Origin of the sequence: Massilia sp. Root335, from assembly GCF_001425685.1 — a bacterium.
GTDB lineage: Bacteria > Pseudomonadota > Gammaproteobacteria > Burkholderiales > Burkholderiaceae_D > Telluria > Telluria luteola.
Genome location: NZ_LMCY01000018.1, coordinates 46,200 through 102,835 on the forward strand (window position 1 = coordinate 46,200; position 56,636 = coordinate 102,835).

General features: G+C 66.8%; 51 protein-coding genes (1 of these 51 only partly in view). 21 read left to right on the forward strand and 30 right to left on the reverse strand.

The window, feature by feature from the left end; translation table 11 throughout:
* The first annotated feature begins 216 nt into the window (after positions 1-216).
* Complete coding sequence (accD, locus tag ASC93_RS11220; protein ID WP_056441274.1) at positions 217-1,095, forward strand: acetyl-CoA carboxylase, carboxyltransferase subunit beta; 879 nt, start codon at positions 217-219, stop codon at positions 1,093-1,095.
* Positions 1,096-1,154: 59 nt separating this feature from the next.
* Here accD and ASC93_RS11225 read toward each other — a convergent pair whose 3' ends face one another.
* From ASC93_RS11225 to ASC93_RS11245, 5 genes are read right to left on the reverse strand one after another with little or no spacing between them, the layout of a single operon-like run.
* Complete coding sequence (locus ASC93_RS11225) at positions 1,155-1,484, reverse strand: DUF2007 domain-containing protein (protein WP_229412684.1); 330 nt, start codon at positions 1,482-1,484, stop codon at positions 1,155-1,157.
* A 39-nt stretch (positions 1,485-1,523) separates the two neighbouring features.
* Complete coding sequence (locus tag ASC93_RS11230; protein WP_056441539.1) at positions 1,524-2,825, reverse strand: DUF445 domain-containing protein; 1,302 nt, start codon at positions 2,823-2,825, stop codon at positions 1,524-1,526.
* Between the two features lie 28 nt (positions 2,826-2,853).
* Positions 2,854-4,014, reverse strand: coding sequence for a CaiB/BaiF CoA-transferase family protein (locus tag ASC93_RS11235; RefSeq protein WP_056441277.1), 1,161 nt, complete (start codon positions 4,012-4,014; stop codon positions 2,854-2,856).
* Positions 4,014-5,150, reverse strand: coding sequence for an acyl-CoA dehydrogenase family protein (locus tag ASC93_RS11240; RefSeq protein WP_229412685.1), 1,137 nt, complete (start codon positions 5,148-5,150; stop codon positions 4,014-4,016). Before ASC93_RS11240 ends, ASC93_RS11235 begins: the two co-directional genes overlap by 1 nt.
* Before the next feature lie 10 nt (positions 5,151-5,160).
* The gene (locus ASC93_RS11245; protein ID WP_056441284.1) at positions 5,161-6,342 is read right to left on the reverse strand and encodes a lipid-transfer protein; all 1,182 of its coding nucleotides are present in this window, start codon (positions 6,340-6,342) and stop codon (positions 5,161-5,163) included.
* A gap of 117 nt (positions 6,343-6,459) precedes the next feature.
* On the opposite strand from ASC93_RS11245, the gene ASC93_RS11250 reads away from it, so the two are divergent.
* Positions 6,460-7,095, forward strand: coding sequence for a TetR/AcrR family transcriptional regulator (locus ASC93_RS11250; protein ID WP_056441295.1), 636 nt, complete (start codon positions 6,460-6,462; stop codon positions 7,093-7,095).
* Positions 7,096-7,308: 213 nt separating this feature from the next.
* Positions 7,309-9,003, forward strand: a complete 1,695-nt coding sequence (ybaL, locus tag ASC93_RS11255; RefSeq protein WP_056441297.1) for a YbaL family putative K(+) efflux transporter — start codon at positions 7,309-7,311, stop codon at positions 9,001-9,003.
* Here ybaL and ASC93_RS11260 read toward each other — a convergent pair.
* Together ASC93_RS11260 and ASC93_RS11265 are read right to left on the reverse strand one after the other, a co-directional pair.
* The gene (locus tag ASC93_RS11260; protein ID WP_162251855.1) at positions 8,980-9,543 is read right to left on the reverse strand and encodes a DUF2182 domain-containing protein; all 564 of its coding nucleotides are present in this window, start codon (positions 9,541-9,543) and stop codon (positions 8,980-8,982) included. The genes ybaL and ASC93_RS11260 overlap by 24 nt on opposite strands.
* 32 nt (positions 9,544-9,575) lie before the next feature.
* Positions 9,576-10,370: a DUF899 domain-containing protein gene (locus tag ASC93_RS11265; RefSeq protein WP_056441302.1), complete on the reverse strand. Its 795-nt coding sequence runs from the start codon at positions 10,368-10,370 to the stop codon at positions 9,576-9,578.
* Positions 10,371-10,456: 86 nt separating this feature from the next.
* Here ASC93_RS11265 and ASC93_RS11270 point away from each other — a divergent pair, with 86 nt between their 5' ends.
* Together ASC93_RS11270 and ASC93_RS11275 are read left to right on the forward strand one after the other, a co-directional pair.
* Positions 10,457-11,677, forward strand: coding sequence for a hypothetical protein (locus ASC93_RS11270; RefSeq protein ID WP_056441305.1), 1,221 nt, complete (start codon positions 10,457-10,459; stop codon positions 11,675-11,677).
* A 9-nt stretch (positions 11,678-11,686) separates the two neighbouring features.
* Positions 11,687-12,316, forward strand: a complete 630-nt coding sequence (locus ASC93_RS11275; RefSeq protein WP_056441308.1) for a PQQ-binding-like beta-propeller repeat protein — start codon at positions 11,687-11,689, stop codon at positions 12,314-12,316.
* 91 nt (positions 12,317-12,407) lie between these two features.
* Here ASC93_RS11275 and ASC93_RS11280 read toward each other — a convergent pair whose 3' ends face one another.
* Positions 12,408-14,369 carry an AAA family ATPase gene (locus ASC93_RS11280; RefSeq protein ID WP_056441311.1) on the reverse strand — a complete coding sequence of 654 codons (1,962 nt, stop codon included), beginning with the start codon at positions 14,367-14,369 and terminating at the stop codon, positions 12,408-12,410.
* 507 nt (positions 14,370-14,876) lie between these two features.
* On the opposite strand from ASC93_RS11280, the gene ASC93_RS11285 reads away from it, so the two are divergent.
* Positions 14,877-15,149 carry a hypothetical protein gene (locus ASC93_RS11285; protein WP_229412686.1) on the forward strand — a complete coding sequence of 91 codons (273 nt, stop codon included), beginning with the start codon at positions 14,877-14,879 and terminating at the stop codon, positions 15,147-15,149.
* A gap of 150 nt (positions 15,150-15,299) precedes the next feature.
* Here the strand turns inward: ASC93_RS11285 and ASC93_RS11290 are convergent, their stop codons facing one another.
* Positions 15,300-15,851: a DUF1697 domain-containing protein gene (locus ASC93_RS11290; RefSeq protein WP_056441313.1), complete on the reverse strand. Its 552-nt coding sequence runs from the start codon at positions 15,849-15,851 to the stop codon at positions 15,300-15,302.
* A gap of 140 nt (positions 15,852-15,991) precedes the next feature.
* Here ASC93_RS11290 and ASC93_RS11295 point away from each other — a divergent pair, with 140 nt between their 5' ends.
* The gene (locus tag ASC93_RS11295) at positions 15,992-16,324 is read left to right on the forward strand and encodes a hypothetical protein (protein ID WP_056441316.1); all 333 of its coding nucleotides are present in this window, start codon (positions 15,992-15,994) and stop codon (positions 16,322-16,324) included.
* Positions 16,321-17,163, forward strand: a complete 843-nt coding sequence (locus tag ASC93_RS11300; RefSeq protein ID WP_056441319.1) for an HDOD domain-containing protein — start codon at positions 16,321-16,323, stop codon at positions 17,161-17,163. The genes ASC93_RS11295 and ASC93_RS11300 overlap by 4 nt, the downstream gene beginning before the upstream one ends.
* A 110-nt stretch (positions 17,164-17,273) precedes the next feature.
* On the opposite strand, the gene ASC93_RS29695 is transcribed toward ASC93_RS11300, so the two are convergent.
* Positions 17,274-17,693 carry a hypothetical protein gene (locus tag ASC93_RS29695; protein WP_082547949.1) on the reverse strand — a complete coding sequence of 140 codons (420 nt, stop codon included), beginning with the start codon at positions 17,691-17,693 and terminating at the stop codon, positions 17,274-17,276.
* 757 nt (positions 17,694-18,450) lie between these two features.
* Here ASC93_RS29695 and miaB point away from each other — a divergent pair.
* From miaB to ybeY, 3 genes are read left to right on the forward strand one after another with little or no spacing between them, the layout of a single operon-like run.
* Entirely contained in the window at positions 18,451-19,815 is a 1,365-nt protein-coding gene (gene miaB, locus ASC93_RS11310) for a tRNA (N6-isopentenyl adenosine(37)-C2)-methylthiotransferase MiaB (protein WP_056441326.1), read from the forward strand.
* On the forward strand, positions 19,812-20,930 hold the full coding sequence (locus tag ASC93_RS11315; protein WP_056441329.1) for a PhoH family protein: 1,119 nt from the start codon (positions 19,812-19,814) through the stop codon (positions 20,928-20,930). The genes miaB and ASC93_RS11315 overlap by 4 nt, the downstream gene beginning before the upstream one ends.
* On the forward strand, positions 20,911-21,384 hold the full coding sequence (gene ybeY / locus ASC93_RS11320) for an rRNA maturation RNase YbeY (protein WP_056441332.1): 474 nt from the start codon (positions 20,911-20,913) through the stop codon (positions 21,382-21,384). Before ASC93_RS11315 ends, ybeY begins: the two co-directional genes overlap by 20 nt.
* A 152-nt stretch (positions 21,385-21,536) precedes the next feature.
* On the opposite strand, the gene ASC93_RS11325 is transcribed toward ybeY, so the two are convergent.
* Positions 21,537-23,798 (reverse strand): xanthine dehydrogenase family protein molybdopterin-binding subunit, encoded by a 2,262-nt coding sequence (locus tag ASC93_RS11325; protein ID WP_056441335.1) that lies wholly within the window; start codon positions 23,796-23,798, stop codon positions 21,537-21,539.
* A 14-nt stretch (positions 23,799-23,812) separates the two neighbouring features.
* Positions 23,813-24,268 carry a (2Fe-2S)-binding protein gene (locus ASC93_RS11330; protein ID WP_056441337.1) on the reverse strand — a complete coding sequence of 152 codons (456 nt, stop codon included), beginning with the start codon at positions 24,266-24,268 and terminating at the stop codon, positions 23,813-23,815.
* Positions 24,269-24,466: 198 nt separating this feature from the next.
* On the opposite strand from ASC93_RS11330, the gene ASC93_RS11335 reads away from it, so the two are divergent.
* From ASC93_RS11335 to ASC93_RS11365, 7 genes are all read left to right on the forward strand, one after another.
* Positions 24,467-25,345: an HlyC/CorC family transporter gene (locus tag ASC93_RS11335; RefSeq protein ID WP_056441340.1), complete on the forward strand. Its 879-nt coding sequence runs from the start codon at positions 24,467-24,469 to the stop codon at positions 25,343-25,345.
* Positions 25,346-25,358: 13 nt separating this feature from the next.
* Positions 25,359-26,936 carry an apolipoprotein N-acyltransferase gene (gene lnt / locus ASC93_RS11340; protein WP_229412688.1) on the forward strand — a complete coding sequence of 526 codons (1,578 nt, stop codon included), beginning with the start codon at positions 25,359-25,361 and terminating at the stop codon, positions 26,934-26,936.
* 122 nt (positions 26,937-27,058) lie between these two features.
* Complete coding sequence (glyQ, locus tag ASC93_RS11345) at positions 27,059-27,964, forward strand: glycine--tRNA ligase subunit alpha (protein ID WP_056441341.1); 906 nt, start codon at positions 27,059-27,061, stop codon at positions 27,962-27,964.
* 20 nt (positions 27,965-27,984) lie between these two features.
* Positions 27,985-30,081: a glycine--tRNA ligase subunit beta gene (gene glyS, locus ASC93_RS11350; RefSeq protein ID WP_056441344.1), complete on the forward strand. Its 2,097-nt coding sequence runs from the start codon at positions 27,985-27,987 to the stop codon at positions 30,079-30,081.
* Positions 30,082-30,094: 13 nt separating this feature from the next.
* Entirely contained in the window at positions 30,095-30,658 is a 564-nt protein-coding gene (gene gmhB, locus ASC93_RS11355) for a D-glycero-beta-D-manno-heptose 1,7-bisphosphate 7-phosphatase (protein ID WP_056441347.1), read from the forward strand.
* Between the two features lie 38 nt (positions 30,659-30,696).
* Complete coding sequence (locus ASC93_RS11360; protein ID WP_157201871.1) at positions 30,697-31,437, forward strand: 1-acyl-sn-glycerol-3-phosphate acyltransferase; 741 nt, start codon at positions 30,697-30,699, stop codon at positions 31,435-31,437.
* 44 nt (positions 31,438-31,481) lie between these two features.
* Positions 31,482-32,411 carry a M48 family metallopeptidase gene (locus tag ASC93_RS11365; protein ID WP_056441352.1) on the forward strand — a complete coding sequence of 310 codons (930 nt, stop codon included), beginning with the start codon at positions 31,482-31,484 and terminating at the stop codon, positions 32,409-32,411.
* 159 nt (positions 32,412-32,570) lie between these two features.
* Here the strand turns inward: ASC93_RS11365 and ASC93_RS11370 are convergent, their stop codons facing one another.
* From ASC93_RS11370 to ASC93_RS11395, 6 genes are all read right to left on the reverse strand, one after another.
* Complete coding sequence (locus ASC93_RS11370) at positions 32,571-33,125, reverse strand: YcxB family protein (protein WP_229412689.1); 555 nt, start codon at positions 33,123-33,125, stop codon at positions 32,571-32,573.
* Between the two features lie 45 nt (positions 33,126-33,170).
* A complete protein-coding gene (waaA, locus tag ASC93_RS11375) occupies positions 33,171-34,433 on the reverse strand; it encodes a lipid IV(A) 3-deoxy-D-manno-octulosonic acid transferase (protein ID WP_056441355.1) in 1,263 nt (420 codons plus the stop codon).
* On the reverse strand, positions 34,433-35,413 hold the full coding sequence (waaC, locus tag ASC93_RS11380; protein WP_056441359.1) for a lipopolysaccharide heptosyltransferase I: 981 nt from the start codon (positions 35,411-35,413) through the stop codon (positions 34,433-34,435). The genes waaA and waaC overlap by 1 nt, the downstream gene beginning before the upstream one ends.
* 10 nt (positions 35,414-35,423) lie before the next feature.
* On the reverse strand, positions 35,424-36,806 hold the full coding sequence (locus tag ASC93_RS11385; protein ID WP_056441364.1) for a phosphomannomutase/phosphoglucomutase: 1,383 nt from the start codon (positions 36,804-36,806) through the stop codon (positions 35,424-35,426).
* A gap of 287 nt (positions 36,807-37,093) precedes the next feature.
* Positions 37,094-37,420: an H-NS family nucleoid-associated regulatory protein gene (locus ASC93_RS11390; protein WP_056441367.1), complete on the reverse strand. Its 327-nt coding sequence runs from the start codon at positions 37,418-37,420 to the stop codon at positions 37,094-37,096.
* A gap of 84 nt (positions 37,421-37,504) precedes the next feature.
* A complete protein-coding gene (locus ASC93_RS11395; RefSeq protein ID WP_056441370.1) occupies positions 37,505-38,599 on the reverse strand; it encodes a glycosyltransferase in 1,095 nt (364 codons plus the stop codon).
* Between the two features lie 305 nt (positions 38,600-38,904).
* On the opposite strand from ASC93_RS11395, the gene ASC93_RS11400 reads away from it, so the two are divergent.
* A complete protein-coding gene (locus tag ASC93_RS11400; protein ID WP_056441373.1) occupies positions 38,905-39,738 on the forward strand; it encodes a symmetrical bis(5'-nucleosyl)-tetraphosphatase in 834 nt (277 codons plus the stop codon).
* Positions 39,739-39,794: 56 nt separating this feature from the next.
* Here the strand turns inward: ASC93_RS11400 and ASC93_RS11405 are convergent, their stop codons facing one another.
* From ASC93_RS11405 to ASC93_RS11430, 6 genes are all read right to left on the reverse strand, one after another.
* Positions 39,795-40,577: a 1-acyl-sn-glycerol-3-phosphate acyltransferase gene (locus tag ASC93_RS11405; protein WP_056441376.1), complete on the reverse strand. Its 783-nt coding sequence runs from the start codon at positions 40,575-40,577 to the stop codon at positions 39,795-39,797.
* Between the two features lie 70 nt (positions 40,578-40,647).
* Complete coding sequence (locus tag ASC93_RS11410) at positions 40,648-41,931, reverse strand: dihydroorotase (RefSeq protein WP_056441379.1); 1,284 nt, start codon at positions 41,929-41,931, stop codon at positions 40,648-40,650.
* Positions 41,932-41,941: 10 nt separating this feature from the next.
* Positions 41,942-42,907 carry an aspartate carbamoyltransferase catalytic subunit gene (locus ASC93_RS11415; protein WP_056441382.1) on the reverse strand — a complete coding sequence of 322 codons (966 nt, stop codon included), beginning with the start codon at positions 42,905-42,907 and terminating at the stop codon, positions 41,942-41,944.
* Positions 42,900-43,439: a bifunctional pyr operon transcriptional regulator/uracil phosphoribosyltransferase PyrR gene (gene pyrR / locus ASC93_RS11420; protein ID WP_056441385.1), complete on the reverse strand. Its 540-nt coding sequence runs from the start codon at positions 43,437-43,439 to the stop codon at positions 42,900-42,902. Before pyrR ends, ASC93_RS11415 begins: the two co-directional genes overlap by 8 nt.
* Positions 43,423-43,818, reverse strand: a complete 396-nt coding sequence (gene ruvX, locus ASC93_RS11425) for a Holliday junction resolvase RuvX (protein ID WP_056441387.1) — start codon at positions 43,816-43,818, stop codon at positions 43,423-43,425. The genes pyrR and ruvX overlap by 17 nt, the downstream gene beginning before the upstream one ends.
* Before the next feature lie 129 nt (positions 43,819-43,947).
* Positions 43,948-44,562, reverse strand: coding sequence for a YqgE/AlgH family protein (locus ASC93_RS11430; RefSeq protein ID WP_229412692.1), 615 nt, complete (start codon positions 44,560-44,562; stop codon positions 43,948-43,950).
* A 222-nt stretch (positions 44,563-44,784) separates the two neighbouring features.
* Here ASC93_RS11430 and ASC93_RS11435 point away from each other — a divergent pair, with 222 nt between their 5' ends.
* Entirely contained in the window at positions 44,785-46,233 is a 1,449-nt protein-coding gene (locus tag ASC93_RS11435; RefSeq protein ID WP_056441393.1) for a deoxyribodipyrimidine photo-lyase, read from the forward strand.
* A gap of 125 nt (positions 46,234-46,358) precedes the next feature.
* Here ASC93_RS11435 and ASC93_RS11440 read toward each other — a convergent pair whose 3' ends face one another.
* The 6 genes from ASC93_RS11440 to ASC93_RS11465 all read right to left on the reverse strand — a co-directional run bounded on the left by ASC93_RS11440 (position 46,359) and on the right by ASC93_RS11465 (position 55,910).
* Positions 46,359-51,839 (reverse strand): Hpt domain-containing protein, encoded by a 5,481-nt coding sequence (locus ASC93_RS11440; RefSeq protein WP_056441396.1) that lies wholly within the window; start codon positions 51,837-51,839, stop codon positions 46,359-46,361.
* Positions 51,840-51,859: 20 nt separating this feature from the next.
* Positions 51,860-54,232: a methyl-accepting chemotaxis protein gene (locus tag ASC93_RS11445; protein WP_056441398.1), complete on the reverse strand. Its 2,373-nt coding sequence runs from the start codon at positions 54,230-54,232 to the stop codon at positions 51,860-51,862.
* A 32-nt stretch (positions 54,233-54,264) separates the two neighbouring features.
* Entirely contained in the window at positions 54,265-54,792 is a 528-nt protein-coding gene (locus ASC93_RS11450; protein ID WP_056441402.1) for a chemotaxis protein CheW, read from the reverse strand.
* 1 nt (position 54,793) lies between these two features.
* Positions 54,794-55,162, reverse strand: a complete 369-nt coding sequence (locus tag ASC93_RS11455) for a response regulator transcription factor (protein WP_056441563.1) — start codon at positions 55,160-55,162, stop codon at positions 54,794-54,796.
* Positions 55,163-55,184: 22 nt separating this feature from the next.
* Complete coding sequence (locus tag ASC93_RS11460) at positions 55,185-55,583, reverse strand: PleD family two-component system response regulator (RefSeq protein WP_056441405.1); 399 nt, start codon at positions 55,581-55,583, stop codon at positions 55,185-55,187.
* A gap of 174 nt (positions 55,584-55,757) precedes the next feature.
* Positions 55,758-55,910 carry a rubredoxin gene (locus ASC93_RS11465; protein ID WP_029755924.1) on the reverse strand — a complete coding sequence of 51 codons (153 nt, stop codon included), beginning with the start codon at positions 55,908-55,910 and terminating at the stop codon, positions 55,758-55,760.
* Between the two features lie 118 nt (positions 55,911-56,028).
* Between ASC93_RS11465 and ASC93_RS11470 the strand changes: the two genes are divergently transcribed.
* Positions 56,029-56,636, forward strand: the 5' portion of a protein-coding gene (locus tag ASC93_RS11470) for a bifunctional hydroxymethylpyrimidine kinase/phosphomethylpyrimidine kinase (RefSeq protein ID WP_056441408.1). The gene runs 214 nt beyond the window's last position; only the first 608 of its 822 coding nucleotides appear in the window; the start codon lies at positions 56,029-56,031; the stop codon falls past the right edge of the window.

The window sequence follows — 56,636 nt, forward strand, 5'->3', positions numbered from 1 at the left end:
AATGGTCCGCGCAACGGCCCGGCTCGCATCGAGCCGGGCCGTTTGCGTTTTACACCCTGCCCGGCCATGGCCTCCGTGCCTGCCAGAACGGGCGGTGGTGGTCGTTTTTGGTGTTAGAATACCCGCGAGAATAAGTCGCGAGGCGCTCGAAACAGTTGATCATAATGCAATACTCGCGTTATGAGTTGGCATTACAACGTTCAATGAGGATTCTGAATGAGTTGGTTGGAAAGACTTCTTCCTCCGCGCATCCAACGCTCGGATAAGGACGCCCGCCGGTCGATACCGGAAGGCTTATGGATCAAATGCCCGTCTTGCGAAGCGGTGCTGTATCGAAACGATCTGGAAGCCAACCTTCACGTCTGCCCGAAATGCAGCTACCACATGCGCATCCGGGCACGCGAGCGACTTGACGCGCTGCTCGACGCCGAAGGCCGCTATGAAATCGGCCAGGAAGTGTTGCCGGTGGACAGCCTCAAGTTCAAGGACAGCAAAAAATATCCGGACCGCCTGAAGGATGCGATGGAAGCCACCGGCGAGACCGATGCGCTGGTCGTGCTGGGCGGTGCCATCATGAGCATGCCCGTCGTCGTGTCGTGTTTCGAATTCGAGTTCATGGGCGGCTCGATGGGTTCGGTCGTCGGCGAACGCTTCGTGCGCGGCGCGCAAGCGGCGCTGGAGCAGAAAGTGCCGTTCATCTGCATCACCGCCACCGGCGGCGCGCGCATGCAGGAAGGCCTGCTGTCGCTGCTGCAGATGACCAAGACCACCGCCATGCTGACCAAGCTGGCGGAAAAGAAACTGCCTTTCATCTCGGTACTGACCAACCCGACGACCGGCGGCGTATCGGCATCGTTCTGCTTCATGGGCGATGTCGTGATTGCCGAGCCGAAAGCGCTGATCGCGTTCGCCGGCGCCCGGGTCATCAAGAATACGGTTGGCGAAACGCTGCCGGAAGGCTATCAGCGTGCCGAGTTCCTGAAGGAACGCGGCGTGGTGGACATGATTGTCGACCGTCGCAACATGCGGCAAGAAATTGCCCAAGTGCTGGCGCTGCTGATGGATCTGCCGATCGACGCGCTGGCGCCGGCCTGATCCTCATAGTCGGAACGCCGAACGGCCACCGCCTCGCAAGAGCCGGTGGCTTTTTCTTTTCACGGCGCCGCGCCGACGTCCGCATCTTCCCCCAGCGCGAACTCGCCGCGCGCGAACGCCTCCAGCACGGCCTGTGCCTGCTGCAGATGGTCTTGCGGGACGAGGATGCGCACGCCGCCGAGGGCCGGCGCCAGCAGCAGGTCGGTCTGCACGAGGTGGGCGTCGGCCAGCACGGCCGGGATGCCGGAGGCGACGAGGCAGCCCTGCACGAGGTTCGCTTCCAGCGGGATCAGGTAGCGCGCGACCTCGACCAGGTCGCGGCCCGGCAGGCGCGCCAGTTCGGGCACGCCCGCCAGCGTGGCGTTCATGGTATCGCTCGGTGCCTGCATGACGATCCTCCGATGTGAGAGTGCGGCCGTGCCGTCATCTTACCCCAGCCGGTCCGCGTGGGCGAGCCAGCCCGGCAGCGCGGACAGCAGGTACAGCACGACGCCGATCGAGCCGCCCACGATGGTGCCGTTGATGCGGATGTATTGCAGGTCCTTGCCGATGTTGATCTCGACCTGATGCGACATCTCGCCGCTGTCCCAGTGCTTCACCGTGTCGGCGATGTGGCGCGTCAGGAAGCCCGCGAATTCGGGCGCCGCGCCGCGCGCGGCCAGTTCCAGGTTCTCGTTCAGCGCGGTGCGCAGCACGTCGTCCTCGGCCAGCGTCCGCCCGATCCAGGCGCCGGTGGCGACGATGCGGCTGCGCAGCACGGAGTCGGCCTGGTGCAGGTCGGCCTTGATCCAGCCTTTCAGGTCGCCCCACAGCGAACCGATGTAGCCGTTCACGGAGGCGTCGCCGATCAGGTGGCGCTTGATGTCCTCACCCTTCTCGATGAAGGCCGGATCGCTTTTCAGGCGCTCGATGAAGTCGTGCGTGAACACGTCGAAGCGCCGGCGCAGCGGATGATCCGGGTCTTCGCTCACGCGCCTGAGGATGCCGGCCGCGAGCCGCACGGCGATGTCCGCCCCCTTGCGGCCGATGAGTTCCGACGGCAGCATCTTTTCCATGAACGCGTATTCGTCGCGCAGCCAGTCGACGATGCCCTGCGCGACGAAGGCCTGCGTCTCCTCGTTCGCCAGCAGGTGCGCGAGCTGGTCGATCCCCTCGTCGAGGATCGCCTGGTGGCGGCCGTCGCGCGTCAGGCTTTCCAGGATCGTGCCCGCCGTCTGCGACAGGTCGACGCTCTTGACCATGCCGTGCACCGCGCGCCGCACGAAGTTCTGCACGGCCGCGTCCTCCACGACATCGAGCGCGAAGCCGGCGATGCGCACGAGGGTGTCGCCCAGGCGCGCCGTATTCTCCGGCTTCGTGAGCCAGTCCGCGACTCTCTGCGCCGGGTCGTGGCGCTGGATCAGGCGCACGATGGAATCCGTGTCGAGGAATTTTTCGCGCACGAACGCGGCGAGGTTGTCCGCGATGCGTTCCTTGTTGGCGGGGATGATCTCCGTGTGGCGCGACACGAACGGGATCGGAATGCGCCTGAACAGCGCCACGACGGCGAACCAGTCGGCCAGCGCGCCGACCATCGCGGCTTCGGAAAATGCCTTCAGCAGGCCGATCCACACATTGCCCGGCCAGTGGGCGGTCAAGCCCAGCGACAGGACGAACAGCAAGGCGGCACCGACGAAAAAGCCCAGCGCCAGTCGCTTGGACTGGCGCAGCTCGCGCTCCTTGTGCGGCATGGTCTCCATGCCGCCATCGTAGCCCAGCCTAGACGATATTGTCGCGCCGCAGCGCGGCGATGGCGTCCGGCGCCCAGCCCCAGTCGGCCAGGATGGCCGCCCCGTCCGGCGCGGCGACCGGCCCGGCCTGCCCCGCCGTGCGCGAGAAACGCGGCGCCGGCGCCGGCTGGGTCACGCCGTCGACGTCGACGAAGGTCTGGCGCGCCGCGTTGTGCGGGTGGCGCGGCGCCTCGTCCATGTCGAGCACGGGCGCGAAGCAGGCGTCCGTCCCCTCCAGCAGCGCGCACCAGTCGTCGCGCGTGCGCGTGGCGAACAGCGCCGCGAATCTGTCTTTCAGCGCCGGCCAGTCGTCCTGGCGCCACTGGCGCGCGAACGCGGGATCGTCGGCGCCCGCCAGCGCCAGCAGCCGCGCGTAGAACTGCGGCTCGATGGCGCCCACGGCGATGAACCTGCCGTCCGCGCACGCATACGTGGCGTAGAACGGCGCGCCGCCGTCCAGCAGGTTCGCGCCGCGCGCGGCCGACCACGAACCGTGCGCGCGCAGCCCGTACATCATGGCGCCCAGCAGCGCGGCGCCGTCCGTCATGGCCGCGTCGACGACCTGGCCGCGGCCGGACGTGCGCGCTTCCAGCATGGCGCAGACGACGCCGAACGCCAGCATCATGCCGCCGCCGCCGAAGTCGCCGACGAGGTTCAGCGGCGGCGACGGCGGACGGTCCGCATCGCCCATCGCCTGCAGCATGCCGGACAGCGCCACGTAGTTCAGGTCGTGCCCGGCCGCCTGCGCGAGCGGGCCGTGCTGGCCCCAGCCGGTGACGCGGCCGTACACGAGCTTCGGATTACGGTCGTGGCACACCTCCGGTCCCAGGCCCAATCTCTCCATCACGCCGGGGCGGAAGCCTTCGACGAGCGCATCGGCCTTTGCCACGAGGTCGAGCAGCAGCTGGCGCGCGCGCGGATGCTTCAGGTCCAGCGCCAGCGAACGGCGGCCGCGCGCCATCACGTCGTGTTTCGTGCCCAGCATCGGGTACGGATTCGGCGCGGCCGAGGCGGGGTTCACATCGGGCTTGCGATCGATGCGGATCACGTCCGCGCCCATATCGGCCAGCATCATCGCGGCGAACGGACACGGGCCGATGCCGACCATCTCGACGACGCGCAGTCCGGAAAGGGGGCCCTGGTTCGTCATCACAGCGAGCGGGCGATGATTTCTTTCATGATCTCGTTCGCCCCGCCGTAGATGCGCTGCACGCGCGCGTCCAGGTACATCTGCGTGATGGGGTACTCGAGCATGTAGCCGTAGCCGCCGAACAGCTGCAGGCAGCGGTCGACGATCTTGCATTGCAGGTCCGTGATCCAGTACTTGGCCATCGACGCTTGCACAGTGTCCATGCGGCCGGCGACGAGGTCCTCGATGCAGCGGTCGATGAAGACGCGCGCCACCGTCGCCTCGGTCTTGCACTCGGCCAGCACGAAACGCGTGTTCTGCATGTCGATGAGGGCCTGGCCGAAGGCGCGGCGCTCGCGCGCGTGCGTGACCGTGAGCGCCAGCGCGCGCTCGATGCAGGCGACGCCCGCCACGCCGACGATCGTGCGCTCGTACGGCAGCTCCGTCATCAGCTGGGCAAAGCCGCGGCCATCCTCGCCGCCCAGAACGTTCTGCAGCGGGACGAAGGCGTCGTCGAAGAACAGCTCGCAGGTGTCTTGCCCCTTCTGCCCCATCTTGTCGAGGATGCGGCCGACGCGAAAGCCCGGATTGTCGGCCGTCTCGAGCAGCATCAGCGAGACGCCTTTCGCGCCCGCGGCCGGATCGGTCCTGGCGACGACGACGATCAGGTCGGCCAGGTAGCCGTTCGAGATGAAGGTCTTGGAACCGTTCAGGCGGTAGCCCAGGTCCGTGCGGACGGCCGTCGTGCGGATGCCCTTGAGGTCGGAGCCCGCCCCCGGTTCGGACATCGCGATGGCCGCGACGATCTCGCCGCTCGCGAGGCGCGGCAGGTATTTGTACTTCTGCTCTTCCGTGCCGTGATTGAGCAGGTAATGCGCGACGATCGCGTGCACGTGCAGGCCGAACGCGGTGTCGCCGGCCAGCGCCAGCTCCTCGAACACGACGGCCTGGTGGGCGAACGTGCCGCCCGAGCCGCCGAAATCGTCGGGGACGTCGGCCAGCAGCAGACCGAGTTCGCCGGCCTTTTTCCACAGCGCGCGGTCGACGTGCTGCTGCTCGCGCCAGCGCTGCTGGTGCGGCGTGACCTCCGCCGCCACGAAGCGGCGCACGGCATCGCGGAAGGTTTCCAGTTCGGGCGTCATCCAGGATGATGTCATGGCCGTCTCCTCACACCTGATACAGCGTGACGACGCAGGCGCCGCCCAGCCCCAGGTTGTGCTGCACCGCCGTGCGCGCGCCCTCGACCTGGCGCGCGCCGGCGCTGCCGCGCAGCTGGTGCGTCAGTTCGAAGCATTGGGCCAGCCCCGTCGCGCCGAGCGGATGGCCCTTCGACAGCAGCCCGCCGGACGGATTCGTGACGACCTTGCCGCCGTACGTGTTGTCGCCGGCGCGGATGAACTGGTCGGCCCCGCCTTCCGGGCACAGGCCCAGTGCCTCGTAGGTGATCAATTCGTTGTGCGCGAAGCAATCGTGCAGCTCGACGACGTCCAGGTCGTCCGGCCCGATGCCCGCCTGTTCGTAAACCTTGCGTGCCGCTTCCCGGCTCATGTCGTAGCCGACGAGGCGCATCATGTCGTTCGAATCGAACGTGCCGGGACGGTCCGTCGTCATCGCCTGCGCGGCGATGTGGACGTCGGCGCGCAGGCCGCGTTTTTTCGCGAAGTCCTCGGACATCAGCACGGCCGCGGCGGCACCGCACGTGGGCGGGCACGCCATCAGGCGGGTCATCACGCCGGGCCAGATCGCGGGGGCGTCGAGCACGTCCTGCACGCTGACTTCCTTGCGGAACAGCGCCAGCGGATTGTTGACGGCATGGCGGCTGGCCTTGGCGCGGATGCGCGCAAACGCCTCGAGCGGTGTGCCGTATTTTTCCATGTGCGCGAGGCCGGCGCCGCCGAAGTAGCGCAGCGCCAGCGGGATCTCCGGCTTGCCGACGAGGCGGTCGGTGACGGCGTCGAAGTCGTCGAACGGCGCGGGACGATCGGTGAACACGGACGCCAGCGCGCCGGGGCTCATCTGCTCGAAACCCAGCACGAGCACGCAGTCGGCCGCGCCGCCCTGCACCGCCTGGCGTGCAAGATAGAGCGCCGTGGAGCCCGTGGAGCAGTTGTTGTTGACGTTGACGATGGGGATGCCGGTCATGCCGACGCCGTACAGCGCCTTCTGGCCGCACGTGGAATCGCCGTAGACGTAGCCGGCATAGGCCTGCTCGACGTCCGCCCAGGCGATGCCCGCGTCTTCCAGCGCGGCGCGCGCGGCCTGGGCGCCCATCTCGTGGTACGGGGCGCTCGCCCCCGGCTTGGCGAACGGGATCATCCCGACGCCAGTGACATGGACTTTGCGGCTCATCGTCGTCTCCTCGAGCTGTGCTCTGTGATGGTATGCAAACCAGGTCGGATGACCTGCCCGGAAGATTATAGGTCAGCCGTACAGGTTTTGAAAGCATGCCGTGCGATAATCCCGGCCATGAACCAGACGCTCGACCAGACCCTGCGCAACAAATCCTCCGTCACGACCGAGAAAGGTTGGGAACGCGTGCACGCGATCCTGCAGGCCGCGCGCCGGCTGCTGGCCGCGGACGGCTATGCCGGGCTGTCGATGCGGCGGGTGGCGGGCGAGGCGGGCATGACCCTGTCGAACGTCCAGCACTATTACGGTAGCAAGGAAGTGCTGCTGGAGGCCGTCCTGCTGTCCACGATGGACGAGTTCCAGGCCAAGATGGACCGCATCTCGGCCGAGATGGGCGACCGCCCGCGCCTCGACCGGTTCCTGTCGACCACGGACATGTTCCTGGAAGAGATCACGGACCCGGTCACGCATGCGCTGTTCTTCGAGATCTGGGCGCTGGCGTCGCGCAACGCGTTCGCCTCCAACCTGATGGACCGCATGCTGGGGCGCGAGCGCAAGACCGTCTACAACCTGATCCGCGGGCTGAATCCGGCCATCCCGGACGAGGAATACATGCAGCGGGCGATCCTGATGGTGGCGCAGATCGAAGGGCTGATGCTGTTCCGCCTGGACCGCGAATCGCGCCGCGAGCAGTTCCTGGCCGTGCGGGCGGCGGTGCGCAAGGCACTGCTGAATCTGGCGACCGTGCCGTAATCGTCTCGTCGCTTATACTGGACCGGCTTAGGTAGGGTGGGCGGCCCTCCGCCCACGCGAACGCTTGCGTAATGCCGACGTCCGCGTTGGCACGGGGTGCCCACCCTACCGCCATCGCCCAGGCACCCCGTGCCCACCAAACGTTTGCGTCCCGCATGTGTTTGGTGGGCGGAGGGCCGCCCACCTACGCCGGTTGACGACAAAGGAGTCCGGATGCAGCACGACATCAGCCTGATCACCACCATCGCCGCCGCCCTCGGCTTCGGCCTGCTGTTCGGCATGCTCGCCGTGCGCCTGCGCCTGCCGGCCCTGGTCGGCTATCTGGCCGCCGGCGTCATCATCGGCCCCGCCACACCCGGCTTCGTCGCCGACGTGCACCTGGCGTCGCAGTTGGCCGAGATCGGCGTGATGCTGCTGATGTTCGGCGTCGGGCTGCATTTCTCGCTGGACGACCTGCTCGAAGTGAAAGGCATCGCCCTGCCCGGCGCCGTGCTGCAGATCGCGGTGGCGACCCTGCTCGGCATCGGCCTCACGCACCTGTGGGGCTGGGATCTCGGCGCCGGTCTCGTGTTCGGCCTCGCCCTGTCCGTGGCGAGCACGGTGGTGCTGCTGCGCGCGCTGGAGGACCAAGGCCAGCTCGATTCCTTCAACGGCCGCATCGCCGTCGGCTGGCTCGTCGTGGAAGACCTCGTGACGGTGCTCGTGCTCGTGCTGCTGCCGGCCCTCGCCGGACCGCTGGGCGGCAAGGGCGACAGCGGCGCTTCGCTGTGGCTGTCGCTCGGGACGACGCTGCTGCAGGTCGGCGCCTTCATCGCCTTCATGCTGCTGGTGGGCCGCAAGCTCTTCCCGTGGTTCCTGTGGCGCGTGGCCAGGACCGGCTCGCGCGAGCTGTTCACGCTGGCCGTGATCGCGGCCGCCGTCGGCATCGCCTACGGTTCGTCGCACCTGTTCGGCGTGTCGTTCGCGCTCGGCGCCTTCTTCGCCGGCATGGTGCTGCGCGAGTCGGAGCTGAGCCACCGCGCGGCCGAAGAGACGCTGCCGCTGCGCGACGCGTTCTCGGTGCTGTTCTTCGTCTCGGTCGGCATGCTGTTCGACCCGCGCGTGCTGGTCGAGCGTCCGCTGGAAGTGCTGGGCGTCGTCGCCATCATCCTCGTCGGCAAATCGCTGGCCGCGTTCGTCCTCGTGCTGGCGCTGCGCTACCCGCTCAATACGGCGATCACGGTGTCGGCGAGTCTCGCGCAGATCGGCGAATTCTCGTTCATCCTGGCCGCCCTCGGCATCTCGCTCGGCCTGCTGCCGCAGATGGGCCAGAACCTGATCCTCGCCGGCGCCATCATCTCGATCGCCGTGAATCCGCTGATGTTCAAGCTGGTCGGCCCCTTGCAGAACTGGCTGCGCCCGGACGCCGAACGCGCGCGCAGGATGGAGCGCTCGCCCGATCCGCTGGCCGAGCTGCCGACGACGGTCGCGCACGAGCGCCTGACGGGCCAGGTCGTGCTGGTCGGCTACGGCCGCGTGGGCAAGCGCATCGCGCAGGAACTGGATCGCCAGGGCGTGCACTACGTCGTGGCCGAACAGAACCGCGACATCGTCGAAGACCTGCGCCGGCGCGACCAGCCGGCCGTCGCGGGCAACGCGGCCGACGCGGCCGTGCTGATCCAGGCCCACATCGCGCGCGCCGCCATGCTCGTGATCGCGACGCCGGACACCTTCCACGTACGCGCCATGGTCGACACGGCCAAGGCCCTGAACCCCGCCATCCGCTGCGTCGTGCGCACGCACAACGAGGAAGAGGCGCGCCTGCTGCGCGAAGAGACGGGCGGCACGGTGCTCGTCGGCGAACACGAACTGGCGCGCAGCATGACGCACCACGTGCTGGACGGGTTAGCGCTCGCGCAGGCGCACTGATTCCGCAGCCACGACGGCGATCGCGCAGACCATCGTGCTTCGCTCCATGATGCCGGCGGCCAGCAGCGCGACGCTCAGGCCCGCGCAGCGCCGTACGCAATGGCCGCCCAGGCGCGCGCCCTGCCGCAGCGCGGCGGCGAAGACGGGCGGCGCGGGCACCGCAGCGGGCGGAAGCAACCGACGCCGGCGCCATGACGCCACATGCCAGCCGGCGCCCGCCACGCCGGCCGCCGCCGCCAGCACCGGCACCATCCGCGCCACCGGGGGCATGCCCGGCAGCGCCCGCGCCACGGCCGTGCCGATCACATACAGCGGCAGGCCCGAGGCCGTCCAGGCCACGGCCCACGCCAATCCGGCCGTCAGCGTGAGCAGCAACGGCCGCCACCGGCCCGTCCCGTCCAGCGTGGTCCGATAGCGCCGCAAGGCCGGCACGGCGAGCGGCAGCATCATCGGCACCATCATCGATGCCCACATCCGGGTGAAACCGGCCGCGGCATCGAACCACGACTGTCCGCACATCGGCAGCCATATCGTCGACATGGCCCACCCGCCGGGCATCGGTATCTCCCCTGTCATCGCGCGGGATATTCGTCGTGCCGCCGCCACCAGACGCCGTCCTCGTTGCGGCCCCTGGGTGCGCGGTCCAGCCATTGGTACATGCCCCACAGCCCGTCGAGGCCGCGCGAATACGCCGAATACGTGTGATACACGACGCCGTCCTCCAGCACGAATGCGCTCAGGCCAGGCCGGTCGCGCGTGTAGGTGGCGAGGTCGGTGCCGGTCGACGCGGCCTGGAGCTGCGCGGGACTGGCGCTGTCCTGCATCGTCCAGTCGGTCCTGGACGGGGTGCGCATCGGCGGCTCGCGGCGGTAGTTGTACTCGATGCCGCCTTCGCGCTGCTGCGTCTCGTCGAACCAGACGTTGAAGTCGGCGTTGAAATCCGCGCCGGCGTCCTGGTGCGCCGTCGCCCACGGGAACGTCCATCCCATGCGCGCCTTGTACGCGCGCAATCTGGCCTGCGGTGCGCGCGACACGGCCGTCAGCATCACGTCGTGGTTGGCGAGGTGCGTGGCGATGCCTTCGAAGCCATCGGCGATCGCCGAGCAGGACGGACAGCCGGCCGTGTAGTCGACGCCGAACATGAAGTGGTAGACAAGCAGTTGCGAGCGGCCCTGGAACAGGTCGGCCAGCGATGCGCTGCCGGCCTCGGTGTCGAACCGGTAGTCCTTGTCGATGCGGACCCAGGGCAAGGCCTGCCGCTGGCGCGCCAGCTCGTCGCCGCGGTGCGTGAGCTCGCGCTCCGCTTCCCACAGCCGCAGCCGCGCGGCCAGCCATTCGTCCCGGGTTCCCGTCTGGTGCGTGGTCATCGTCTTTCTCCTGTTGGTTGAAGGTGCGGTGCTATATTAGGGACGACACGGCACACGACGGGAGTGACAAGTTTGGCGCGATTCCGATGGACTCGATGATCACGGCGGCCGCCCTGGCGCTGGCGCGCGGCGACGCGCTCGGCGCGCTGGACCGCGTCGCCTTGCGTGACGATGCATCCGCGCTGGCATTGCGCGGCATCGCGATGGCGCAGCTGGGCGATCTCGCGCGCGCCCGCCTGCTGGTGCGCCGCGCCGCCCGCGCGTTTGGCGCGAAGGAAGCCGTCGCGCGCGCGCGCTGCCGGCTCGCCGAGGCCGAGATCGCGCTCGCCGTGCGCGATCTGGGCGCCTGTGCGACGCTGCTCGGCGACGCGGGCCGCACGCTGGAAGCGCACGGCGACCACGCCAACGCGGCGCACGCCCGCTACCTGGAGATCCGCCGCCTGCTGCTGCTGGGGCGCCTCGACGAGGCCGAACTGCGCCTGGACGCGCTGGACCCGGCCCACATGCCGCACGCCCTGCGTGCCGCGCACGAGCTGACCGCGGCCGGCATCGCGATGCGCCGCATGCGCGCGCACGCGGCGCGCGCGGCGCTCGTCCGCGCGGCCGCCCACACGCGCGCCGCCGGCATCGCCGCGCTGGATGCCGAGATCGGCTGGGCCGCGCGCCTGCTCGATGCGCCGGCGGCGAGGCTCATCACGCCGGACGGCCGGCGCGACGTGCTGCTCGACGACGTGGAACGGCTGATGTCGTCCACCGCGCTGGTGGTCGACGGCTGCCTGCATGCCGTGCACCACCTCGCCACGGAGATCCCGTTGGCGCGGCGCCCGGTCCTGTTCGCGCTGGTGCGCACGCTGGCCGAGGCCTGGCCGCGGGACGCGCCGCGCGAGGCGCTGATCCTGGCCGCCTTCCGCATCCGCCATCCCGACGAGACGGACCGCGCCCGCCTGCGCGTCGAGATGGGCCGCCTGCGCACCGTGCTGCGCGGCGCCGCGGGCGTGCGCGCGACGCCGCGCGGCTTCCAGCTGGTGCCGCGCGACGGCCACGACGTCGCCGTGCTCGTGCGCCCCGTCGACGACGACCACGCACCCGTGCTGGCATTGCTGGCGGATGGCGAGGCGTGGTCCAGCTCCGCGCTCGCGCTGGCACTGGGCACCAGCCAGCGCACCGTTCAGCGATCGCTGGAAACGCTGGCGGCCGCCGGCAAGATCCAGGCGTTCGGACAGGGCCGCGCGCGCCGCTGGGCGATGCTGCCCCTGCCCGGTTTCGCGACAAACTTGTTACTCCCGACCGCGCTGGGCGCTCCCTAGAATGAACGTATGAAAACGACACCCGCCCACATCGTCCGCGAATACGGACCCTTCGACGACAAGCCCGGCGTGCACGGCGTCTCCTTCGACGGCAGGCAGCTCTGGTTCGCATCCGGCGACCACCTGAACGCGGTCGACCCCGACAGCGGCCGGCTGCAGCGCGCCCTCGAGGTCCAGGCCCACGCGGGCACGGCCTTCGACGGCCGCTACCTGTACCAGATCGCGGACAACCGCATCCAGAAGATCGATCCGGACACGGGCGCGGTCCTGTCGACCATCCCGACGCCGGAAGACGGCGGTGCCGGTCTCACCTGGGCCGAGGGCTCGCTGTGGATCGGCCAGCACCGCGCGCGCAAGATCCACCGTCTCGATCCGGAGACCGGGGCGATCCTGAACACGATCGAATCGAAGCGCTTCGTCACCGGCGTGACGTGGTTGAACGGCGAGCTGTGGCATGCCACCTGGGAAAACGACCGGAGCGATCTGCGCCAGGTCGATCCGCGCACGGGCGCCGTGCTGCAAAGCGTCGAGATGCCGGCCGGCGCGATGGTGTCCGGCCTCGAGTCCGACGGCGTGGACCGCTTCTTCTGCGGTGGCGGCGGCAGCGGCAAGATCCGCGCCGTGCAACGCCCCAAATAAAAAAAACGGCGGACATCGCTGTCCGCCGCATTAACTTGAGTTCAACTCAAGACCATCAAACAACCACCAATCTTTACTTTGCCGGCAGCCTTCAGGCCACCGCCTCCTCGGCGCACAGCTTGAGGCTGGCGTGGCGCGGCGCGTTCAGGCCGGCCAGCAACGCGTCCTGATGCTGTGCCAGCAGGTCGAACACGGCGTCCTTCGACAACACGTACTGGTCCAGCAGCGTGTCCTTGATCGACACGATCACGTCCTCGTAGTCGCGGATCGAATTCAGCGTGTAGTTGTACAGCTCGTCGGACTTTTCCTCGACTTGGCGCAGCGTGTGCTCGCCGGATGCGTCGTTGGCAAGCTGGCTGTAGTCGATCTTGGCGCGCGAATACATCGACAGGCGGCCGACCATCAGGTTCAGCATCTTCGTGATCTTTTCGATGTCGTTCTGGCTGCCCACCGAGATGCCGCGTGCACCATAAAACAGTTCTTCCGCCGCCACGCCGCCGTACAGGCCGATCACGTCGCGCTCCAGCTCTTCCAGCGTGCGCAGCGACATGTCGTCACCGGATTGCAGCACATAGCCCAGCGCACCGATCTTGGACACCGCTTCCGTGCTGATCTTCAGCAGATGCGACTTTTCCTTGACCTCGGCCAGGCTCATGCCGGCGCGCAGGAACGGATCGATCTGCATGAAGAAGTGACCCAGTTCGTGCACGGCGATGCGCTCGCGCTGCTTGTGCTTCTCGGCCGTCGTGGCGCGGTCGGTCAGGCCGATCGTGGCGCGCTCGTAGGCGCGGAACAGCAGGTCGGTGTTGATGATCGCCTTTTCCTGGATCGAGATCATCGACGCGCGCTCGACCACGGTTTCCAGCAGCGCCGGGCTCAGGTTCTGGGTCATTTCCGCGACCTGGTCCAGGTCGACGTCGTTCCAATCCACCAGACCTTCTTTCTTGCGCGACAGGAAGCTCTTCAGCAATTCGCGGCGCTCGGCCTTGTTCGGCAGGCGGAAATTGATCTTCACGGAGAAGCGGCGCAGCATCGCTTCGTCCATCTCCGTCGACGCATCGTCGAAGTTCGAGGCGACGACCCAGATCACGCCCGCGCCCTTGTCGCTCTTGACGCCGTCCAGCAGGCCCAGCAGGGTATTGGCCGTGTCGTCTTCCCATTTCTTTTCGCTGCGGCCGCGCGGCATGAACAGGCTTTGCGCTTCATCCAGGAAGATGATGCAGCGGCCCTTGCCCGATGCCTTGCGGTACAGGGCATTCAACGCCTTCGAACCGCCGCCGACATAGCCCGACTCCAGCGCCGAACCGGATGCCTGGATCAGCGGGATGTCGAGGCGCTTGGCCAGGTAGCCCACCAGCTTCGTCTTGCCCGTGCCGGCCGGCCCCGTCAGCATGACGTTGAACGGCTTGTCGATGTTGTGCTCTTTATAGAGCTCGCGGTTGCGGATCATGTCTTCCAGGTGCAGCACTTCCTGCTTGATGTCTTCCATGCCGATCAGGTCGTCCAGGCTGCCCTTGAGCTTGTCCGGCGTGATCAGCTGGCTGCTCATGCCCGTGCCCGGGATGCCGAATTTCATCGCGTACAGGATCACGGCCAGCACGGTGATGTCGAGCGCATGGCGCTTCAGGAAGTCGAGCACGTCGGCGCCGAAGCCTTCGCCCTCGTCCTGCAGGACGGCCTTGTGCGACGCCAGGTATTCGTCCTTGGCGATGGAATACGGGATCGCGTTCTTGAGCAGCACTTCGCGCTCCAGCGACAGGTGCGACGTGCTCGGCACCTTCACCACGTGCAGTTGCGGTGCGCCCTTGAACTTGAAGATATAGCGAGGCGAATCGGACAGCGGCTTCGCGACCAGCAGGTAGTCGAGACGGTCCTTTTCGGCGACCAGCTGGGTGATTTCGGAAATATTCTGCGAGTAGACGACCGGCGACGGATCCTGCGGGATATCGGCCTTGTAGATTGCCCAGCCCGTCAGCACGCCGAGCATTACGGCAGTCAAGATCCGGACATAAACATTCTTAAAGGCAATTTGAATTCGGGCAAAATTGGGCATATCGGTACTCTTACAAGGTCGAAGGTGCGTGATACTGCGGATATTGCGTGCCTTCCGAAGTGCCGAGTGGACGCGAAAGGCGGCGGTGCGGGGACCGCGGGGTATTCAAACGTGTGCGTTTGATATTGTTTTGATGCCCGAAGGCAATGGGGATATGGAGACTATACTCGCAAAGAAAAGCGACGTGTATACCGTGCGCCGAAAAAATTTTGAATCGCAACACGGGTGATCAAGTTGACATCGCATTTCATTGTCCATCCCACACATTCAATAAATAAATCGCAATAAGCCGATTCATACTTGGCTTTTTCTCAATAGCCAATCGATTAATTGATTGCATTTGCTTTATTTAAAAATGATTAACTTTGCCATCTGATTATCATGCTTTAACCGTACGTAACGGACGCAATGCACGGCGCATTTTTGCTATGCTGGGACCATCCGCATGACGCCGCCAACGGTCGCGCGGTTGACGTCAGCCATTGTCAGACAATGCATTGATAAGGAATGACCGTGAAACGATACGCACTCGCCGCAACGCTCAGTCTCTTGATGGGCGGCACCGTCCAGGCCGCCGCCATTGACCTCGACAACAATCACGCCGTCGCCCGCATGCGCGGCGTGGCCGACCTGTCGACGGTAAGTCGCAACGAAGTGGTGGTACCACCGTCCCCTTCGATGTCCGAACTTCCGGAACCGGAAGTGTTTGCCATGATGCTGGTCGGCCTGATCCTGATCGGTTATCGGGCCAGCCGCGACAGCAGTGAGAAATTTAAATAAGGATCGAATCCTGAACTGTTCCGCAAGACGCGGAAAGTGCGGCGCCGCAAGGCGCCGTTTTCTTTTATGTGTATGCCTTTGGGAAAGGCTGGCCTCGACGGCATCAAGAAAAATAGATAGGAACGGATCGGCAGATTTCAAGGCCTTGATTTAGGCCGGCAATTCCTGGCACAACGCGTGCAATTTACTCAACGTCGCCCAATTGCGCGCCGTCGTCGCATCTCCCAACTGCTTGCCCAGCGCGGCGGCGGCCGTACTGTCGAGGATGCCACCGGGGCACCATACATAAGCGGCCCGCTCGCCCAGCGCCACCGCGCCCGGATGCCAGTCCTGGCCGCACAGGGCTTCGATGGCGTCGCGCGGATGGGGTGCCGCGAGGATGAAGGTCAGCAGGCGTGAATGGTCGGTCGCCAGGTCCAGCAAGGGATTCGACGACATGATCCCGTCCAGTTCGTCGCAATCGAGTACGAGGGTGCGCGAGGCCACGCCGAGCTTGAGCACGAGCGCATCCTCGATCCCGGCCGCCACCGCCTCGTGCGCCCTGGCCGGACCGGTGAACACGACGTTCCCGCTGTTCAGCAGGCTGCGCACGTCGTCGTAGCCGAGGTCCGCGATCAGTTTGCGCAGGTCGGCCATGGCGATACGTTTCGCCCGCCCGACATTCACGCCTCTCAAAAGAGCAATGTAGCGTTTTCTGGTCATCCGGGCATCCTACCCCGCCCGGATTAAGACAGCATTAAAGGCGGCGCGCGACAGCCTTACAACACCCGGCCTTCCGGGCGCTCACGCCCGCCTTACCCGATGGTAATATCAATACATTGCAAAAAACGAAAGAGGGAAGCATGAGCGGTCCTTTCCAGCTCACGCCGCTGGCCGAGACCCGTCCGGGCATGGTGTTGTCCGACGTCGTACGCGACGGCAAGGGAAATGTATTGCTGGCGCAGGGCGTCGTCCTGACGGAATCCATGCTTGGCTCGCTGGGGCGGCACGGCATCGACATGTTGCCGATCCTGCAGGCCGTCCCGGCACCGCCGCCCATCGATCCGGAAGCGGTCCAGGCACGGCTCGATCACGTGTTCCGCCAACACGACCGCGACGACCTCGGCGACTGGGCCACCGGCATCCTGCGCCGCTACGTCGAAGATTACCGACTGCAGCGCGAGGTGGCCGCATGAACCGGCTGACGCCCGAACAACTGGCGGCCGGCGTGCAAGACCTGCCGTCGCTGCCCGCCGTCGTCATGGAGTTGCTCAGCAGCATAGAGCAGGAAGACATCGACATTTCGGTACTGGCGAAAAAGGTGTCGTATGACCAGGCATTGACGGCCAAGACCTTGCGCCTGGCCAATTCGTCGTCCTACGGCCTGCAGGTCAAGGTCACGACGATCCAGCAAGCCATTACCTTTCTCGGCTTCCAGACGACGCGCAACCTGATCACGGCGGCCGCCATCACCGGTTGCTTTCCGAGCGGACGGTGCGCCGGATTTCATGACAAGTCGTTCTGGCGCCATTCGATCGCCACGGCCGCGTGCGCACGCGCGCTGGCGCGCCGGATGCGCTTCAATCAAGACATTGCTTTTACGGCTGGCTTACTGCACGACATCGGCCGGCTCGTGCTGGTGACGGGCCATCCGGAGGCATATGACCAGGTCGTGGCCTGGCACGCGCAGCATGGCGGCGACTGGCAGGACGCGGAACGGGCCGTACTCGGCATCGACCACGTCGACGCGGGGGTGGCGCTGGCCGATCACTGGAATTTCTCGAGCACCATACGCCAGGTTATCGCCTGTCACCATACCCCCGAAACCCACGGTGCGGGATTCCTGGCGGCAATCGTGCACGTGGCCAATGCCATCGTGCACGCACTCGATCTCGCCGGCGAAGACGACGAACTGGTGCCGCGCGTGTCCAACGTAGCCTGGGATGCGATGGGATTGAATGAGGAAGCCTATTTGCACCTCTTCCGGGAAACGGAATTGCAGTTCGGCGAGATGTCGACCATCCTGATGGCTTGAAACACGCTGTTCAAGCCCAGGATGGCCGGCGGTGGTGACGGCAGCGAAGGCAAGCTTCGCGGCCGGGTCTGGCCGCAGGCATGACAGGACCGGCTGTCATGCCCGCAGCCTCAGTGCGCATAGTTGCCCGACGGCTTGGACGATGGCGAAGCGTCGTTCGATTGCGATTGAGCCGATTGCGCTTGCGGCTGACCTTGTTGCTGTTGTGCGGCCTGCTGAGCAGCTTGCTGTGCAGCTTTTTCCTCAGGCTTCGGGCGGCCTTGAGCGTCCGACAGACGATATTTGGTGCGACGGTCGCCCATCAGGTCACGCAGATCGCGGATGCTCATGCCAGTCACTTCGTGCATGCGGATCAGCAGCGATGCGCCGACCGGCAGGCGGTGGTGACGGATCTTGCTGATCACCGGAGGAGCGACTTCCAGCATGCGCGACAGCGCTGCATCGTTCTTCAACTGCATTTTGCCGAGCAGAATGTCCAGCAAGTGGTTGGGGTTGTAGCTTTCCTGGGATGACAAAGCATGATGTGCCATGATGACCTCGTGAATGGTTAAAATAGTTCTTTTACGAACCGTGTGTAATGACTAAGTTTCGTCAACATAAGTTCCCGGATCGCGTTATCGACTGACCAGGCCTCTGCCTGACATGCCGGCAACGCTACCGGACCGCGTGCGCTCCCTTGGCGGGAAGCGCGAAAACCAATGCAGCGTCGGAACCCTGTCCGGGGGCCGCGACCGGAACTGCGGTCGCCGCTGCGGTTTTTTGCACTCCCCGCTTCCCACATGCACTTGTTTTTCGGACAAATTATCAAACTCATATGCCGGGTTCACACTCGACCTGAGCACAAAATTCATTGGCCGAAATCAAGCTAACCGGTGGAAAGCTTGTCACATAGTCATTTCAGCACATGGTGACGAATTGTGGCGCACGCAAGTGTTTTTTTGGACTAATTTTGCAATTGCCGAGCTACACGAACTACTTGATTTACAACGAGAAACTTCTTCGAGTCGCGTTGGCAACTTTAAAGATAACAGCTGGCAAGGAAAATACAAGATTTAACAATGTAACCGACTGTACAGAACTTTATATGCGGAAAGTTCTAATTCCGCGGAGTACATAACGCCGGCGCGCACGGTCGCACGCACCCGCTTTTCCGGCCCGTATTCCGATTTACGGTAAACTGAACTTCCACTTGTCAAAGCATCAGGGAACGTCGAAAAACCGGTTGCGCGTTGCGCGTTGCGCTCGCGGCGGTGTTCGAGGTCCCCAAACAGCCCCTAAAAGCATTCCATGCAGAAAAAAGTATTCATCAAGACCTTCGGTTGCCAAATGAACGAGTACGACTCGGACAAGATGGCGGACGTGCTGGGCGCGTCCGATGGGCTCGTACGCACCGACACGCCGGATGACGCCGACGTGATCCTGTTCAACACCTGCTCCGTGCGCGAAAAGGCGCAGGAAAAAGTGTTTTCGGACCTGGGCCGCCTCAAGGAACTCAAGCGCAGCAAGCCCGACCTGATCATCGGCGTGGGCGGCTGCGTCGCGTCGCAGGAGGGCGAGGCCATCGTCAAGCGCGCGCCGCACGTGGACATGGTGTTCGGCCCGCAGACGCTGCACCGCCTGCCGCAGATGATCCAGCTGCGCCGCCACACGGGCGCGGCGCAGGTCGACATCAGCTTCCCGGAAATCGAGAAGTTCGACCACCTGCCCCCGGCCAAGGTCGACGGCCCCATCGCCTACGTGTCGATCATGGAAGGCTGCAGCAAATATTGCAGCTACTGCGTCGTGCCCTACACGCGCGGCGAGGAAGTCTCGCGCCGCTTCGAGGACGTGCTGACGGAAGTCGCCGGCCTGGCCGCGCAGGGCGTCAAGGAGATCATGCTGCTGGGGCAGAACGTGAACGCCTACCGTGGCGCGATGGAGTCGGGTGAAATCGCCGACTTCGCCCTCTTGCTGGAATACGTGGCCGAGATCCCCGGCATCGAGCGCCTGCGCTTCGTCACCAGCCACCCCAAGGAATTCACCCAGCGCCTGATCGACGCGTACGCGAAGATCCCGCAGCTGGTCAACCACCTGTACCTGCCCGTGCAGCACGGTTCCGACCGCATCCTGCAGGCGATGAAGCGCGGCTACACGGGCCTGGAATACAAATCGATCATCCGCCGCATCAAGGCGGTGCGGCCGGACATCTCGATCTCGTCCGACTTCATCGTCGGCTTCCCGGGCGAGACGGACGCCGATTTCGAGGCGATGATGAAGCTCGTGGAAGACGTCGGCTTCGACAACAGCTTCAGTTTCATCTTCAGCAAGCGCCCCGGCACGCCGGCCGCCAACCTGGAAGACGATACCCCGCACGAGGTCAAGCTGGCGCGCCTGCAGCGCCTGCAGGCGCAGATCGACGCCAATACGCGCAAGACCAGCGCAAGCATGGTCGGCAGCGTGCAGCGCATCCTGGTCGAAGGTCCGTCCAAGAAAGGCGGCGGCGAACTCCAGGGACGCACCGAGAACAACCGCGTCGTCAACTTCTTCCCGGGCGCCGCCGGCAGCGACACGCTCGTCGGCCAGCTGGTCGACGTGCGCATCACCGAGAGCCTCGATTACACCCTGCGCGGCGACCTGGTCGCCAGCATTGATACGATTGCCAAAGCCAGTTGAAAACGCCCACCCAGCCTTCGTACTTCACCCCCGAGCCGCTCGATAACACGCGGCTCGCCCACCTCTGCGGACCGCTCGACGAGAACCTGCGCCAGATCTCGGCCGCCCTCGACGTGACCGTCTTCCGGCGCGGCGAACGCTTCATCGTCAGCGGCACCAACGCACAGCGTGCCGTCGAACTGCTCGAGCGCTTCTACGCCGTGGCCGACAAGGTCGTGCCGATCGAGGAGGTGCAGCTGGCGCTCGTCGAACAGCGCGCCGGCCTGAAACCCAAGGCCGCGGACGCCGACGCGCCGCCGCCGAAGGAACCCGGCGCCGCAGTCACCGAGGAAGCCGACAAGGGCGATGGCGCGGCCGACGACGAGGACCTGGTCAGCCCGATGCTCAAGACGCGGCGCCACGACCTGCGCGGCCGCACGCCGCACCAGATCCAGTACCTGAAAGCCGTGCTCGAACACGACATCAGCTTCGGCATCGGCCCGGCCGGCACCGGCAAGACCTATCTCGCCGTCGCCTGTGCCGTCGACGCCCTCGAACGCGACGCTGTCAAGCGCATCATCCTGACGCGTCCGGCCGTGGAAGCGGGCGAGCGCCTGGGCTTCCTCCCCGGCGACTTCGCGCAAAAGGTCGACCCTTACCTGCGTCCGCTGTACGACGCGCTGTACGACCTGCTCGGCTTCGACCGCACGCAGAAGCTGTTCGAGAAGCAGGTGATCGAGATCGCCCCGCTCGCGTTCATGCGCGGACGCACCCTGAACCACGCGTTCGTGATCCTGGACGAAGCCCAGAACACGACGGCCGAACAGATGAAGATGTTCCTGACGCGGATCGGCTTCGGCAGCAAGGCCGTCGTCACGGGCGACGTCACCCAGGTCGACCTGCACAAAACGCAGCGCAGCGGCCTCGTCGACGCCATGCACGTACTGAAGGACGTGCGCGGCATCGCCTTCACCCGGTTCTCCAGTGCCGACGTCGTGCGCCACCCGATGGTGGCCCGCATCGTCGACGCCTACGAAAAGTCCGCGTCGATGCAGGAACTCGGCGCACTCCCGGGCACCCTGTCGGGTGCCCCCTTGAATAAACCAGCCACCCGCCATGTCCGCAAAAAAGCATAACCTCGAACTGGACGTCCAGTACCCCGACACCCGCCTGGAAGCGGACATCACGCCCGCGATGGTCGAACGCTGGGTGCAGGAGTCCCTCCTCGGCCCGGCCGAACTGGCGATCCGCTTCGTCGACGCGCAAGAAGGCCAGACCCTGAACCGCGACTACCGCGGCAAGGACTACGCCACCAACGTCCTCACCTTCGCCTACAACGAGGGCGCCGAACTCGCCGACGACGAACCGACGCAGGCCGACATCGTCCTGTGCACGGACGTGCTGCAGCGCGAAGCGGATGAGCAGAAGAAGACGGTCGAGGAACACGCGGCCCACCTCGTCGTGCACGGCGTGCTGCACGCGCAGGGCTTCGACCACGAGACGGACGAGGAAGCGGAAGAGATGGAACAGCTCGAGCGCGACATCATGGAAGTGCTCGGGTATCCGGATCCGTACGCGGAGAACGAATAACCGGTTCGCATGCGCGCGGCGACAAAGCTCGGCGGTAGAGGTACGGCGACAGAAGCGCGCCGGTAGAAGCACGTCGTTCCCGCGCAGGCGGGAACCCAATGTGCGCGACCTGCCGGAAAACCTGGATCCCCGCCTGCGCGGGGACGACGGTTTCAGGCCTTCTTGAGCTGCTCCCCGATCGGCAGCTTGCGCACCCGCTTACCGGTCGCCGCGAACACCGCATTCGCCAGCGCCGGCGCGATGCCCGCCGTCCCCGGCTCGCCGATGCCGCCCGGGTCGTCGTGGCTGTTCACGATATAGACTTCCACGATCGGCGCCTCCGGCATGCGCATGACGCGGTAGTCGGAGAAGTTCGTCTGCTGCACCCGCCCCTTCTCGACCGTCACCTCGTCCCACAGCGCCGCGCTGGCGCCGAACACGATGCCGCCCTCCATCTGCGCGACGATGGTGTCCGGGTTGACGTTCTGGCCGCAGTCCACCGCGCACACGACGCGGTGCACGCGCACGTCACCGTCCGGCCCCACCGACACTTCCGCCACCTGCGCCAGATAGCTGCCGAACGCGAACTGCGTGGAGACGCCCCGCCCCAGCTTGCGCCCCGCGACGGGCTTCAACGGCTTGCCCCATCCCGCCTTCTCGGCCGCCAGGTTCAGCACCGCCAGGGTGCGCGGCGATTTCTGCAGCAGCGCGCGGCGGAACGCGACGGGGTCCGTCTTGCTCGCATACGCCAGCTCGTCGATGAAGCTCTCGACGACGAACACGTTGTGCGTGGGGCCGACGCCGCGCCAGAACGCCGTCGCGAGGCCGGGCGGTTCGTGGCGCACGTACTCCACGCGGATGGCCGGAATCGAATACTGCAGGTCGGCCGCCGCTTCCACCGCATCCGGGTCGACGCCGTTCTTGACCATCGGCGGGGCGAAGCGCGCCATGATCGACGATCCCGTCACACGGTGGAACCAGGCCACGGGCATGCCCTTGTCGTCGATGCGCGCCGACATGCGGTCCACGTAGTACGGGCGGTACATGTCGTGCTGGATGTCTTCCTCGCGGCTCCAGATGATCTTCAGCGGCCCCTTGGCCAGCTTGGCGAATGCCACGGCCTGGATCACGTTGTCGACTTCGAGCCGGCGCCCGAAGCCGCCCCCGATGTAGTGGTTGTGCACGCGGACCTTGTCGACCGGCAGCCCGGTGAGCTTCGCCGCGGCGCCCTGCGCCAGCGCGGGCACCTGCGTGCCGACCCAGATGTCGCAGCCGTCCGGCTTCAGGTCGACCGTGCAGTTCATCGGCTCCATCGTCGCGTGCGCGAGGAACGGGACTTCGTAGACGACGTCGATGCGGCGCCCCGGACCAGCGTCCAGCGCCTTCAACGCGCCGCCCTTGTCCGTGGCGACGGCGCCCGTGTTCTGCGATACCTTCATCATGTCGGCGACGATGCCGGCCAGGCTGACGTTGGCGTTGGCGCCGTCGTCGAAGCGCGGCGCGGCGGCCGCCAGGCCCTGTTTCGCGGCCCAGAAGTGGTCCGCCACGACGGCCACGGCGCCTTCGATGCGCAGCACCTGGCGCACGCCCTTCACCGCCATCGCCTTCTGCTCGTCGACGGCCGTCACCTTGCCCCCCAGGACGGGCGACGCCGCTACCGCCGCGATTCCCATGTTCGGCAGGCGCGCGTCGATGCCGAACTGCGCGGACCCGTTGACCTTCGCCGGCGAGTCGAGACGCTTCACGGGCTTGCCGACCAGCGCGAACGTGGACGCGTCCTTGAGCTTGACCTCGGCCGGAAACTTCAGTTGCGACGCCGCGTCCACGACCTCGCCGAAATGGACGGACCGGTTCGACGCCTCGTGGCGGATCGTCCCGGCCACGACTTTCAGGTCGCCCGGCTCCACGTTCCAGTTCTTGGCCGCCGCCTGCACGAGCACCGTGCGGACCTTGGCGCCGGCCTCGCGCAGCGGTTTATACGTGGACCGGATCGACGTCGAGCCGCCCGTCACCTGGCCGCCCAGCAGCGCGTCGGCGTACAGCGAATTGTTCGCGGGCGCCTGCTCCAGTTTCACTTTCGAGAGATCGGCACCGAGCTCCTCGGCCAGCAGCATCGGCAGCGACGTGAACGTGCCCTGCCCCATCTCGACCTTGTGGATGATGAGGGTGACGATGCCGTCGCGGTCGATGCGGATGAAGGCGTCGTGCGCAAGGCCCGGCGGCTCGTTGGTCATGGCGGTCGAGGCCTGGCCGACGGCCTTCTCGGACGGCGGTTCCTTGCGGTCGCCGGACGGCGCCTCGCCGGGCCCCTGCTTGTGGCAACCGAACAGCGAGAAGCCGAACAGCAGGCTGCCGCCGCCGACGGCACCGGCTTTCAGCAACTGGCGGCGCCTGTTCGAGACGGCGGCCGCTTTATCCCCGGTGATCTGGTCCATGTGGTCGCCCTCTCTCATGCCTGGCCGGAAGCGATCTTGATCGCCTTGCGGATGCGGTTATAGGTCCCACAGCGGCAGATATTGCCGGCCATGGCGTTGTCGATGTCGGCGTCGCCCGGTTTCGGGGTCGCGTGCAGCAGCGCGGTGGCCGACATGATCTGGCCCGACTGGCAATAGCCGCACTGGACGACGTCGATCTTGCGCCACGCGTCCTGCACCCTGGCCCCGACGGGGTCGTTGGCGATCGCCTCGATGGTCGTGATCTTCTTGCCGGCCGCGGCCGACACGGGCGTCACGCACGAGCGGATCGCCTGGCCGTCCAGGTGCACGGTGCAGGCGCCGCACAGGGCGGCGCCGCAGCCGAACTTGGTGCCGGTGAGGCCCAGCACGTCGCGGATCGCCCACAACAGGGGCATGTCGTCGGGGATATCGAGGTCGGTGGTGGTGCCGTTGACGTTCAAGGCGGGCATGGGGGTTCCTTTCCGTAGCAGATTGCCAACTATAGGACGAACACTGAAGGCAATGGCGCACGAGTCATGGCCATACTGCCAACTCGCAGGATAGCGCGAATAGCAAGAGTCCGCCCGGGCCCGGTGCTGCATAAAAATCAGGCACGACGGCTTTTGGTGTATCCTATGGCCCATCGCAACAACGGCTTCACGCCAACTATGCCCGAGCACCCTGCTGACGTCCGCACGGACGCCAAAACCCACCGATCGCTGTTCGAACGGTTGACCGCACTGATTTCCCCGGAACCCGAAAACCGCGCCGAGCTGCTCGAAGTGCTGCACGACGCGCACGAACGCAATCTCATCGACGCCGACGCCCTCTCCATGATCGAAGGCGTGTTCCAGGTGTCCGACCTGTCGGTGCGCGACATCATGATCCCGCGCTCCCAGATGGACGTGATCGACATCACCAAGCCGATCGAGGAATGGCTGCCGATCGTGCTGGAAACGGCGCACTCGCGCTTCCCAGCCATCGAGGGCGAGCGCGACAAAGTGGTCGGCATCCTGCTCGCCAAGGACCTGCTGCGCTACTACGCGGAAGAATCGTTCGACGTGCGCGACATGCTGCGCCCGGCGATCTTCATCCCGGAATCGAAGCGCCTGAACGTCCTGCTGCGCGACTTCCGCGCGAACCACAACCACATGGCCATCGTCGTCGACGAGTACAGCGGCGTGGCCGGCCTGATCACCATCGAAGACGTGCTGGAACAGATCGTCGGCGACATCGAGGACGAGTACGACTTCGACGAGGAAGAGGACAACATCCTCTCCATCAAGGAAGGCCAGCACGGCCCGCGCTGGCGCGTGAAGGCGCTGACGGAGATCGAGCAGTTCAACGAAGAAATCGGCGTCGACCTGCCCGAGGACGACGTCGACACCATCGGCGGCCTCGTCGCGAGCCACCTGGGCCGCATGCCGCACAAGGGCGAAGTCTTCGACCTCGAAAACCTGCGCTTCGAAGTGCTGCGCGCCGACGCGCGCCAGATCCACGTGCTGCTGGTCGAAAAACTCCCGGCCGCCGACGACGATCACGATTGACGCGGGACCTGCAGTGTTGGCATCCAGTCTGAACCCGCGGCGCCGCCGCAAGCCCGCCGTGGCGCCCGATCCCGCGCTGCGCGGCACGCGGCCGAGCGCCGCGGGCCTCATCGTGGCGGCCCTCGCCGGCGCCTCGAGCCTGTTCTCGTTCGAACCCTTCGGCTGGTGGCCGCTCCAGTTCATCGCGCTCGCCTACCTGTTCTACCAGGTCGGCATGGGCAGCTCGACCCGCCGCGCCGTGTTCCTCGGCTGGGCGTTCGGCTTCGGCTGGTCGGTGGCCGGCATGCACTGGCTGTATATTGCGCTGAACCGCTTCGGCGGCCTGCCGGCCGTGCTGTCCGCGATCGCCATCGCTTTGCTGGGCCTGTACATGGGACTGTTCGGCGCGTTCGCGGCCGGCGCCGCGTCCTGGCTGCGCAAACGCTGGGCGCTGCAGGTAGCAGCGTTCCTGCTGCTCGTCTTCCCCGTTTGCTGGGGCGTGTCGGAATGGATGCGCGGCTGGGTGTTCACCGGTTTTCCCTGGGCGGCATCCGGCTATGCGCATGTGGCGGCGCCCCTCGGCGGCTTCGCGCCGGTCCTCGGCGTGTACGGCATCGGCGTGCTGGTCGCCATGTGCGCGGGCTGCATCGCGATGCTGACCCAGCGCCGCAAGCTGCCGGCGATCGGCCTGTTCGCCGCGCTGCTGCTGGCCGGCTGGGGCCTGAAGCACGTCGCCTGGACCGAACCTGCCGGCAAACCGCTCACCGTGCGCCTGCTGCAGGGGAACATCCGCCAGGACGAGAAATTCAGCGCCGAGCACCTGGGCGAGATCCTCGTGCGCTACCGCGACATGATGACGGCCGCGCCGGCCGACCTGATCGCGGCGCCGGAAACGGCGATCCCCGTGTTCCCGAACCAGCTCCCGCCCGACTATCTGCAGACGTTCCGCGACTACGCGGCGCGCACCGGCAGCGCCTACCTGTTCGGGATTCCTCTCGCCACAAGCATGACGGTGTACGCGAACAGCGTGGCCGGCATCGGTCCGCAGGGACAGTCCTACCGCTACGACAAGCAGCACCTGGTGCCGTTCGGCGAATTCATCCCGACGGGCTTCCGCTGGTTCACGGACCTGATGCAGATCCCGCTGGGCGATTTCACGCGCGGCCCGGCCGTGCAGGCGCCGTTCGCCGTGAAGGACCAGCGGGTGCTGCCGAACGTCTGCTACGAAGACGTATTCGGCGAAGAGATCGCGCACAACCTGCGCGCGGAAGCGCAACCGGCGACGGTGCTGCTGAACGTGTCGAACCTCGCGTGGTACGGCGAATCGGTGGCGATCCCGCAGCACCTGCAGATCTCGCGCATGCGCACGCTCGAGACGGGCCGCCCGATGCTGCGCGCCACGAACAACGGCGCCACCGCCGTCATCGACGGCCGCGGGAACGTGCAGGCGCTGCTGCCGTTCTATCGCCAGGGCACGCTGGCGGCCACGGTGCAGGGCATGGCCGGCAGCACGCCGTACATCCGCTTCGGCAACCTGCTGTTCCTGGCCCTGGGCGCGTTGCTGCTGGGTGGCGCCTGGTTCGCGGGACGGCGCCGGCAGACGACCGGATAAAATAAGCGATTCACTTCAAGCCAATCAGTAAAACCCGCTAGAATTGGTGTTTTAGCAAACCCGCCGTGTACGCGCGCCGTGCGCGCGACGCCTCAGGCAGTCGCAGGCTCCAAGTCAATAATATGCTTACATTCCAACAAATCATCCTGACGTTGCAAACCTACTGGGACAAACAGGGTTGCGCCCTGCTCCAGCCGTACGACATGGAAGTCGGCGCGGGCACCTTCCACACCGGCACCTTCCTGCGCGCGATCGGACCGGAACCCTGGCGCGCCGCCTACGTGCAACCGTCGCGCCGCCCCAAGGATGGCCGCTACGGCGATAACCCGAACCGCCTGCAGCACTATTACCAGTACCAGGTCGTCCTGAAACCGGCGCCGGAAAACATCCTCGACCTGTACCTCGGTTCGCTGGAAGCGCTGGGCCTGGACCTGAAAAAGAACGACGTGCGCTTCGTCGAGGACGACTGGGAAAGCCCGACCCTCGGCGCCTGGGGCCTCGGCTGGGAAGTCTGGCTGAACGGCATGGAAGTCACGCAGTTCACCTACTTCCAGCAGGTCGGCGGCCTCGATTGCAAGCCCGTGCTTGGCGAGATCACGTACGGCATCGAGCGCCTGGCCATGTACCTGCAGGGCGTCGAGAACGTCTACGACCTCGTGTGGACCGAGTGGGAAGAGAACGGGGAAAAGAAGTCGCTGAGCTACGGCGACGTGTTCCACCAGAACGAAGTCGAACAGTCGACCTACAACTTCGAACATTCGAACACCGACCTGCTGTTCCAGGCCTTCAATAATCACGAGAGCGAAGCCAAGCGCCTGATCGAACTGGCGCTCACGCTGCCGGCGTACGAACAGATCATGAAGGCCTCGCACAGCTTCAACATGCTGGATGCGCGCGGCGCCATCTCCGTCACCGAGCGCGCCGCCTACATCGGCCGCGTGCGCACCCTGTCGCGCCTCGTCGCCCAGGCCTATTACGATTCGCGCGAGAAGCTGGGCTTCCCGATGCTGCCGAAAGCGGCCGCCTGAGAACAGAACAAGACAACACCATGAATCAGACACTACTCGTCGAACTGCAGACCGAAGAACTGCCGCCGAAGGCACTCGTGAAACTGGGCGCCGCTTTCGCCAGCGGCATCGCGAACGGCCTGAAGGCCCGCGATTTCACGAACGCCGACAGCGTCGTCACCACCTACGCCACCCCGCGCCGCCTGGCCGTCTCGATCACGAACGTGCGCAGCACGTCGCCGGACAAGACCATCCGCGAAAAAATCCTGCCGGTGGCCGTCGCCCTCGACAAGGACGGCAACCCGACCGCGCCGCTGGCCAAGAAGCTGGCCGCCCTCGGCTTCCCCGACCTGAAGGTCAGCGACCTCGAACGCGCGCAGGACGGCAAGGCCGACAGCTTCTTCTACACCTACACGGCGCCGGGCAGCGCGCTCGCCGCGGGCCTGCAGCCGGTGCTGGAAGAGACGGTCGCCAAGCTGCCGATCCCCAAGGTGATGAGCTACCAGCGTCCGGACGGCGCGACCGTGCAGTTCGTGCGCCCGGTGCACTCGCTGCTGGCGCTGCACGGCGAGAACGTCGTGCCGCTGTCCCTGCTCGGCCTCGACGCCGGCCGCGCGACGCTCGGCCACCGCTTCCTGTCGAACGGCCAGCCGTTCGATATCGTCCATGCCGACGCCTACAATGAACTGCTCAAGGTCTTCGGCAAGGTCGTCGCCAATGCCGGGGAACGCAAGGAATCGATCCGCACCCAGCTGCTGGCCAAGGCCGGCGCCGACCAGGTCTTGATGCCGGAATCGCTGCTGGACGAAGTGGCCGCGCTCGTCGAATGGCCCGTCGTCTACGAATGCCATTTCGAGGAAGCGTTCCTGGCCGTGCCGCAGGAATGCCTGATCCTGACAATGCAGACGAACCAGAAGTACTTCGCGCTGACGGATGCCGCGGGCAAGCTGCGCTCGCGCTTCCTGATCGTCTCGAACCTCGCGACCGACGATCCGTCGGCCATCGTCGGCGGCAACGAGCGCGTCGTGCGCCCGCGCCTGTCGGACGCCAAGTTCTTCTTCGAGCAGGACAAGAAGAAGTCGCTGGAATCGCGCCTGCCGCTGCTGGCGAACGTCGTCTATCACAACAAGCTGGGCACGCAGCTTGATCGCACCCAGCGCGTCACGCGCCTGGCCGGCGCCATCGCCCGCCGCCTCGGCTACGACGTACTGCTGGCCGAACGCGGCGCGCAGCTCGCGAAGGCCGACCTCCTGACCGACATGGTCGGCGAATTCCCCGAGCTGCAAGGCATCATGGGCACGTATTACGCCCGCAACGACAACGAGCACGAGGAAGTGGCGCTGGCCGCCTCCGAACACTACCAGCCGCGCTTCTCGGGCGACGCCCTGCCGTCGACGAATACGGGCCTGACGGTGGCGCTGGCCGACAAACTGGAAACGCTGGTCGGCATCTGGTCGATCGGCCTGCAGCCGACCGGCGAAAAAGACCCGTTCGCGCTGCGCCGCCACGCGCTGGGCGTGATGCGCATGCTGGTCGAGAAACGCCTGCCGCTCGCGCTGTCCGACCTGTTGCAGGACGCCGCCGGCGTGTTCGACTACATGCCGACGTTCAAGGACCCGACGCTCGACGTGACGGCCTTCATGCTGGACCGCCTGCGCGGCCTGCTGCGCGACCGCGGCTTCGCGCCGAACGAAGTGGAAGCCGTGCTGGCGCAGAACCCGGACCGCGTGGACGACGTCGTGCAGCGCCTGGAGGCCGTGCAGGCGTTCGCCGCGCTGCCGGAAAGCGCCTCGCTGGCCGCCGCCAACAAGCGCATCACCAACATCCTCAAGAAGAACGAGGAAGCGCTCGCGCAGGCCGGCGCCGTCGATGCGGCGCTGCTGCAGGACGAGGCGGAGAAAAAGCTGTACGCGAGCGTGCAGCGCGTGCAGCCGGACGTCGACGCGGCCTTCGAGCGCGGCGACTTCGCGGGCACGCTCAAGACGCTGGCCCAGTTGCGCGACGACGTCGACGCGTTCTTCAACGACGTGATGGTGATGGCCGACGACGTCGCCTTGCGCAACAACCGCCTGGCCCTGCTGTCCATCCTGCACCGCATGATGAACCGCGTGGCCGACATCTCGAAGCTGGCGGCATAAGCGAAACGAAGCCATGAAGCTGATCATCCTCGACCGGGACGGCGTCATCAACCATGACTCGCCCGCATTCATCAAGTCGCCCGCCGAGTGGATTCCGATTCCCGGTTCGCTCGAGGCCATCGCGCGCCTGAACCAGGCGGGCTACCGCGTCGTCATCGCGTCGAACCAGTCGGGCATCGCGCGCGAACTGTTCGACATCGCGACGCTGAACGCGATCCACCAGAAGCTGCACGCGAGCGCCCAGCTGGTCGGCGCGGACATCGACGCGATCTTCTTTTGCCCGCACGCGGCGATCGACAACTGCGACTGCCGCAAGCCCAAGGCCGGGATGTTCGAGGAGATCAGCAAGCGCTTCAAGATCAGCCTCAAGGGCGTGCCCACGGTGGGCGATTCGCTGCGCGACCTGCAGGCCGGCTTCATCTGCGGTTGCGTGCCCTACCTGGTCCTGACCGGCAAGGGCGAGAAGACCTACGAGACGGGCGGCCTGCCGCCCGGCACCCAGGTATTCCCCGACCTCGCTTCCATGGTCGACGCCTTCCTCAAGACCGCGTCCACGCCGACGCCCGCCGCCGCATGACCGCCACTACCGCCACCCCAGCCCTGGAGACCACGCCTTTGCGTACCGCCGCCCTGTTCCTGCGTTCCCTGTTGTTCACGGTCGTCATGGCCGTCGCCACCGTCGTCTGGGCCTGCGTGTGCTTCCTGGCGGCGCCGTTCCCGTACAACACGCGCTTCTGGGTCACGTCGCGCTGGAACGTCTTCATCATCTGGTGCGCCCGCGTCATCTGCGGCATCCGCTACCAGGTGAAGGGTTACGAGAACCTGCCGGACCGTCCCGTGATCCTGCTGTCGAAGCACCAGTCGGCATGGGAGACCATCTTCATGCTGCCGAATATGAAGCGGCCGCTCGTCTACGTCTTCAAGAAGGAGATCCTGTACATTCCCTTCTTCGGCTGGGGCATGGCGCTGCTGCGCATGATCCCGATCGACCGCAGCAAGGGCAAGCGCGCCTTCGCCCACGTCGTCAAGATCGGCAAGGCGCGCCTCGCGGACGGCCAGTCGATCATCATGTTCCCGGAAGGGACGCGTATCCCCGTGGGCCAGAAGGGACAGTACAAGAGCGGCGGTACGCGACTGGCGATCGCGGCGGATGCCACCGTCGTGCCGATCGCGCATAATTCAGGTGAGTGCTGGCCCAAGAATTCGTTCATCAAGCGGCCCGGCCTCATCACCGTCTCGATCGGCAAGCCGATTGCGCCGGAAAACCACACTCCCGACAGTCTGATGCAAGAGGTCGAAAATTGGATAGAATCGGAAATGCGCGTCATTTCGCCCCACGCCTATTCAGGTATTTGAATGAACTGGGCGCGCAGACCAAAGCACCATCGAAGCCGCCCACCATGACCTCCCCCAAGACCGACGCGAACCAGCTGGAGCTGTTCGCTCAGGAACTCGGCGCGGCGCTCAAGCCAGCGCCCGCGCCTGCGCCCACGCCCACGCCGGCGGCGAAAGCCGTGCCGCCGGTCCCGCTGTTCAAGGCACCGCCGGTGCCGACCCGCACCTTGCCCATTCCGCCCGTCGGCCCGAACGACCCACCGCTGCGGCGCATCCAGCTCGGATCGCATACCGTGCACTACGCCCTGCGCCGCTCGGCGCGCCGCTCGCACGGCTTCATGGTCTGCGACGACGGCCTGTTCGTGACGTCGCCGAATCGCGCGCCGCTGGACGACATCGAACGCGCCATCCGCGCCAAGCAGCGCTGGATCCTCACGAAGCTGTTCGAACGCGGCGAGCGCCGCGCCCAGCGCGCCGAACGCGTGCCGGTGGAATGGATCGACGGCGCGCAACTGCCCTACCTGGGCAACGACATCACCCTGCGCCTCGAGCCGGCCGCGCGCAGCCACTGCGTCCACGATGCCGAATCACGCACGCTGCACCTGGGCGTGACGCCAGGCCTGGAGACCTGGCAGATCCGCGAGCGCGTGAAGCTGTGGTTCCAGGACGAGGCGAAGCGCATGTTCCGCGAGCGCCTGGACCTGTACGCGCCGCGCGTGGGCGTCACGTATCGCTCGTTCGCGATCTCGTCGGCCGGCACGCGCTGGGGCTCGTGCACGGTGGCCGGGAACATCCGCCTGAACTGGAAGCTGGTGCACTATCCGCTCGCGCTGCTGGACTACGTGGTGGTGCACGAACTGGCGCACCTGCGCGAGATGAACCACAGCCCGGCATTCTGGGCCGTCGTCGGCGAGGTCTTTCCGGATTACGATGGCGCCAAGGTGGCGCTCAAGAAGCGGTCGGTGGAGATGCCGGTGCTGTTCCCGGACGAGTGATCAAGGATCACATCGTGGGCACGGGGTGCCCACCCTACGATTCGTCACGATGCACATGTGGGCACGGGGTCCCGCCCGACGATTTACCACAATGCACGTGGTAGCACGGGGTTTTGCGAACGCCGTAGGGTGGGCTCCCCGAGCCCACGGAACACGCGTTCACGATGCGCGGAACTGCAGTTCGCCCGCCGCGCGCGCCTCGACGATGCCCTGCATTGCGCTCACTTCGTCCTTGTTCAGGCACCGGAACGGAATCGGCAAGGTGCCGCGCTTGAGGATCATCATGAAGCCGCTCGAATAGGTGCGGATGCGCTGCACGTCGTCCCAGCCGATCAGGCTCACGCCCGTGTCGCTGGTGCGCACGATGCCGTGCTGGTCGATCTGGAATTCGTACATGCGCTTCCCGCGCTGCAGCAGCACGAAGTGCGCGGCCGCCGACAGCGTGCTTTTCAGGCGCAGATACATCCCCATCGGCCAGCGGATATGCCGGCGGCGGATCAGGTAGCCGCCATGCTCCCACATGAAGCGGATGTATTCGACGAACGAGTAGCGTACCCAGAAATGCAGGCTGTATCGTGCGGCCGGCGGATGCACGACCGGGATCGTGGCCGCGGGCATCGCGTCGGCGCCGAGAATCTCGGTGTCAGGCTGGTCCAGAAGCGCGGCCCCGCCGTCCACGTTGCCGGCCGCTCGCGAGCGATTTGACCACAACATGTGCATCCCCTTTCGTTTTCTAATTAAAGAGAATGGTAGCAAAAGCTAGGCAATAATTTGTTGCAAGAGTTCAACAGTGCGCACTGTTGCGCCGCGATGGCGTGCGGCGAAGGCCAGGGCTTGCGCGCCCATCGCGGCGCGTCGGCCGTCATCGTCGAGCAGGTCGGCGGCCGCGCGCAGCAGGGCCGGCGCATCGGGTACGCGCAGCGCGGCGCCCGCCGCGACGGCTTCCTCGGTCGCCTGCAGGAAGTTGAAGGTGTGCTCGCCCACCAGCACCGGCCTGGCCAGCGCGCACGCCTCGATCAGGTTCTGGCCGCCCAGCGGCAGCAGGCTGCCGCCGATGAAGGCGCAATCGCAGGCCGCATAGTAGGCGAACATCTCGCCCATCGAATCGCCCAGCAATACGTCGGTGTCCACGCGCTCCGGCAGCGCCGACCGGCGCGCCAGCGTGAGGCCGCGCGCGCGGGCCATGTCCGCGACTTCGTCGAAGCGCTGCGGATGGCGGGGCACCAGCACGAGCAGCATGCCGGCCGGACGCGCGTCCAGGGCCTTGTACGCGTCGAGGATCAATGCCTCCTCGCCTTCGCGCGTGGAAGCGCACAGCAGCACGGGGCGGCCGGCACAGCGCGCGCGCAGCATGGCACCCGTGTCCAGCGCGGCCGCCGGCGGTACGACGTCGAACTTGATGCTGCCCGTGACGGCGACGTTGGGCGCGCCCAGCGACGCGATGCGCGCGGCATCCGCATCCGTCTGCGCGGCCACCAGCGTGATCGCGCGGGCGGCATCCATCATCAGGCCGCCGAACTTTTGGCCGCGCCGCAGCGAACGCTCGGACAGGCGCGCATTCACGAGCGCCACCGGCACCCCGTGCGCGGCGCAGCCGTGGATCAGGTTCGGCCACACCTCGGTCTCCATCAGGATGCAGATGGCGGGCTCGAAATGGCGCAGGAAGCGGCCGACCATGAAGCCGGTATCGTAAGGCAGGAAGGATTGCACCACGCGGTCGCCATGCTTGCCGAACAGCGCGCGCCCGGTGGCGCGGCCGGTCGGCGTCATGTGCGTGAGCAGGATGCGCGCGTCCGGCCGTGCGGCCAGCAGGGCTTCGATCAGCGGCTCGGCGGCGCGGGTCTCGCCGACCGACACCGCGTGCACCATGATGGTCGGACGCGTTTCGAGCCTGCGGCCGTAGAAGCCGAGGCGCTCGCCCAGGTGCGTGCGATAGCCGGGTTCGCGCCGCCCGCGCCACCACAAGCGGCCCAGCACGAGCGGCAGCGCCAGCCACCACAGCAGCGAATACAGCACGCGCATCAACGGCTCTCCAGCAGGCGCCGCGCGGCCGCCACGACGTCGGCGACCGCCGGCGCCGCGCCCGTGTCGCCCAGGTTGACGATGCGCGGCGACCAGTTGCCCTCGGTCTTCCAGCGCGGCGAATCGGCATAGATCTCGACCGTCGGCCGCACGAAGGCGGCGGCGATGTGCGTCAGGCCCGTGTCGACGCCGACCGCGAGCGCCGCGTGGCGCGCGAGTTCCACCGCGTCCATCATCGACAGTTTCGGCAGCACGCGCGCGTTCGGCAGCGCGGCGCCGAGGCGCTCGGCCTCCTCCTTCTCGCGCGGCGAGCCCCACGGCAGCAGGATCGTCATGGGGGCCAGCGCCTGGCCGAGCGCGATCCAGTGCGGCGCCGGCCATTTTTTCGCGTCGCGCGCCGTCCCGTGGAAGAACACGGCGTAATCGTCGGCCGGCATCCAGTCCGGCCGCGGGCTGCCTTCCGGCGCGGGCAGGCCGAAATCGGGCGGCGTGTCGACAGCGTAGCCGAGCGCCGCGGCCACGACCTGGCGCCCGCGCGCCACCGCGTGCGTGCGCGGCTCGACGGCGATGCTGCGGCTGTGGAAGATGCGCGAGACGCCTTCGTAGCCCGAGTCCTCGGTGCCGTTGGCCATGCCGACCTTCTGGCCGCCCGGGCGCGTGCGCGCGCAGGCCATGACGATGCCCGTCTTGATCAGGCCCTGCGTGTCGAACACATAGTCGTACTGCTCGGCGCGCAGGTCGCGGAAGAAGCCGCGCAATTCCGCGCGCACGGCCGCATTGCCGAGCCCCTTGCGCCAGCGCCGCAGCGCGAACGGAATCACCTTGCGCACGTGCGGGTTGAGCTTCACGAGGCTGACGTAGCTCTCTTCCACCACCCAGTCGACCCGGGCGTCCGGATAATGGCGGTGGATGTCCGCCACGATCGGCAGGTTGTGCAAGACGTCGCCCAGCGACGATACCCGCACCAGCAGGATGTTCAAGGCGTCACTCTCAGAACGGCAGCTTTGCGTCGGGCTTGGCGGCCAGGATCACCCGCGCGAATTCTTTCTGGATGCGCTCGAGCGCTTGCGGATTCTCGCCTTCGAAGCGCAGCACCACGACTGGCGTCGTGTTCGAACCGCGCGCCAGGCCGAAGCCGTCCGGGTATTCCACGCGCAGGCCGTCGATGTCATTGACGCGGTCGGCACCGGGGAATTGCGCCTCGGCGCGCAGCTTCTCGATCAGCGCGAAGTTCTCGCCTTCCTTCAGGTGCAGGTGCAGCTCGGGCGTGCTGGACGCGATCGGCAAGCCGTTCAGCAGCGCCGACGGGTCGGCTTCGCGCGTGAGGATCTCGAGCAGGCGCGCGCCCGTGTACAGGCCGTCGTCGAAGCCGAACCAGCGGTCCTTCCAGAAGATATGGCCGCTCATCTCGCCGCCCAGCGGCGCGCCCGTTTCCTTCAGCTTGGCCTTGACCAGCGAGTGGCCCGTCTTCCACATCAGCGGACGGCCGCCGTGCTGTTCGATCCACGGGCCCAGGTGGCGCGTGCATTTGACGTCGTACAGGATTTCGGCGCCCGGGTTGCGCGACAGGACATCTTTCGAGAACAGCATCATCTGGCGGTCCGGGAAGATGATCTGGCCATCCTTCGTGACGACGCCCAGGCGGTCGCCGTCGCCGTCGAATGCCAGGCCGATCTCGGCATCCGACGTTTGCAGGCATGCGATCAGGTCCTGCAGGTTTTCCGGGTGCGCCGGGTCCGGATGGTGGTTCGGGAAGTGGCCGTCCACCTCGCAGAACAATTCGATCACGTCGCAGCCCATCGCGCGGAACAGATCGCCCGCGACCATGCCGGCCACGCCGTTGCCGCAGTCGACCGCGATCTTGATCGGACGCGCGATCCTGACGTCGCCGACGATGCGTTCGACGTAGGCGGCCTTGATGTCATGGGTCGAATAACCGCCCGGTGCCTGCGCGGGCTGGAAGTCGTCGCGTTCGATGGCCTGGTACAGGCCCTGGATGGCGTCGCCGTAGATCGCCTCGCCCGCCAGCACCATCTTGAAGCCGTTGTAGTCCGGCGGATTGTGGCTGCCGGTGACCATGATGCCCGAACGCGCGCCCAGCACGTTGGTGGCGAAATAGACCATCGGCGTCGCGACCATGCCCAGGTCGACGACGTCCACGCCGGCGGCCTGCAGGCCTTCGGCCAGCGCCGCGGCCAGCTCCGGGCCGGACAGGCGGCCGTCGCGGCCGATGATCACGGTACGCTCTCCCTTGGCCAGCGCGGCCACGCCGAAGGCCTGGCCGATGCGCCGCGCGATGCCCGCGTCGAGCGTGCTGCCGATCACGCCGCGGATGTCATAAGCCTTGAAGATCGTTTTCGAGAGAGGGACCATGAATTATCTACCTTGTGGGACTGGCGTCGGAATGCGCGCGCACGGGCATTGCGATCGCCGATTGGATCGGATGACGGAAAAAGGGATATTGTAACGGCAAGCAGGACGAGTGGGGTCCGATTGGGTCGGATTGCCTGCGTTTGCGTGATGCCTGGCGCGAGCGCAAAGAATGCGCGCCCGGAATGTGCTGGCTCGCCGGATGACGTTCCGGCGCGACGGGATCTTTTACGGGGAGCTCCGCGGACGCGAATGCCGCCCGTAAAAGACGATGCGACAAATACGCGGAATCAGACGCGCAGTTTGTCCAGCGATTTACCGCCCTCGACCCATTCCTTGACCCATTTCGGCTGACGGCCGCGGCCGGTCCACTGTTGCGATGCATTGTCCGGATTGCGATAACGCACGGCGACGGTGCCGACATTCGCGCCTGCCGATTTGCCGCCACGGCCGCTGGCGCTGATCAGGTCTTTCAAAGGCATGCCGACGCTCTGGGCGATGGCCATGATCTGTTCACGTGCCTTTTGCACTTCCTGAACCTCACGTTTCTTCATTTCCTGCTTGATCTGCTCTTGCAGGTTGCGCAAATCACCCAAGGACAAATTAGACAGATCCATCTTGATTCCTTATAAGTAGAGTAGGTGTAAGGGATTTTATCGAATATTCACCAATTCTCGCAATATACTACAACTGGAATTTCTTTAGTGTTTTTTGTGCCAAATCAGCCAACGTGGGGACTTGAATCTGACGATACGCGCGTACAGCCAGACGTAGCTGATAATGAACAACAAGCAGAAGAATATCAAAATTCCCGTATTCCGCCAGAACACGGTTGCCGGGATAACGGCAGTGAGGGAAAACAGCCACAGGTAAGGCGAGGTCCGCGCATTCCTTTTCATCAGTGCCCGGGCCTCTTTGCGGCCGACGGTCCATTGCACGATGCGCCGGAAAATCAGGCTGTGCAGGTGGATTCCGTCCGGCATTGTAGGAGATTTCCCACGCACGAACATTCGGCGATAAACGGAAAAAACGGTTTCGAATGTTGGATAAATCAGCAGCAATGCCGCGTACCACGTCGATACCTGGGGATTGCGCATCACGAGCAGCAAAGCCAGTTCGCCCAGCATGAATCCGATGAAATAGGCGCCGCCGTCGCCGAGGAAGATGAGGCCGACGGGGTAATTCCAGACCAGGAAGCCGGCCGTCGCACCGGCCACCGTCAGTGCGGAGACCAGCACGAACATGTCTTCCACCTGCCAGCCCACGTACGCGAGCGATAACAGCATGAAGATCGTCACGACGCTGGCCAGGCCATTGAAGCCGTCGATGATATTCACCGCATTCGCAATACCGGCCACGGCCAGTACCGTCAGCGGCAATACGAGCCACAGCGAATCCAGGCTCCAGCTGACGAAGGGCATATCCAGGCGCGCGATTTTCGCGCCCAGCACCAGATAGCCGAGCAGCGCGGCGGCCATCGTCAATATCAGGCGGCGCGAGGGACGCACCGTACCCGTATAGTCTTCGACGATACCGCCGATGAATGCGATCGCCGAACAGCCCAGCAGCGCCACCAGCCCGGAACCGAGGGTGGGTACCCGCCATACGGAAATGCCGGCGCTCAGGGCAACGGCCAGGAAGATCGGCAATCCGCCAATCCGCGCCACCGCATGCTGATGGACCTTCTGTACGCCGTTGAAATTATCGTCGAGCGCCGCGCCATGCAATTTCGAATGCTTGACGATCAGGAGCGTCAGCAGCGCGGACACGACAAAACTTACGAAGAAAGAAAACATTTTATTATTTTTCAGATGCAACCCGGCGGATGGCAGGCATCGGCGCGGAGAAATGGCACGGTCATGCGCGATTCGATTGGCGGCATCCGTCCTGGTGAAGACGGGCCATTGTACCGGATTGGCCCTCGGCAATCCGTGCCTGAAGTGTACGCGTGCGCGCCCCGTTCCGATTGAGGAAATACGAAATACCGAAACTTTGACTAAGCGACAAGACAATTTACAATCGGTAATGCATGAACGGACAGCCTCCTGCGCGAAAGCCGGATAAATCCATTAGTATCGATACAGAAAAAACGGAATCCGAAATGAAAACCTATGTCATCGGCGACCTGCAGGGGTGCGCCAACGAAGCCCGCCTGCTGCTGGAACAAATCGAGCCCGGTGCACGCATCCTGTTCGTCGGCGATCTGATCAACCGCGGCCCGGATTCGCTGGGCGCGCTGCGCCGCATGAAGGCATTATCGGATGCGAGCGACGGCCGCGTCGACGCACTGCTCGGCAATCACGACCTGCACCTGCTGGCCGTGGCCGCCGGCGTCCAGAAGATGAGCCGTTCGGATACGCTCGACGACATCCTGGCAGCACCCGACCGCGACGCGCTGGTCGACTGGCTGCGCCGGCGGCCGCTCGCGATGTTCGTCGACGCGCACTTGCTAGTTCACGCCGGCGTGCCGCCGCAATGGACGGCGGCGCAGACGATGGCGCTCGCGGCCGAAGTCGAGACGGTGCTGCGCGGCGACCGCTGGATCGAATTCCTCGGCCAGATGTACGGCAACGAGCCTGACCGCTGGGACGACGGCCTGACGGGCATCGCCCGCCTGCGCTGCATCGTCAACGCGCTCACGCGGATGCGCCTGTGCTGGCCGGACGGGCGCATGGATTTCGCCCACAAGGAAAGCGACAAGGGGCCGGAGGGCTCCGATCTGCAGCCGTGGTTCGATTTGCCCGGCCGCCGCACGCTTGATGTCACCGTCGTGTTCGGGCACTGGTCGGCGCTGGGCCTCGTGCTGCGGCCGAACCTCGTGGGCCTGGACAGCGGCTGCGTATGGGGCGGCAAGCTGACGGCCGTATGCCTCGACGACCGCTCGCTGCTGCAGGTGGATTGTCCCGAGTACCGGGAACACGGCGGCAAGAAGTGAGACCGCCGCGGCAAGAACCGTCGCCCCCGCGCAGGCGGGGCTCAAGGTTGGCGGCGTTATCGATGCGCTGAAAGCATTGGGTCCCCGCCTGCGCGGGGACGACGGCTTGTCGACTCCAGCGCCCCCGCGATCGCATCGTGCGCCGCCTGCGCCAGTTCGCGCCGGTGCGCACCCGTCGCCGGGATCGGGTGCAGGCAGGCCAGCCGCGCGACGATCGGTTCGCCTTTCATGATGCGCACGATGCTGTCGACGAACGTCGTCTCGCCCGTGTAGTCGACGGCCGGGTGCCAGCCGCCGCCGGCGTCGACATAGGCCAGCGCGACGGGTTGTACCGGCACGGCGGCGTCGATGGCGGCTTCGAACAGGTTGGCGTGAAACGGCAGCAGCGTGCCCTGGCTGGCCGTCGTCCCTTCCGGGAAGAAGGCCACGCGGCGGCGCTGGTCCAGCGCTTCGACGATGCCCTTGAAAATGTGGCGCAGGTCGCGCCGGTTGCCGCGCGCGATGAACACCGTACCCGCCTGCGCGACGAGCCAGCCGACGACGGGCCAGGCGCGGATCTCGGCCTTGGCCACGAAGCGGCACGGGTGCACGGCATTGATGACGAAGATGTCGAGCCACGAAATGTGGTTCGCGACGATGAGCGCGTGCGCGAGCGATTCCGCGCCGGCCACGCGCTCGAGACGCACGCGGCAGATGCCCAGCAGGCGCGCCGACCAGCGCCGGACCAGGCGCTCGCGCAGGGCGTCGCGCGCCCAGGGAAACACGAGGGCGCAGGTGGCCAGGCCCTGGACGAGATGGAGGACGAGGCGCGCGAGGCGCCACGCAAGCTTGATCTTCAATGGAAACTCGACACGAAACGCCGCGCGGGCCGCGGCCGCAGCGATTGTACCGCCACGGCCGGGCCGTGGATCAGCGTTCGAACGCGACGTGGCCGGCGACGATCGTCGCCTTTACCTGGCCCGCCAGTTCGTAGCCGAGGAACGGCGTGTGCTTGCCCTGGCTGGCCAGCGCGGCAGCGTTGACGGTCCAGCGCGTGTCCGGATCGAACAGCACCACGTCCGCGCTCGCGCCCAGCGCCAGCGTGCCGGCGGCGAGGCCCGCCGTGCGCGCCGGGTCGCTCGTGATCCGGGCCAGCGCCGTCGACAGCGCCTTGTCGTTACCTTGCTCCCCCGCCCACTTGAGCATCAACGACAGCAGCAGTTCCAGGCCGGTGGCGCCGGGCGACGCCTCGGCGAACGGCAGCAGCTTCTCGTCGTCGTCGACCGGGGTGTGGTCCGAGCAGACGGCATCCACCGTGCCGTCGAGGACGGCGGCGCGGATCGCGTCGCGGTCGCGCTGGCTGCGCAGCGGCGGCGTCAGGCGCGCGTTGGAATCGAAGAAGCCGATGTCGGCGTCCGTCATGTGCAGGTGGTGCACGCCGACGTCGCACGTGACCGGCAAGCCTTCCTTCTTGGCGGCGCGGATCAGGTCCAGCGCGGCGGCGGACGAGATGCGGCACAGGTGCACGCGCGCGCCCGATGCGCGCATCAGTTCGAAGATCGTGTGCAGCGCGATGGTTTCCGACATCACGGGCACGCCGGACAAGCCCAGGCGCGACGCCAGCGGGCCGCTGTGGGCGATGCCGCCGCGGCCGATGTGCGGGTCCTGCGGGCGCAGCCAGACGGTGTAGCCGAACGTCTTCGCGTACTGCATGGCGCGCAGCAGCACGGTCGTGTCCTCGATCGGCTCCTCGGCCTGCGCGAAGCCGATGCAGCCGGCTTCCGTGAGCTCGGCCATCTCGGTCAGTGCACGGCCCTTGAGGCCGACGGTCAGCGCGCCGAGCGGATGCACGTTGGCCTGGTTCAGCAGGCGCGCGCGGTGCTTGAGCATCTCGACGAGGCCCGGTTCGTCCAGCACGGGGTCAGTGTCGGGCGGGCACACGAGCGTCGTCACGCCGCCCTGCATGGCCGCCTGCATTTCCGATTCCAGCGTGGCCTTGTATTCGTAGCCCGGCTCGCGCAGGCGGGCGGACAGGTCGACGAGGCCCGGCGCGACCACGAGGCCGGTGGCGTCGATGGTGCGCGCGGCCGTGAAGCCTTGCGGGGCGCTGCCGATGCCGGCGACCTTGCCGCCGGCGATGAAGAGGTCCTGGACGGCGTCGATGCCGCCCGCCGGGTCGACCACGCGCCCGTTCTTGATGTGCAAGTTATTCATACGTGCGAATTTAAGTGTGACTACCGGCCAAAATACTCATAACCGCCATGCGGACCGCGATACCGAAGGTGACCTGCGGCAGGATCACGGCCTGGGCGCCGTCCGCCACGGCCGAATCGATCTCCACGCCGCGGTTCATCGGGCCCGGGTGCATCACGATGGCGTCGGGTTTCGCGAGCGCCAGGCGCTCCGGCGTCAGGCCGTAGCTCTTGAAATACTCGCCCGCCGACGGCAGCAGCGCGCCCGACATGCGCTCGTTCTGCAGGCGCAGCATGATGATCACGTCGACGTCCTTCAGGCCCTCGTCCATGTTGGTGAAGACGCGCACGCCCATCTGTTCCAGGCCGCCCGGCAGCAGCGTGTGCGGGCCGATGGCGCGCACTTCCGGCACGCCGAGGGTCGTCAGCGCGTGGATGTCCGAGCGCGCCACGCGGCTGTGCAGGATGTCGCCGACGATCGCCACGCGCAGGTTCGTGAAATCCTTCTTGTAGTGGCGGATCGTGTACATGTCGAGCAGGCCCTGCGTCGGATGCGCATGGCGGCCGTCGCCCGCGTTCACCACGTGCACGTGGTTCTGCTTCGTGTCGTTCAGGTGCTTGGCGATCAGGTACGGCGCGCCCGACTGCGCGTGGCGCACGACGAACATGTCGGCATGCATGGCCGACAGGTTGTCGATCGTGTCCAGCAGCGATTCGCCCTTGCTCGTCGACGACGCGGCGATGTTCAGGTTGATGACGTCGGCCGACAGGCGCTTCGACGCGATCTCGAAGGTCGTGCGCGTGCGCGTCGAGTTTTCGAAGAACAGGTTGAAGACGCTTTTCCCGCGCATCAGCGGCACCTTCTTGACCTCGCGGTCGGAGATGCTCACGAAGCTCGAGGCGGTGTCGAGGATGTGGTTGATGATGGCCTTCGGCAGTCCCTCGATGGTGAGGAGGTGCTGCAGCTCGCCGTTCTTGTTCAGTTGCGGGTTATGCATTGTCGTCTTCGATCTTGAGCGAAAGTTGGCCGTCCGCCGTGCGCGACAGCGCGAGCGAGCGGCCGGTTTGCAGCTGTGCGTGCGCGCCGACGAAATCGGCCGCGACCGGCAGTTCGCGGCCGCCGCGATCCGCCAGCGCGGCCAGCATGATACGCTGCGGCCGGCCGAAGTCGAACAGCACGTTGATCGCCGCGCGCACCGTGCGGCCGGTGTACAGCACGTCGTCAACGAGCACGATGGTCGCGCCGTCGACGTTGAATTCGATCCGGGTCGGCTTCACGTCCGGGTGCAGGCCCTTGCGGGCATAGTCGTCGCGGTAGAACGACACGTCGATGAAGCCGAGGCGCGCCTGCAGACCGAGGTCGCTCGCGAGGCGCTCGGCCAGCCAGGCGCCGCCGGAATGGATGCCGACGATGGCGGCGTCCGGCACACCCGACAAACCGGCGCGCACCTGTGCGAGCAGGTCGCGGTACAGGGCTTCGGCATCGCTGGTGTTGCCTGCCCTGTCCGCGTCGTTAATAAGAGTTGGCATGATCGTCAAAGTATTGTTGCAAAATGATGGCGGCGGCCCTGGCGTCGATGATCTCGCCGCGCCTGGCGGGGACGACGGCCGACGAATAGCGTTCGTCGACGAGTTCGACGGGCAGGTCGAAGCGGCCGTGGAGCTGGTTGGCGAAGCGGCGCGCGCGCAGGGTCATGTCGTGCTCCGCGCCGTCCGGATGGCGCGGCTCGCCGACGACGAGGCGCGCGGGGCGCCATTGTTCGATCAGGTCGCCGATGACCTGGAAGCGGGTCGCGTTGTCGACCGCCTTGATGACGGATAGCGGTTGCGCCTGTCCCGTCAGCGTATTCCCCATGGCGATGCCGATGCGCTTGATGCCGAAGTCGAAGCCTAGAACAATATCAACCATCACACTACTTATCGTTTTGGCTGATGGCACTGTAGGGTGGGCACCCCTGTGCCCACGCGTGACGTCTGCGTCATTCCGCCGCCCGCGTGGGCACAGGGTGCCCACCCTACCGGTGTCGTGATGCACACGTCACGCATGGCCGGCCTCGGTGGCGAGCATGAGCGGATCGATACCCAGTAGCTTGATGGCGGCGTTGTAGCGTTCCTCGATCGGCAGGTCGAACAGCACGCGCGCGTCGGCGCCCACCGTGAGCCAGCCGTTGCGGGCGATTTCTTCTTCCAGCTGGCCCGGGCTCCAGCCGGCATAGCCGATGGAGACGAGCATGCGGCGCGGACCGGAACCGTTGGCGACGGCTTCCAGCACGTCGATCGACGTGGTGAACGCGACGTCGTCGGTGACGCTCAGCGACGAGGAATAGCGGCCGCCCGGCGAATGCAGCACGAAGCCGCGGTCGTCCTGGACGGGGCCGCCGAACATGATCGGCGCGTCCTCGACGCTGGGGCGCAGGCCTTCGGCCACTTTCAGGTCGATGCGGTCGAACAGCACGTCCATGGTCATGTCCGTCGGCTTGTTGATGACGACGCCGAGCACGCCTTTGTCGTTGTGTTCGCAGATATACACGACGGCGCCGCCGAAGATCGGATCATTCATCGACGGCATAGCAATCAGGAAATGATTCGCCAGGTTCAGCTGCGAGGCAGATGCGCCGACCGCGCCCAGGCTGAGCGATTCCTCCTGGTGCATCCCGGGCATGGTTAGAGGCTTGCCGACCTTACTTTTTTTCATGCTCATACTCTCTGTTGGCTCACTCTCTGGGGTTACCGCGGCATTTCTAAGCTGAAAAGCTGGACTTTTCGCTAGTTTACACCGAATTGCCCGACCAGCCACGGAAGCCGCTCGGCCGGGGCAAACCTGAGAGATGGTAGACAGTAAAATTCTGATCTGCATTGACTCCGCACACAGAAGATGACTTTAAGAAACTCCTTGGTCTGGTTCCGGCGCGATTTACGCGTGGACGACCATGCTGCGCTGCATCACGCCCTGCTCTCGTCACGGCGCGTGTTCGGCGTGTTCGTGTTCGATACCGACATCCTGGCCGGCCTGCCGTCCGACGACCGGCGCGTCCAGTTCCTGCTGGACAGCGTGCGCGAGCTGGATGCGCGCCTCCGTGACATGGGAGGTTACCTCATCGTGCGCCACGGGCGCGCCGCGCAGGTGATCCCCGAACTGGCTGCCGGGCTCGATGCGGAATCGGTCTTCGCCAACCGCGATTACGAGCCGCAGGCGCTCGCGCGCGACCGTGCGGTGCAGGACGCCCTGCGCGCGGCCGGCCGCAGCCTGCAGACGTTCAAGGACCAGGTCATCGTCGAACAGGATGACGTGCTGACCCTGGCCGGCGGCCCGTATTCCGTCTTTACACCTTACAAGAATGCGTGGCTGAAACGCCTGGCGCGCGAGCCCGAGGCGCTGCGGCCGTTCGAGACCGCACCCCACGCGGCCGCGCTCGCGCCACCGCCCGCGGATCACGCCCTGCCCACGCTCGCCGATCTCGGCTTCGTGGCGGGCGCCACGCCCATCGGCCATCCCGGCACGGCGGGCGCGGCACGGCTGCTGGCGCAATTCGAACGGTGCCTCGCGCGCTACGACCACGACCGCGATTACCCGGCGCTGGACGCCACGTCGCACCTGTCGATCCACCTGCGCTTCGGCACGCTGAGCGTGCGCCGCCTCGTCGCCATGCTGCAGGCGCGCATCGCGGACGGCAGCGGCGGCGCCGGCGCGCCCGTGTGGCTGTCGCAACTCATCTGGCGCGAGTTCTACATGATGATCGTGGCGCGCCATCCGCGCGTCGTCACGCACGCGTTCAAGCAGGCGTTCAATGCCGTCGCGTGGGACGCCGGCCCCGCGGCGGACGCCCTGTTCGCCGCCTGGTGCGCGGGACGCACGGGCTATCCGCTCGTCGACGCCGCGATGCTGCAGCTCGAACGGACAGGCTTCATGCACAACCGCCTGCGCATGGTGACGGCCAGTTTTCTGACCAAGGACCTCGGGATCGACTGGCGGCGCGGCGAGCGCTGGTTCGCACTGAAACTGAACGATTACGAACTGGCGTCGAACAACGGCGGCTGGCAGTGGGCGGCGTCGACCGGTTGCGATGCGCAGCCCTGGTTCCGCATCTTCAATCCCGTGACGCAGTCGCGCCGCTTCGATCCGGACGGGGATTTCATTCGGCGGTACTTGCCGCAACTAGCCGGATTGACGGGCGCGGCGATCCACGCGCCGTGGCTGGCGAAACCGGACGCGCTGGAGAAGGCCGGTGTCGTGCTGGGGGAGGATTATCCGTTGCCGGTGGTGGACCACGAGCAGGCGCGGGCCAGGACGCTGGCCCGCTTCAAGGCGGTACGCGACGCGTGAGATTGGAACGCGACCGTAAAACGTCGTTCCCGCGCAGGCGGGAACCCAAGTACGCGCTGCAGGCACCGCAAACAAATTGGGCCCCCGCCTGCGCGGGGGCGACGTCAGTTTGCCCGCGCGTCCAATCAGTTTGCCCGCGCTTCCAATAACCCCGTGATCGCCGCCAGCAACGCATCCTCCTGGAACGGCTTGCCGAAATAGGCGTCGACGCCGAGGCCCAGCGCGACGTTGCGGTGCTTGTCCGCCGTGCGCGACGTGATCATGATGATCGGCAGCGACGCCGTGGCCTCGTTGCCGCGCACGTGGCGGGTGAGGTCGAAGCCGTCCATGCGCGGCATCTCGATATCGACCAGCATCAGGTCGGGCCGCGTCTCCTGCATCTGTTCGAGCGCGTCGACGCCGTCCTTGGCCAGCAGCACGCGATAGCCTTCGCGCTCCAGCAGGCGCTGGGTGACCTTGCGCACGGTGAGCGAATCGTCCACGACCATGATCGTCGCGATGCGCGCCGGCGCCGGCACGGGTTCCGCCGCGGCGGCGCTCACGCGGCCGGGACGAACGCCCTGGGCGGCCAGCTGCACGGGATCGAGGATCAGCACGATCTCGCCCGAACCGAGCACGGTGGCGCCGGCGATGCCCGGCATGCGCGCCAGTTGCGGTCCGATGTTCTTGATGACGACTTCGCGATTGCCCAGCACCTCGTCCACCCGCAGCGCGATGCGCGTGTTGCCGCGCCTGAGGACCAGCACCGGCGACGAGCGCTGGCCGCCGCGCTGTTCCCACGCTTCGCCCGGCTCGTGCAGCAGCGCCGGCAGGTAGTGCAGCGGGATGCTCTCGCCATGCACGCCGATCGTCCCGGTGTCTTCGGCCGCTTGCAGGTCGGCCTCGCGCACCTGCAGCACCTGCTCGACCAGCACGGCCGGCAGCGCATGCGTGCGCGTGCCGCTGGCCACGAGCACGACCTGCGTGACGGCCAGCGTGAGCGGTAAATGGATGGCGAAGGCGGCACCGCGCCCTTGCGTCGTCTCGACGTCGACGCGGCCGCCCAGCGCCCGCGCTTCCGAGCGCACGACGTCCATGCCGACGCCGCGGCCGGCCAGTTCCGTCAGCGTGTCCGCCGTCGAAAAGCCCGGCTCGAACACCAGCTCGGCGGCGTCCTGGTCGGCCACTTCTTCGCCGTCGGCCAGCAGGCCGGTGGCCGCCGCCTTGGCGCGGATCCGGGCCAGGTCGAGGCCGGCGCCGTCGTCGGCGAAGCGGATCTCGACCTCGTTGCCCTGCTGGCTCACCTGCACGAGCAGCTCGCCCGTCTCCGGCTTGCCGGCGGCGACACGCACGTCGCGCGGCTCGATGCCGTGCACGATGGCGTTGCGCAGCAGGTGTTCGAACGGCGCGGCCATGCGTTCCAGCACGCTGCGGTCGATCTCGACGCCGCCGCCGCGGATGTCGAGGTTGACGCGCTTGTCGGTTTCCTTGGCCGTCTGGCGCGCCACGCGGAACAGGCGTTCGGACAGGCTGGCGAACGGCACCATGCGCACCCGCATCAGGTCGCGCTGCAGCTCGCGCGTGAGGCGCGATTGCGCGGTGAGGTCGTCGGCCGCCGCTTCCACCGTGCGCGCGAGGCCGTCGTGGAACGAGCCGACGTCGTTCACGCTCTCGGCCATCATGCGCGTCAATTCCTGCAGGCGCGTGAAGCGGTCGAATTCGAGCGGATCGAATTCGCGCTCGCCGGAAATCGACAGCCGCGACGCGATCTGCGACTCGGCCTGCACCTCCACCTCGCGCAACTGGCGGCGCAGGTTGACGAGGTTGTCGGCGAAGTCGGACAGCATGTCCTTGAGCGCGCCGACCTGGGTTTCCAGTTTCGAGCGCGTGATCGACACCTCGCCGGCCTGGTTGACGAGGCGGTCGAGGATGTCGGCGCGCACGCGCACGAGCGGCGCGCGTGCGGCCTGCTCCTCCGCGGACGGCGCGGGCACGGGTGCGGGTGTGGGCGCGGCCGCCGCATCGAGCGGCGCCGCCGCCGGCTGCTGCAATTGCTCGAACAGCAGCTGCGCCTGGTCGTAGTTGGCGAGCAGTTCGTCGAAGGCGGCCGGATTCGTCGTCCCGGCGTGCAGCATGTTCTCGATCTGCGTTTCCAGCGCGTGCGTGTGCTGGCCGAGACGCATCGCGCCGGCCATGCGCGCGCTGCCCTTGACCGTGTGCAGGGCGCGCAGCAGGCCTTGCGCGACGGCCGCGTCGGCCGGGTTCTGCTGCCACTGGCGCAGCCCGTTGCCGATCTGCGGCAGCAGGTCCGCCGCTTCTTCCATGAAGACGGGCAGCAGATCCGGGTCGAGCTCGTCGACGAAGACCGGTTCGGCGGCCAGGACGTTGTCGGATTCGGTCGCGGACAGGGGTTCGGGCTGCGGTTCCGGCTCGGGTTCGGGTTCGGGCTGCGGCTCGGGTTCCGGCACGTCGAACAACGCGTCCATGTCGATGACGTCGCCAGCGTCCGGCTGCGCCGGCGCGGGGACGGATTCGAGCGCGGGCGCCGCGAACGGTTCGTCGAAATACGAATCGAACAGGTCGTCGACGGCGCTCACGGCCGGGTCCTCCTGGCGCGGTGCCGGTGGGCGCGGCGCCAGCTCCGTGCTGGCCGGCAGCGCCAGCGGGCCGCCCGCCAGCGGCGGATCGGCCACGATGCTGGCATAGGTGGCGGCGAACAGCGCGTCCAGGCGCTGCGCCAGCTCCGGGTCGGCGCCGTCGAACACGGCATCGGCGCGGGCTTTCCCCAGCTCGTCGCGCAGCGCTTCCAGGCGCGCCAGCAGTTCCGGCTGCGCGGGCGCCAGCTCACCGAGCGCGAACACCTGCAGCATCACGCGCACGCGCTCCACCGTCTCGTCCAGCAGGTCGAACTGCGTACCGGCCAAAGGCGGCACGGCCACCTGCAGCGCTTCTTCCAGCGCCACGGCCAGTTCGCGCAGCGCGTTGAAGCCGACGGTGGCGGACGTGCCGCCCAACGTGTGCGCAGCCGTCACGGCCTGCGGCGTCACGGCGCGCAGCGGTTCCGCGCGCCAGTTGGCGAAATCGTCGGCCAGCGTGCGCACCAGCTCCTCGGTCTCGCCGAGGTAGATGTTATACAGCGGCAGCGGGATTTCCAGATCGCCCACATGCCGCACGTTCGCTTCGGACACGGGAAATGCCAGCACGTTGCCCGGCAACTCGGCCGACGACAGGGCCGGCAGCGGCGCGGGCGCCTCGTCCGGCGCGACGTCGAAGCCGGCGGCGGGCTCGATCGGTTCCGGCGCCGCGCTCAAAAGCGCCGCATCGTCGTCCACCAGCCCGGCCGCGGCAACCGCGTCGAGCGCGCCCACCGTCTCCGGCACCAGTTCCGCCGGCGCATCGGCCGCCGGTACGTAGGGCGCCGACACGAGCGGCGCCGGCGCGTCGGTTGGCGCGAGCGGCCCGCCGTCCTGCACGCGCGCGGCAGCGCGCACGAGCGCCTCGCCGTCGCGCGGCGACCCGCCCGCCGCCAGCTCGTCGACCCACGCCGCCAGCTCGGCATGCGCGTGCGCGAGCAGCGCCAGCAGATCGGGCGTCGCGGCGCGCGCTTCGGCCAGCCACAGGTTCATGACCTTTTCGATGGCGGCGGCAGCGGCCGCGAACCGTTCGAGGCCGACCATGCGGCTGCTGCCCTTGAGCGTGTGGAAGCCGCGGCGCAGGCGCGTCAACGTGTCCTGGTCGGCCGGATTGGCTTGCGCGGCCGGCAGTGCGGCGCCGACGACGTCCAGCACGTCGCGCGCTTCGCCGATGAAGATCTCCAGCAGTTCCGCTTCGACCGCATCCTGCTGCGGCTGCGGCGCCGGTTCAGCGGGCAGCGGCGCCGCGGCGGGCTCGGGGGCCGCGGCCGCTCCCTGATATTGCAGTTCGCCGAACAGGCCCGCAGCGGCATCGAAGCGGAAGCGCTTGCGCGCCCCGTCCACGTTCTGCGCCAGCGCGTCCGTGAAGAAGCCGAGCGCGCCGATATTCCGGGCCAGGTTGTCCAGCACGGCGCCGCGCGTGGCGGCATCCGGCTGTGCGTCGACGAGCATGCGCACCCGGGCGCGCACGTGGTCGACGGCCTGCGTGGCCTGGTCCTGGTCGAGGATCGCCAGCGCGCCCTGCAACTGGTGCAGCAGCGGGTCGACCTGCTGGAGGGACGCGACGCGCGCCGGGTCTTCGTAGTATTCGTCGATATGCTTCTCGACCTGGCGCAGGCCCGTGCGGATCTCGCCCGCCAGCACGGCCACGGTCTGGCCCTGCTGCAGTTCGCGCGCCATCTCGCCGTGCCAGGCCGGGGCGTCCGGCGGGGTCTCGCCGTGCGCCAGCGCGAGCAGGCGCTGGCCGACGGCCTCCGCATGCTGCCCGAAGTCGTCGGGCAGCTGGCGCACCTGGTCCAGGCCATGCTCCACGAACAGCATGGCCTCCGCCATTTCGAGGCTGAACTGGTCGCTGCGGCCGCCCGTTATCGATTCGCTGGCGGCCTGGCCCAGTTCGCGCAGCAGGTTCGCCAATGCCGGCGCCCCCAGCTTCTCGCTGGCGCCGGCCAGTTTCGACAGGGCGTCGTTGAAGCTGCCGCCCTCGACCTCGCCGCCTTCGGTGGCGACGCGGTCCCAGCCCTGCTTGGTCTCGATCAGCGCTTCCTTGGCATCCTTCAGCACCTCCGGATCGACGCGGCCGTAGCGGCGCTCCAGATAGTCCGGCGGCACCTGGCCGCCGACGTGGTACGCATCGCGCAGCCGGCGCGCGTCCGGCGTCGGTTCGGGCGCGGCGGCGATGAAGAACAGCGCATCGAGCAGCAGCGCGTCAGGCAGCTCGGCATGGCCCTGCGCCTGGCGCCGCAATTGCAGGTTGACCTGGCCGAACAGCTGCTTCACGTACAGGTCGGGCGCCACCTGGCCGGTAGCGACGAGGTCCGCGACGGCCTGCAGCGCCAGCCAGAACGCATGCGCTTGCGCCTGCGGCTGGCCATCGACGACGCCCGCCAGCGCGTCGCGCATGGCCGCCGCCTGGGCGCGCCGGGCATCGTCGTCGGGGCTGCGCAGGAACAGCAGCAGCGCCTTTTCGAATTGCGCGCGGGTCGCGGCGTAGTCCGGCAGCGGGCCGGCACCGCCGCCCGGCAGCAGGGCCGGTGCGAGGTCCGTCACGAGCATCTGGCCCGGATGCACGCGCTCCACGCCCAGCATTTCCTGCAGCGCGCGATAGTACGGGAACAGCCGCACGGGCTGCGGCGCGGCGCCGTCCAGCAATTCTTCGAGGTATTCGACGAGCGCCCGGTAGGCCTCGCCGACGACGGCGGTCCGGCCGTCGTCGAGCGCCAGCGCGCCGTCCTTGAAGCGGTCGATGACCTGCTCGGCCGCTTCGCTCAGGCGCAGGGCGCCGGCGACGTCGACCATCTGCAGGGCGCCGTGGGCCTGGTGCAGGTGCGACTTGGCATGCAGCAGAAGGGTCGGCTGCGCTTCCGGACTGCGGCCGGACGCGTCCTGCAGCGCCTTGGCGGAGCGCCCGAGTGCATCGCGGATTTCCCCGATGACCCAGGAGAGAGGGCCGGTGTCGAAAGGCGGTGCGGCGGACGCGTGCGAAAGCTGGGTCATGTAGGCAAAAGGTTCGGGGCTCAGGCGGCGACGCGGAAGCGCGACACCGAATTCTTCAGTTCCTGCGCGAGTTCCGCCAGCTGCCGGATCGACTGCGCCGTCTGCTGCGTGCCGCCCTGTGCCTGTTCGGTGATCGCGAGGATGTGCTGCATATTATGCGCCACACCGTTCGCGGACGTCGCCTGCAGGCCCGCCGCGACCGCCATTCCCTGGATCAGCTCCGCCAGCCGGTTCGACACGCGCGAGATGTCCGCCAGCGCCGCGCCGGCCGCGTCGGTCACGCGCGCGCCCTCGACGACGCCCTGCGTCGACTTTTCCATCGCCGCCACGGCGTCGTGCGTGTCGGTCTGGATGGTGCGCACCAGCGCGCCGATCTGCTTGGCCGCTTCGGCCGACCGTTCCGCCAGCCGCTGCACCTCTTCCGCCACGACCGAAAAGCCGCGTCCCGCCTCGCCGGCGGATGCGGCCTGGATCGCGGCGTTCAGCGCCAGCACGTTGGTCTGTTCCGTGATGTCGGAAATGAGCTCGGTGATCTCGCCGATCTCCTGCGACGATTCGCCCAGGCGCTTGATGCGCTTGGAGGTTTCCTGGATCTGCTCGCGGATCTCGCCCATGCCGCGGATGGCGTTCTGCACCGCGGTCGCGCCCTGCTCCGCCGCCGCCACCGACTGGCGCGCCACCTCGGCCGATTCCTTCGCGGAGCTGGACACGTCGGTGATCTCGCCCGCCATGCGCAGCATCGTGGACGACGTGTCCTGGATTTCGCGCGCCTGCTGGCCCGCGGCGACGAGCAGCCGGCTCGACACCAGTTGCGCGTCGTTCGAGGCCTGCGTCACCTTTTCCGCCGTGGCGATCACGCGCACGACGAGGCCGCGCAATTCCTCGACCGTGTAGTTGACCGAGTCGGCGATGGCGCCCGTGATGTCTTCCGACACGGTGGCGTACACGGTGAGGTCGCCGTCCGCCACTTCCTGCAATTCGTTCATCAGGCGCAGGATCGCGGCCTGGTTCTGGTCGTTGGTCGCCTTGGCTTCCTCTTCCTTGGCCTGGGCCAGCAGGCGCATCGCGTCCGCTTCCTGGCGGCGCGCGTCGGCGCCGCGGGTGCGGTTGCGCGAATCCTGCAGCATCACGCGCGAGATGCTGCCCGCCGTGACGAGGGTGAAGATCGACGCCGCCACGAGCAGCCAGAACCAGCCGCCCGCGCTGCCTTCGCCCATGCGGTACGACGCCTGCAGGTCGGTCAGCTGGCGGCGCAGCGCCTCGTTGTCGCGGTAGATGGCCTGCTCGGCGGCCTTGGCGGCCGTCATGTCGGACAGTTTGTCGAGGAAGGTCGAGATCAGCTTCTGGCAGATGTCGAATTTCGATTGCACTTCTTCCAGCTTGCTCCGCAGGTCCGGGTCGCGCAGCGGCGCCAGGCCCAGCGCGGCGCTGCCGTTCAGGAGGCCGTCGACGGTGGCGCGGAAGGTCGTCGTGTCGTGGCCCATCTGGAACGCGGTCTCGGGGCGGATGCCGCCCGACGTCAGGAATTCGCTGGCGCTGCGCGACAGGCGCTGCGTCAGCATCATCATGCGGCCCAGCGCGGCCAGTTCGCGCGCGCTGCCGCCGCGCGCCGTGCGCTCGGTGAGGACGGATTCCGTCAGCGCCAGCATGTCCGGCGCCAGGATGTCGAGCTGCTTGAGGTTCTTGTCGAAGGCGACGAGCTCCGGCTTCATCTTGAGGATGCTGGTTGCCGCCGCGTCGGACACGTGCCACTTCTTGCGCACCGTGGCCAGCTGCGATGCCAGGTCGCCCGTCGATGCGGGGATCGGATTGCCGTTGAAATCGCCGCCGCGGGCCAGCAGGTCGAGGTCGTGCGACAGGGCGATGCGGCTGTCCTGCAGCTGCGTGAACGCGTCCGGCACGCCCTGCATCGCGTTCGGCGCGGCCTTGCCGACGCGCTGCGAGTGCATCAGCGCTTCGCTGGCGATCTGGGTCTGGCTGCTGGCGATCGCGCCGCTGCCGGCATTGCGCCACAGCGCCAGCAGGGTGAGGAGGATGCCGATGGCGATGGCGACGAGCAGGATGCGCAACTGGCGCGGCAGCGACAGGTGGCCGATCAGCGGCAGGCTGAGGTCATCGTCGTCCGCCGCGGCAGCGGCCGCATCGGCCGCGCCGCGCGGCTTGCGCCGGACGGGCAGGCCCAGGCGCAGCGCCGCGTCGTCCGCGGAACCCGTCGCCGCGGTGCCGCCGGCGGGGCCCGCCGGAATCGCAGGCGGGACCGCCGGCAGCGTGCCGACGCCGAACTGCGTGTCCGGCGACGCCAGCACGGTGCCGGTTTCCTCCGTGCGCGCCTGCGCGTCGCCGCCCCCGTTCTTGGGGAAGAAATTCATCGACAGTTTGGATGCGAATCCCATTCCAGCTCCAGTGCAAAACCTGTTGTGATTGTTTAGCGTGCGACCTGCAGGAAGCGTTCCTCGCGCGCGAGGGCGGCCAGCGACAGCGGCGTCCATTCCTGGCCTTCGGCATCGCGCAGGCCGCCGTCGGCGGGCGCCATGTCGGCCGCGTGGCGCAGGCCCACCACGCGCCCGACCAGCAGGGCGCACGGGAATCCGAGGCTCGGCGCGAACGTCACGAGGCGCGCGCCGGCGCCCGGCAGCGCGTTCGGCGCGCCATCCGGCTCGAGGTAGCGCGCCAGGTCGACGACGCCCAGCAGGCTGCCGCGGACGTTCGCGAGGCCGAGATACCACGGCTGCGTGAGCGGCACGGCGGCCAGCGGCGGCAGCGGCACGATCTCGCCGGCTTCGACGAGGTCCAGCAGGTAGCGCACGCCGCCGATCTCCACGCCCAGCTGGTGCGCGCGCGCGCCGCTGCTCGTGCGCGCGGCCTGCATGCGCTCGAGCAGCTGCTCCTGGTACTGGCGCAGGCGGGCGCGCCGTGCCGCGCCTTTCTGTGCGCCGGCGTCGCTGGCGTCCATGTCAGGCGCCGAGCGCTGCGATCGTGGCCAGCAGCCGGACCGGGTCGACCGGCTTGACGAAATAATCCTTCGCGCCCTGGCGCATGCCCCAGATGCGGTCCGTTTCCTGGTTCTTGCTGCTGCAGATGATGACGGGGACGGACGCCAGTTCCGGATCGCGCGCGATCGAGCGCGTCACCTGGAAGCCGTTCGCGCCGGGCATCACGACGTCCATCAGGATCAGCTCCGGACGGTCGGCGCGGATCTTGGCCAGCGCCTCCTCGCCGTTGTCGGCGGTCGTCACGGTGAAGCCGTTGCGCACGAGGATGTCGGTCAGGTAATAGCGTTCGGTCGGCGAATCGTCGACGATCAGGATTTTTTGTATGGCCACGGTGGGCTCCGCATCGTTGGGTTCAGGCGCTGCCGGCGCCGCCTTGCGCATGGTCGCGCACGGCCGCCAGCAGGCTGTCTTTGGAAAAAGGTTTGGTCAGGTAGGCGCTCGAGCCCACCATCGCGCCGCGCGCGCGGTCGAACAGGCCGTCCTTGGACGACAGCATGACGACCGGCGTGGCATGGAATTTCGCGCTCTTCTTGATCAGCGCGCAGGTCTGGTAGCCGTCGAGGCGCGGCATCAGGATGTCGCAGAACACCAGCGCGGGCTGGTGGTCGTTGATCTTGGCCAGCGCGTCGAAGCCGTCCTCGGCCAGCACCACCCGGTAGCCGGCCTGTGTCAGGAAAATCTCGGCGGACCGACGGATCGTGTTGCTGTCGTCGATCACCATGATCGTCAAGCCTGTCGGTTGCGTCGTCATATTCGTTTCACTTCAGCATGAACCCGCAAGATAGCATAGGGTCTGGGCCTTGTGCATGAAGTGTTGCAATGCGTCAACTCACCGACACGCGCTTCATTGAATGGATGACATGAAAGATTGGCGAGACGTCACCGCTAGTTAATCAAAGAGCAAACGAATCGGGCCGGATCGCGCTCAGATCGCGGTCATCTCGAAATCGTCCTTGCGCGCGCCGCATTCCGGGCACGTCCAGTTCATGGGCACGTCGGCCCAGCGGGTGCCGGGTGCAATGCCGTCGTCGGGGGCGCCGGCGGCTTCGTCGTAGACCCAGCCGCAGATCAGGCACATCCAGGTCTGATACACCTGTGTTTCAGTACTCACGTTCGATTCCTCTTTTCAGTTCAGTGTTAGCCTATCGGTCCCCATCAGATAAAATGGGGGGCGAGGTATCTTAATCTAACACGCTGTGCAAAACCAACAGTCTCCACTCATCCTCACGTTCGGCCCCTCCGATCCTGTCGGGGCGCTGGGCATCCAGTCCGACGTGACCGTCTTCGCCATGCATGGCTGCCACGCCCTGTCGGTCGTGACCGGCCTGCTCGTGGCCGATTCCGCGCGCGTCGACGACATCCAGCCCACCGACCATTCATTCGTCGTCGAACAGGCGCGCATGCTCCTCGAGGACATGCCGGTGTCCGCCATCAAGATCGGGACGATGGCCAGCCTGGAACAGATCGCCGCGATCGCGGAGATCGTGTCCGACTACGCCGACGTGCCGCTCGTGCTCGATCCGTTCACGTCCTCGCTGCCCGATTGCGGCACGCGCGACGACGACATGATGACGCTCATCCATCAACTGCTCGTGCCGCAGGCCAGCGTGCTCATGCTGTCGCAACCGGAACTGGCGCGCTTCGCCGACTGCTGGCGCGACCCGGCCAGCCTGGCCACCGTCGCCGAGGACGCGGCGGACCTGACCGGCATCGGCTGCGGCCACGTGCTCGTGACGGGCACCGGCGGCGGCGACGGCACCCGCTGCAACGAGCTGTACGACCCGGACGGCCTGGCCATCGCCCT

Coding starts and splice junctions, on each gene's coding strand:
- accD (WP_056441274.1), top strand. CDS start 217: ATGAGTTGGTTGGAAAGACTTCTTCCTCCGCGCATCCAACGCTCGGAT.
- ASC93_RS11225 (WP_229412684.1), bottom strand. CDS start 1,484: ATGCAGGCACCGAGCGATACCATGAACGCCACGCTGGCGGGCGTGCCC.
- ASC93_RS11230 (WP_056441539.1), bottom strand. CDS start 2,825: ATGCCGCACAAGGAGCGCGAGCTGCGCCAGTCCAAGCGACTGGCGCTG.
- ASC93_RS11235 (WP_056441277.1), bottom strand. CDS start 4,014: ATGACGAACCAGGGCCCCCTTTCCGGACTGCGCGTCGTCGAGATGGTC.
- ASC93_RS11240 (WP_229412685.1), bottom strand. CDS start 5,150: ATGACATCATCCTGGATGACGCCCGAACTGGAAACCTTCCGCGATGCC.
- ASC93_RS11245 (WP_056441284.1), bottom strand. CDS start 6,342: ATGAGCCGCAAAGTCCATGTCACTGGCGTCGGGATGATCCCGTTCGCC.
- ASC93_RS11250 (WP_056441295.1), top strand. CDS start 6,460: ATGAACCAGACGCTCGACCAGACCCTGCGCAACAAATCCTCCGTCACG.
- ybaL (WP_056441297.1), top strand. CDS start 7,309: ATGCAGCACGACATCAGCCTGATCACCACCATCGCCGCCGCCCTCGGC.
- ASC93_RS11260 (WP_162251855.1), bottom strand. CDS start 9,543: ATGTCGACGATATGGCTGCCGATGTGCGGACAGTCGTGGTTCGATGCC.
- ASC93_RS11265 (WP_056441302.1), bottom strand. CDS start 10,370: ATGACCACGCACCAGACGGGAACCCGGGACGAATGGCTGGCCGCGCGG.
- ASC93_RS11270 (WP_056441305.1), top strand. CDS start 10,457: ATGGACTCGATGATCACGGCGGCCGCCCTGGCGCTGGCGCGCGGCGAC.
- ASC93_RS11275 (WP_056441308.1), top strand. CDS start 11,687: ATGAAAACGACACCCGCCCACATCGTCCGCGAATACGGACCCTTCGAC.
- ASC93_RS11280 (WP_056441311.1), bottom strand. CDS start 14,369: ATGCCCAATTTTGCCCGAATTCAAATTGCCTTTAAGAATGTTTATGTC.
- ASC93_RS11285 (WP_229412686.1), top strand. CDS start 14,877: ATGACCGTGAAACGATACGCACTCGCCGCAACGCTCAGTCTCTTGATG.
- ASC93_RS11290 (WP_056441313.1), bottom strand. CDS start 15,851: ATGACCAGAAAACGCTACATTGCTCTTTTGAGAGGCGTGAATGTCGGG.
- ASC93_RS11295 (WP_056441316.1), top strand. CDS start 15,992: ATGAGCGGTCCTTTCCAGCTCACGCCGCTGGCCGAGACCCGTCCGGGC.
- ASC93_RS11300 (WP_056441319.1), top strand. CDS start 16,321: ATGAACCGGCTGACGCCCGAACAACTGGCGGCCGGCGTGCAAGACCTG.
- ASC93_RS29695 (WP_082547949.1), bottom strand. CDS start 17,693: ATGGCACATCATGCTTTGTCATCCCAGGAAAGCTACAACCCCAACCAC.
- miaB (WP_056441326.1), top strand. CDS start 18,451: ATGCAGAAAAAAGTATTCATCAAGACCTTCGGTTGCCAAATGAACGAG.
- ybeY (WP_056441332.1), top strand. CDS start 20,911: ATGTCCGCAAAAAAGCATAACCTCGAACTGGACGTCCAGTACCCCGAC.
- ASC93_RS11325 (WP_056441335.1), bottom strand. CDS start 23,798: ATGGACCAGATCACCGGGGATAAAGCGGCCGCCGTCTCGAACAGGCGC.
- ASC93_RS11330 (WP_056441337.1), bottom strand. CDS start 24,268: ATGCCCGCCTTGAACGTCAACGGCACCACCACCGACCTCGATATCCCC.
- ASC93_RS11335 (WP_056441340.1), top strand. CDS start 24,467: ATGCCCGAGCACCCTGCTGACGTCCGCACGGACGCCAAAACCCACCGA.
- glyQ (WP_056441341.1), top strand. CDS start 27,059: ATGCTTACATTCCAACAAATCATCCTGACGTTGCAAACCTACTGGGAC.
- glyS (WP_056441344.1), top strand. CDS start 27,985: ATGAATCAGACACTACTCGTCGAACTGCAGACCGAAGAACTGCCGCCG.
- gmhB (WP_056441347.1), top strand. CDS start 30,095: ATGAAGCTGATCATCCTCGACCGGGACGGCGTCATCAACCATGACTCG.
- ASC93_RS11365 (WP_056441352.1), top strand. CDS start 31,482: ATGACCTCCCCCAAGACCGACGCGAACCAGCTGGAGCTGTTCGCTCAG.
- ASC93_RS11370 (WP_229412689.1), bottom strand. CDS start 33,125: ATGTTGTGGTCAAATCGCTCGCGAGCGGCCGGCAACGTGGACGGCGGG.
- waaA (WP_056441355.1), bottom strand. CDS start 34,433: ATGCGCGTGCTGTATTCGCTGCTGTGGTGGCTGGCGCTGCCGCTCGTG.
- ASC93_RS11385 (WP_056441364.1), bottom strand. CDS start 36,806: ATGGTCCCTCTCTCGAAAACGATCTTCAAGGCTTATGACATCCGCGGC.
- ASC93_RS11390 (WP_056441367.1), bottom strand. CDS start 37,420: ATGGATCTGTCTAATTTGTCCTTGGGTGATTTGCGCAACCTGCAAGAG.
- ASC93_RS11395 (WP_056441370.1), bottom strand. CDS start 38,599: ATGTTTTCTTTCTTCGTAAGTTTTGTCGTGTCCGCGCTGCTGACGCTC.
- ASC93_RS11400 (WP_056441373.1), top strand. CDS start 38,905: ATGAAAACCTATGTCATCGGCGACCTGCAGGGGTGCGCCAACGAAGCC.
- ASC93_RS11410 (WP_056441379.1), bottom strand. CDS start 41,931: ATGAATAACTTGCACATCAAGAACGGGCGCGTGGTCGACCCGGCGGGC.
- ASC93_RS11415 (WP_056441382.1), bottom strand. CDS start 42,907: ATGCATAACCCGCAACTGAACAAGAACGGCGAGCTGCAGCACCTCCTC.
- pyrR (WP_056441385.1), bottom strand. CDS start 43,439: ATGCCAACTCTTATTAACGACGCGGACAGGGCAGGCAACACCAGCGAT.
- ruvX (WP_056441387.1), bottom strand. CDS start 43,818: ATGGTTGATATTGTTCTAGGCTTCGACTTCGGCATCAAGCGCATCGGC.
- ASC93_RS11430 (WP_229412692.1), bottom strand. CDS start 44,562: ATGCACCAGGAGGAATCGCTCAGCCTGGGCGCGGTCGGCGCATCTGCC.
- ASC93_RS11435 (WP_056441393.1), top strand. CDS start 44,785: ATGACTTTAAGAAACTCCTTGGTCTGGTTCCGGCGCGATTTACGCGTG.
- ASC93_RS11440 (WP_056441396.1), bottom strand. CDS start 51,839: ATGACCCAGCTTTCGCACGCGTCCGCCGCACCGCCTTTCGACACCGGC.
- ASC93_RS11445 (WP_056441398.1), bottom strand. CDS start 54,232: ATGGGATTCGCATCCAAACTGTCGATGAATTTCTTCCCCAAGAACGGG.
- ASC93_RS11450 (WP_056441402.1), bottom strand. CDS start 54,792: ATGGACGCCAGCGACGCCGGCGCACAGAAAGGCGCGGCACGGCGCGCC.
- ASC93_RS11460 (WP_056441405.1), bottom strand. CDS start 55,583: ATGACGACGCAACCGACAGGCTTGACGATCATGGTGATCGACGACAGC.
- ASC93_RS11465 (WP_029755924.1), bottom strand. CDS start 55,910: ATGTGCCTGATCTGCGGCTGGGTCTACGACGAAGCCGCCGGCGCCCCC.